The following is a 57,671-nucleotide window of genomic DNA, read 5'->3' as shown; positions in this document are numbered from 1 at the left end:
AGATTCGGGTCAGAGCCAGGCCGGCCCAGGTTGCGAGCAGGCCGCCCAGCACGCTGGCTGCGGCATAACCGAAAGCCAGCGGCGCCTGCCCGCTTTCGAGCAGGCGCACGGTATCCAGTGAAAAGGATGAAAACGTGGTCAGGCCGCCGAGGAAACCGACGATCAGGCCGCCACGCAGTTCGACCGGCACATACGGCCGATGCAGGAACAGCCCGTAGAGCAGGCCGATCAGCAGGCAGCCGACCAGATTGACGGCCAGCGTACCGAGATAAAAGTGGCGAGGCCAGTGGGCGGCGACCCAATTGCCGGTGGCAAAGCGCAACAGGGTACCGGCGATCCCTCCGGCGCTGACGGCGGCGACAAGGGCGATCACGGTTTTCTCCGTTGCCGGGGGCTGTTGCGGTCGAGCTCGGCCAGTTGCCGGAGCTTTTCACCGATCTTCAGTTCCAGGCCGCGGGGCACCGGCTGGTAGTACTGGCGCGGCTCGAGGTCTTCGGGGAAATAGTCTTCACCGGCGGCATAGGCGCCCGGCTCGTCGTGGGCGTAGCGATACTCCTCGCCGTAGCCCAGCTGCTTCATCAGTTTGGTCGGCGCGTTGCGCAAGTGCAGCGGGACCTCCAGCGAACCGTGTTCCGCAGCTTCGCGCAACGCAGCCTTGAAGCCCATGTACACGGCATTGCTCTTCGGCGCGCAGGCCAGGTAGGTGATGGCCTGGGCCACCGCCAGTTCACCTTCGGGGCTGCCAAGGCGCTCCTGCACGTCCCAGGCCGACAGGCACAGGCTCAGGGCGCGCGGGTCTGCATTGCCGATATCCTCGCTGGCCATGCGCACCACACGGCGAGCCAGGTACAACGGGTCGCAACCACCGTCGAGCATGCGCGCGAACCAGTACAGCGCAGCGTCGGGGTTGGAGCCGCGGATGGATTTGTGCAACGCGGAAATCTGGTCGTAGAAGGCTTCGCCACCCTTGTCGAAACGGCGGCGGGTATCGCCGAGCAGGCTTTGCAGGAGCTCGGCACCGATCTCACCGCCGTCTTCGGCCAGGTCAGAGGCGTTCTCGAGGAAGTTGAGCATGCGCCGGCCATCGCCATCGGCAGCGGCCAGGAGCATGCTGAAAGCCTCGTCGGAAAGGCTGAGGTTACGCTTGCCCAGGCCGCGCTCCTCGGTGAGGGCGCGTTGCACCAGGCGGCGCAGAGCTTCTTCGTCGAGGCTCTTGAGTACGTAGACCCGGGCTCGCGAGAGCAGTGCGTTGTTCAGTTCGAAGGACGGGTTCTCGGTAGTGGCACCGATGAAGATCAGCGTGCCGTCTTCCACATAGGGCAGGAAGGCATCCTGCTGGGATTTGTTGAAGCGGTGCACTTCGTCGACGAAGAGGATGGTCCGCCGTCCGTACTGGGCCGCCTGCTGCTTGGCGACTTCCACCGCCTGGCGGATTTCCTTGACCCCGGCCAGCACCGCCGAAACCGTCTCGAAATGCGCATCGCAGAACTGCGCCAGCAGCCGCGCCAGGGTGGTCTTGCCGACCCCGGGCGGGCCCCAGAAGATCATCGAATGCAGCGCGCCCTGTTCCAGGGCCTCGCGCAGCGGCTTGCCACGGGCCAGCAGGTGCTGCTGGCCGACGTATTCGTCCAGGCTGGCCGGGCGCATGCGCGCGGCCAGGGGCTGGGCAACCGGTTCACTGCGAAACAGGTCCATGGACGGCTAGGCGACCTCTTACTCTTTGATCACGTCCGCGCCCTTGGGCACGACGAACTCGAACTTGCTCGCCGGGATCGACTCGTTGGCCTTGACCCCGGTGAACATGATGTTGGTGCGCTGGCCAACGCTGTCGATCAACTGCATGTCGTTGATCAGGCCACCGCGGAAGGACAGGCGCAGGGAGTCGAACAGGGTGTCCTTGGTCTTGGGACGCAGAACGAAGTCCATCACCTCGCCCTGCTCTTTCGAAGTGATGTCATAGCTCTGACCGATCTTCGAGATATCGCCGGACAGCAGCAGCGCCGGGGTCTGGGTCAGGCGCTGGTCAAGCTTCTTGATGGTCGCCTGCTCCAGGTCCGGGTCCCACAGGGTGACGTTCTTGCCGTCGGACACCACCACCTGCTCCTGCGGCGCGTCGGTGTGCCAGTAGAACAGACCCGGGCGCTTGACCGCCATCTGTCCCTTGGTTTCCTGCAGTTGGGTGCCACTGGAATCCAGTGCCAGTTGAGAGAAGTTGGCGCTGATGGTCGTCGAGCGCTCGAGCAACTGGCTCAGGCGCGCCACGTCGGCGTCGGCGGCGAACACCGAGGCACTGGACAGGCTCAAAGCGGAAACCAACATCATGCGAATCAGGCGCATGGCAATCCTCGTTGCTGAATGAATGAAGCGGCGGGCGTCTTCGCCTACCGCCATTGAAGAGGGATCAGTCCCGCGCCTGCCCCGGCGCGATGACTTCGCGTGATCCATTGGTATTCATCGGGGTGACCACACCGGCCATTTCCATAGCCTCGATCATCCGTGCGGCGCGGTTGTAGCCGATCTTCAGCTTGCGCTGTACCGCGGAGATGGAGGCACGACGGCTTTCCAGGACGAACTGCACGGCTTCATCGTAGAGCGCGTCGGTCTCGGCATCTTCACCACCCTCGCCACCACCGCCGCCTTCGAAGCCGCTGCCGGCCTCCTCGACGCCATTGAGGATGTCGTCGTTGTAATCCGGTGCGCCCCGCAGTTTCCATGCCTCGACCACACGGTGAACCTCGTCGTCGGAGACGAAAGCGCCATGGACACGGATCGGCAGGCTGGTGCCGGGCGGCATGTAGAGCATGTCACCGTGACCGAGCAGTTGCTCGGCGCCACCCTGGTCGATGATGGTCCGCGAGTCGATCTTGCTCGACACCTGGAACGCCATGCGGGTCGGGATGTTGGCCTTGATCAGGCCGGTGATGACGTCCACCGACGGGCGCTGGGTGGCAAGGATCAGGTGGATACCGGCGGCCCGGGCCTTCTGGGCGATACGGGCGATGAGCTCCTCGACCTTCTTGCCGACGATCATCATCATGTCGGCGAATTCGTCCACCACCACCACGATGGTCGGCAGCGTACCCAGGGTCGGCGGCACGTCGTCCATGCTTTCGCGACGGAACATCGGGTCGTAGATCGGCTCGCCGGCTTCCTCGGCGTCCTTGATCTTGCGGTTGAAGCCTGCGAGGTTGCGCACGCCCATGGCCGCCATCAGCTTGTAGCGCCGCTCCATCTCCGCGACGCTCCAGCGCAGGGCGTTGGCGGCGTCCTTCATGTCGGTGACCACCGGGCACAACAAGTGCGGGATGCCTTCGTAGATCGACAGTTCGAGCATCTTCGGGTCGATCATGATCAGCTTGGCGTCCTGCGGGCTGGACTTGAACAGGATCGACAGGATCATGGCGTTCACGCCCACCGACTTGCCGGAACCGGTGGTACCGGCTACCAGCAGGTGCGGCATCTTGGCCAGGTCGGTAATCACCGGCTTGCCGCCGATGTCATGACCGAGGGCCAGGGTAACCGGCGACTTGGCCTCGTCGTACTGCGGCGACGACAGCACTTCGGAAAAGCGCACGATCTGCCGGTCTTCGTTGGGGATCTCGATGCCCACGGTGGTCTTGCCGGGAATCACCTCGACCACGCGCACACTGGTCACCGCCAGGGACCGTGCCAGGTCCTTGGCCAGGTTGGCGATGCGGCTGACCTTGACGCCGGCGGCCGGCTGGATTTCGTAGCGGGTGATCACCGGGCCCGGGTGGATCGAGTCCACCGAGACCTCGACGCCGAATTCCTTCAGCTTGATTTCCAGCAACTGGCCGACACCCGCCAGGGATTCGGGCGAGTAGTTGACCTTCTTCTGCTCGGCCGGGTCGAGAATCGAGATCGGCGGCAGCGTACCTTCGACGGCGCTGTCGACGAACAGCGGCACCTGCTTCTCTTTCTGCACGCGCTTGCTCGGTTCGGTGGCCTTGGCCGGCGCGGGCATGATCACCGGCGGGGTCTTTTCCTCGCGTTCGGCGACATGCCTGGCCAACGCCTGGTCACGCTCGATGATGCGCTCACGGGCCTTGGCCTGCTCGCGGCGGTCCGGCACCACCGGGGCCACGACTTCATTGACCTGCTCGTCGACCTCGCGCAATTGCGCGACCAGTTGCTTGCGCTCGTTGCGCGCGCTCCACCAGCGGCTGGCGGCGCCCTGGATCAGTTCGAAGAGGTCGAGGGTGATCTTGCCGGTGATGTCCATCACCTTGAACCACGACAGATCGGTGAATACGGTCAGGCCGAAGAGGAACAGCGCGATGAACATCAGGGTACTGCCCTGCACGTTCAGGGCGTTCTTCGCCAGGTCGCCAAGGCTCTCGCCCAGTGCGCCGCCGGCCGAGGCCGGCAGGCTCGGTGCGGAATGGAAATGGATATGTGCCAGGGCCGCGCCGGAAAGGACCAGGAACACCAGGCCGATCAGCCGCCACGAGAACAACCAGCCGCTCCACTGCCACGGCTGGTGGCGTTCGCGAAAGATCTGCCAGGTCTTGATTGCCAGCAGCAAGGGGAAGATGTAGGCGAAATAGCCGAGCACCATGAACAGGACGTCGGCGAAGAAGGCACCCGCGCGGCCGGCGGCGTTCTGCACCTGTTCGACATTGCTGGTGTGACTGAAGCCCGGGTCGGCCTGGTCGTAGCTCAGCAATGCCATCCACAGATAGAGGCACAGGGCGCCCATGGCAATCAGGGCACCTTCCTTGAGCCTGTAGTGCAACTGCTGGCGCCAGAGCGGCTGGGGGCTGGGTGTTGCTGTGTTTTTCTTCAAAACGGGTCTATTCCTGCGCGGATGCGCGTCCAACCGTGATTGACCGAGGGGCCCGGTCAACAAATCACTACTTTTAACATTACTGTCGATCCATCGCCATTGCACTCGGCGGAACGAGCCATGACAGGAGCAAATTCCAATACAACAATTTGAGCACGCATTTTCTTTTGTGACAAAGGCTTATGCGGGGTTTTTGCATGGTTGGGACAACTGCCCCGATATTAAGTTGCGCACAAGGCAGACGGCCATCATCCAAGCGCACCAGACGCGCAGGCAACGGGTTGTCCGCCGGGGCTTTTTCGAGTCATGCTGGGCGCCCTCCCCTGCCCCGACACACGCGACGGAACCCGATGCTGACCTGGCTGAACCGCAACACCCTGGATTTCCCGCCATTGGAAAAGGCCCTGCAGGAACCCAACGGCCTGCTCGCCGCCGGCGGCGACCTGCGCCCCGAGCGCCTGGTCCAGGCCTATCGCCATGGTTGTTTCCCCTGGTACCAGGACGGCCAGCCGATCCTCTGGTGGTCTCCGGATCCGCGCACGGTGATGTTCCCCGACGAGCTGCATATCTCGCGCTCGCTGCGCAAGTTCATCCGCCAAGGGCATTACCAGGTCAGCTTCGACCAGGACTTTCCCGCCGTGATTGCCGCCTGTGCCGCGCCCAGGGCCTATGCCGATGGCACCTGGATCACCGACAGCATGCAGGCGGCCTACGTGGAGCTGCATCGTCAAGGCCTTGCCCACTCCGTGGAAGTACGCCAAGACGGTGAACTGGTCGGCGGACTCTATGGTCTGGCCATGGGCCGGCTGTTCTTCGGTGAATCGATGTTCAGCCGGGCAGACAACGCTTCCAAGGTCGGTTTCGTCGCGCTGGTCGAGCACCTGCGCCAGGCCGGTTTCGTCCTGATCGACTGCCAGATGCCCACCGAGCATCTGCACAGCCTGGGTGCCCGCGCCATCTCCAGGGCAACCTTCGCCGGCTATCTGCGTCAATATCTGGACCAGCCCAATGACGCCACCTGGATCTGCACCCAGGCCGTTTGCTAGGCGAGTTTCCACAGCTGGCTTACAATTAGTAAAAATCTGCCGAGGGGTTGATCATGACTGAGCTGGCGCGGTTGAAGTTTTATGCCACTCAACCCCATGCCTGCAGTTACCTGCCTGACGAGCAGGCTACTACGCTGTTTCTCGACCCGAGCCAGCCAATGGACGCCACCGTCTACGCGGACCTGTCGGAAATGGGCTTTCGTCGCAGTGGCGACCACCTGTACCGTCCTCATTGCCAGAACTGCAATGCCTGCGTGCCGGCACGCATTCCGGCTGTGCGCTTCACGCCGAACCGGCAGCAGAAGCGTATCATCAAGCGCAATGCCGACCTGGTTGTGAGCGCTACCCGCCCCGCCTTCAACGAAGAATACTTCGACCTGTACCGGCGCTATATCGAACAGCGCCACGCCGATGGCGACATGTACCCGCCGAGCCGGGACCAGTTTTCCACCTTCCTGGTCAGGGACCTGCCGTTTTCGCGCTTTTACGAATTCCGTCTGCAGGGGCGACTGGTTGCCGTAGCGGTCACCGACCTGCTGCCAAACGGCCTGTCTGCGGTCTATACGTTCTACGAACCGGCCGAAGAGCGGCGCAGCCTCGGCCGCTACGCCATCCTCTGGCAGATCGGCGAAACCCTGCGCCTGGGCCTGGACGCCGTGTACCTTGGTTATTGGATCAAGAACTGCAAAAAAATGAACTACAAGACCCAATACCGCCCTATTGAACTGCTGATCAACCAGCGCTGGGTCACCCTGAACTGAAATCCTTGGCTTGACCTCCCTTTTTCGGGCACAATGCACGCCACTTTTTGTAGCCGGGTGCTTCTGTGGCCGGCCATAACTGAACACCGAGGGCTTTACTGCATGTCGAAAGAAGACAGCTTCGAAATGGAAGGCACTGTCGTCGACACCCTGCCCAACACCATGTTCCGCGTGGAGTTGGAAAACGGGCACGTCGTAACCGCGCACATCTCCGGAAAGATGCGCAAGAACTACATCCGTATCCTGACTGGCGACAAGGTCCGCGTCGAACTGACGCCGTACGACCTGAGCAAAGGGCGCATCACCTACCGCGCCCGCTGAAAGTCGATACGAACAAAAAAGCCCGGCATATGCCGGGCTTTTTTGTTTTTGCTGTTTTTGGGGTGAGGCTGAGGGCCCTATCGCTGGCAAGCCAGCTCCCCCAGGATTGGCGGCGCACTCGATACCTGTGGGAGCTGGCTTGCCAGCGATGAGGCCGGACCCGCCCCCACAGGATTCGAAGTCAGGCCATCTCCGCCGTGGTCTCGAAGTCGAAGACCAGTTCGCCATCGCGGATATCGACATGAACCACACCGCCATGCTCGGCCAGCTCGCCGAACAGGATCTCCTCGGCCAGTGGCCGCTTGATCTTGTCCTGGATAAGCCGGGCCATCGGCCGGGCGCCCATCTGGGCGTCGTAGCCACCGGTCGCCAGCCAGCTGCGCGCCGCGTCGGACACTTCCAGAAGAACACGCTTGTCCTCCAGTTGCGCCTGCAGTTCGGTGAGGAACTTGTCCACCACGCTCTTGATGGTATCGTGAGTAAGGCGACCGAACTGGATAATGGTATCCAGGCGGTTGCGGAACTCCGGCGTGAAGCTCTTCTTGATCACTTCCATGGCATCGGAAGAGTGATCCTGGTGGGTAAAGCCGATCGAGGCCCGCGCCGCGGTTTCCGCACCAGCGTTGGTGGTCATGATCAGGATCACGTTCCGGAAGTCCGCCTTGCGCCCGTTGTTGTCAGTCAGGGTGCCGTGGTCCATCACCTGCAACAGCAGGTTGAAGACTTCCGGATGCGCTTTCTCGATCTCGTCGAGCAGCAACACGCAATGCGGCTGCTTGGTGATCGCCTCGGTGAGCAGACCACCCTGGTCGAAACCGACGTAGCCCGGCGGCGCACCGATCAGGCGGGAGACGGTATGCCGCTCCATGTACTCGGACATGTCGAAACGCACCAGCTCGACGCCCAGCGCCTTGGCAAGCTGCCGCGCCACCTCGGTCTTGCCGACGCCGGTCGGCCCGGAGAACAGGAAGGAGCCGACCGGCTTGTCCGGCGCCTTCAAGCCGGCCCGGGACAGCTTGATTGCCGTGGCCAGCGAGTCGATGGCTGCATCCTGGCCGAACACCGTCAGCTTCAGGTCGCGCTCTAGGTTGCGCAGCAACTCCTTGTCGGAACTGGTGACATGTTTCGGCGGAATGCGCGCGATCTTGGCGACGATGTCCTCGACCTGCGGCACCTCGATGCGTTTGACCCGCGCCTCCACCGGCTGCAGACGCTGGAAGGCGCCCGCCTCGTCGATGACGTCGATGGCCTTGTCCGGCATATGCCGGTCGTTGATGTAGCGGGCTGCCAGCTCAGCAGCGGCACGCAAGGCCTCATCGCTGTATTCGATGCTGTGGTGCGACTCGAAGCGACCCTTGAGCCCGCGCAGGATACCCACGGTGTCTTCCACCGAGGGCTCGCTGACATCGACTTTCTGGAAGCGCCGCGCCAGGGCACGGTCCTTCTCGAAGATGCCACGGAACTCCTGGAAGGTGGTCGAGCCGATGCAGCGGATGTCGCCGGAGGACAGCAGCGGCTTGAGCAGGTTGGACGCATCCATCACCCCGCCGGATGCCGCACCGGCACCGATGATGGTGTGGATTTCGTCGATGAACAGGATCGCCTGGGGACGCTTGCGCAGTTCGCCGAGCAGCGCCTTGAAGCGCTTCTCGAAATCGCCGCGGTACTTGGTACCCGCCAGCAGTGCGCCCAGGTCCAGCGAATAGACGACGCTCTGGGCCAGCAGGTCCGGCACCTGGCCATCGACGATGCGCTTGGCCAGGCCCTCGGCGATGGCCGTCTTGCCGACACCGGCCTCACCTACCAGCAGCGGGTTGTTCTTGCGGCGGCGAGCAAGGATCTGCGCGACGCGCTCGACTTCGGTTTCCCGACCGACCAGCGGATCGATGCGACCCTGGCGGGCAAGCTCGTTGAGATTGCTGGCATAGGCGTCGAGCGGATTGCTCGAGGAAGAGGTTTCGCCTCCTTCCTCGTCCTGCATCTCCTGCTCGCCATCCTGGTGTTCACCATGACCTGGAACCTTGGAAATGCCGTGGGCGATGTAGTTGACCACATCGATGCGAGCCACGCTTTGCTGCTTGAGCAGGAACACCGCCTGGCTTTCCTGCTCGCTGAAAATGGCCACCAATACATTGGCGCCGGTCACTTCTCGCTTGCCGGAGCTCTGCACATGGAAGACGGCACGCTGCAGTACCCGCTGGAAGCCCAGGGTTGGCTGGGTTTCACGGTCCTCGTCATGAACGGGGATCAATGGCGTGGTGGAGTCGATGAACTCCTGCAGATCGTGTTTGAGCTTGTCGAGATTTGCCCCGCACGCACGCAAAACGGTGGCGGCGGCCTCGTTGTCCAGCAATGCCAGGAGAAGGTGCTCGACCGTCATGAACTCATGACGCTTGGAGCGCGCCTCCTTGAAGGCCAGATTGAGGGTGACTTCGAGCTCGCGGTTTAACATAGCTTCACCTCATACCCAAGTGGTCGGCGATTAACCGTCCTTCTCGATTTCACAGAGTAGCGGATGCTGGCTTTCCCTGGCGTATTGGTTGACCTGCATGGCCTTGGTTTCGGCGATGTCGCGGGTAAACAATCCGCAGACTGCCCGTCCTTCGGTATGGACGGCCAGCATGACCTTGGTCGCCAGCTCGCGGTTCAGGTTAAAGAACACTTCGAGCACTTCGACGACGAAATCCATCGGCGTGTAGTCATCGTTGAACAAAACCACCTTGTACATCGGTGGCGCCTGCAGCGCCGGCTTGGCTTCCTGTACTGCCAACCCGGAGCCATCGTCCTCATGCGATTGCGGGCGATCCTGATTGAATGTTAGTCGAATCTGGCTATGTGCATGCATGGAAAGAATTTCATCATTTCGACAGGTTAAGGTTGTGGGTTGGCCGCTGGAACCGGCGCGGATTACGGCCCGTCGCCTGACCTTGACTATCGGTAAAACGGTGTTACAACCAATAAGAACCCACCGTGGTCAATTAGATCCGCGCAGTCAACCAGGAATTTCGCAGGTTCGTATGCGGATGGAGTGGATGATACTCCAGTGATGGAGTCCTTTGCAGAGGGATATGAGGATGGCAAGCGGTAAAGTCAAGTGGTTCAACAATGCGAAGGGTTACGGCTTCATCAATGAAGACGGCAGCACCGAAGACCTCTTCGCACATTACTCGGCGATCCAGATGGATGGTTACAAGACCCTGAAAGCGGGTCAGTCGGTCATCTTCGAGGTCATCCAGGGCCCCAAGGGCAATCACGCGGTCAACATCCATGCCGCGCCCGTCACTGTGGAGGCCAGGGTCCCGACCAACTTGACAATGAACGCTTGATCCATTGCGGTATTACGAACGAAGGCCCGCCTCATTTATATGAGGCGGGCTTTTTTCTTACATGTGCTTGATCAGCGCCTCGCCGAAGCCCGACGACGAGACCAGGGTAGCCCCGTCCATCAGCCGCTCGAAGTCATAGGTCACGGTCTTGGCACGGATCGCACCATTGGTGCCCTTGATGATCAGGTCGGCCGCCTCGGTCCAGCCCAGGTGGCGCAGCATCATTTCTGCTGAAAGAATCACCGAACCCGGGTTGACCTGGTCCTTGCCGGCGTACTTCGGCGCGGTGCCGTGGGTCGCCTCGAACATGGCCACGGTGTCGGACAGGTTGGCGCCCGGGGCGATACCGATACCGCCCACTTCCGCCGCCAGGGCGTCGGACAGGTAGTCTCCGTTGAGGTTGAGGGTGGCGATGACGTCGTACTCCGCCGGGCGCAGCAGGATCTGCTGGAGCATGGCGTCGGCGATGGCGTCCTTGACGATCACTTCACGACCGGTCTTCGGGTTCTTGAATTTCATCCACGGGCCGCCATCGAGCAGTTCGGCGCCGAATTCATTCTTGGCGACCTCGTACCCCCAGTCCTTGAAGGCGCCTTCGGTGAATTTCATGATGTTGCCCTTGTGCACGATGGTCAGCGACTTGCGGTCGTTGTCCACCACATACTGCAGCGCCTTGCGCACCAGGCGCTGGGTGCCTTCCTTCGACACTGGCTTCACACCGATGCCGCAATCCTGGTCGAAACGGATCTTGGTGACGCCCATTTCCTCCTTGAGGAACTTGATGACCTTGTTGGCCTCGGGCGAACCGGCCTTCCATTCGATACCGGCGTAGATGTCCTCGGAGTTCTCGCGGAAGATCACCATATCGACGTCGCCTGGCTTTTTCACCGGGCTGGGCACGCCATCGAACCACACCACCGGGCGCAGGCACACATACAGGTCGAGCTGCTGGCGCAAGGCGACGTTGAGGGAGCGGATGCCGCCACCGACCGGCGTGGTCAGCGGGCCCTTGATGGAAACCACGTAATCCTTCACCGCATCGAGGGTTTCCTGGGGCAGCCAGGTGTCCTGGTCGTACACCTGGGTAGCCTTTTCGCCGGCATAGACCTCCATCCAGGAGATCTTGCGCTTGCCGCCGTAAGCCTTCTCGACCGCAGCGTCGACCACCTTGATCATGACCGGGGTGACATCGACGCCGATGCCGTCGCCTTCGATGAACGGGATGATCGGATTGTCTGGAACATTGAGAGAATGGTCTGCGTTGACGGTGATTTTGTCGCCGACTGCCGGAACCTCGATTTTCTGGTATCCCATGCTGCACTCCGCTTTTTCTTGGTTTGAAGTCATGCAATCCATTGAGCCTAACCCAGTTGGCGAAGAACGGAAACCTTGGCGAAAAAACCGTCACAAAGCCGAAAAAAGCTCTACATCTTTCGTCTATAAATGCTCATCCGCCATGTTCGCCTTGCTGATTAGGACCAAGGAATTGGTATACTGCGCGCCGGTGACCCAAGGGTCACTCGGGGCGAGACGTCCGCCACAGGACCCACGGCCCCGACAAGACTGAACTGTTACAGCAGTGCAGCCGTTTGACACTCGACTGATGCAACCCACCATCACAGCCTGGAATCCTCGACTTTCCGCTTATGGATGTGTCTGAGCGAAGCGCTTACCCTGCGCGCCCTACCGAGATTCCGAGCACGCTCAGCAAAACAGAGAGTTAACCCGAATATGTCCACCCGTTCGAAGATCATCTACACCTTCACCGACGAAGCGCCCGCCCTCGCCACCTTCTCCCTGCTGCCCATCGTCGAAGCCTTCACCGCTACCGCCGAAATCTCGGTAGAAACCCGGGACATCTCTCTCGCCGGCCGCATCCTCTCCGCCTTCCCAGAACAGCTCGGCGCCGACAAGCAAGTGGCCGACCACCTGGCGGAACTGGGCCAACTGGCGACCACGCCCGAAGCCAACATCATCAAGCTGCCGAACATCAGCGCCTCGGTTCCCCAACTGAAAGCCGCGATCAAGGAACTGCAAGGCAAGGGCTTCAACGTCCCCGACTATCCGGACACCGCGACCACAGACGCCGAGAAGGAAGCCCGCGCTCGCTACGACCGCATCAAGGGCAGCGCCGTGAACCCGGTCCTGCGTGAAGGCAACTCCGACCGCCGCGCCCCGCTGTCGGTCAAGAACTACGCGCGCAAGCATCCGCACAAGATGGGCGCCTGGGCCGCCGATTCGAAGTCCCACGTCGCTCACATGAGCAGCGGCGACTTCTACGGCAGCGAAAAGGCCGCCCTGATCGAAGCCGATGACAGCCTGCGCATCGAACTGCTGGGCAAGGACGGCTCCACCACCGTCCTCAAGGAAAAGACTGCCGTCAAGGCTGGCGAAATCATCGACTGCGCCGTGATGACCACCAAGGCCCTGCGCGCCTTCGTCGCTGCCGAGATCGAAGATGCCAAGGCCCAGGGCGTGCTGCTGTCGGCGCACCTGAAAGCCACCATGATGAAGGTTTCCGACCCGATCATGTTCGGCCAGATCGTCGCCGAGTACTACGCCGACGCCCTGAACAAGCACGCTGCGGTCCTCGAAGAGATCGGCTTCAACCTGAACAACGGCATCGGCGACCTGTACGCCCGCATCAAGACCCTGCCGGCCGAGCAGCAGGCGCAGATCGAAGCCGATATCCAGGCCGTCTACGCCGTCCGTCCAGCGCTGGCCATGGTCAACTCCGACAAGGGCATCACCAACCTGCACGTGCCGAGCGACGTGATCGTCGACGCCTCGATGCCGGCGATGATCCGCGATTCGGGCAAGATGTGGAACGCCCAGGGCGAGCTGCAGGACACCAAGGCGCTGATCCCGGATCGTTGCTACGCGACTATCTACCAAGCCGTCATCGAAGACTGCAAGAAACACGGTGCCTTCGATCCGACCACCATGGGCAGCGTGCCCAACGTCGGCCTGATGGCACAGAAAGCCGAAGAATACGGCTCCCACGACAAGACCTTCCAGGCCAAGGCCGACGGCACCATCCGCGTCCTGGACAGCAAGGGCAACCTGCTGCTGCAACAGGAAGTGGAAGCGGGCGACATCTTCCGCATGTGCCAGACCAAGGACGCGCCGATCCGCGACTGGGTCAAGCTGGCCGTCAACCGCGCCCGCGCCAGCGCCACCCCGGCGATCTTCTGGCTCGACCCGCAACGCGCCCACGACGGCGTGCTGATCGAGAAAGTGCAGAAGTACCTGCAGGACCACGACACCACCGGCCTGGACATCCGCGTCCTGGCACCGGTCGAGGCGATGAAGGTTTCCCTGGAGCGCATTCGCGCCGGCAAGGACACCATCTCGGTCACCGGCAACGTGCTGCGCGACTACCTGACCGATCTGTTCCCGATCATGGAGCTGGGCACCAGCGCCAAGATGCTGTCGATCGTTCCGCTGATGAACAACGGCGGCCTGTTCGAAACCGGCGCTGGCGGTTCGGCACCGAAGCACGTCCAGCAACTGGTCGAGGAAAACTTCCTGCGCTGGGACTCGCTGGGTGAATTCCTCGCCCTGGCCGCTTCCCTGGAGCACCTGGGCAACGCCTACGCCAACCCGAAAGCCAAGGTACTGGCTGCCACCCTCGACCAGGCCACCGGCCAGTTCCTGGACAGCAACAAGTCCCCAGCGCGCAAGGTCGGCGGTATCGACAACCGCGGCAGCCACTTCTACCTGACCCTGTACTGGGCCCAGGCACTGGCTGCCCAGACCGAAGACACTGCCCTGCAGGCACGCTTCGCTCCGCTGGCCAAGACCCTGACCGAGAACGAAGCGACCATCGTCGCCGAGCTCAACGCAGTTCAGGGCAAGCCAGCCGAAATCGGTGGTTACTACTTCACCGACGTCGAACTGACCAGCAAGGTGATGCGCCCAAGCCAGACCTTCAACAACGCGATTGCCGCGCTGTAAGAACGCCAGCTTGAAGCAATGAAGGAAAACCCCGGCCACGCACCGGGGTTTTTCTATATCAGCTACACGCCGAACCCTGTGGGAGCTGGCTTGCCAGCGATGACTATGGTGAATTCACTGCAGTCATCGCTGGCAAGCCAGCTCCCACAGGGTTCGGCGCCATCAAAGGACCGAACATGACCTGGCAACCCCACATCACCGTCGCCACCGTCGTCGAAGACCAGGGCCGCTTCCTCTTCGTCGAGGAGTTCAAGGCCGGCAAGCATGTCTTCAACCAGCCCGCCGGGCACCTGGAGGCCAATGAAACCCTGCTCGAAGCGGCCTTGAGGGAAACCCTCGAAGAAACCGCCTGGGACGTCGAGCTGACCGGCGTGGTCGGCATCTATCTCTACACCGCCCCCAGCAACGGCGTGACCTACCAGCGCATCTGCTTCGCCGCCAGGCCCGTCAAGCACCACGCCGAACGGGCCCTGGACAGCGATATCGTGCGCGCCGTGTGGCTGACCCGCGAAGAACTCCTGGCCGACCCGCAACGCTGGCGCAGCGAACTGGTGCCGCAATGCCTCGATGACTACCTCGCCGGGCCGTTGCACAGCCTCTCGCTGATCCGTAACTGAGCGCGCCTTTCGCCTTGCAGGGCGCAGCCTGATAGAATCGTCGTCTTTTTCCAGATACGCATCCCATACCTATGTCCGAAACAGCTCTTCCAGCTCCCGAAAAGACGCGCGTCATCGTCGGCATGTCCGGCGGCGTGGACTCTTCCGTTTCCGCCCTCCTGCTGATGGAGCAGGGCTACCAGGTGGAAGGCCTGTTCATGAAGAACTGGGAAGAGGACGACGGGACCGAATACTGCACCGCCCGCGAAGACCTGGCCGACGCCCAGGCCGTGTGCGACCGCATCGGCATCAAGCTGCATACCGCCAACTTCGCCGCCGAGTACTGGGACAACGTCTTCGAACACTTCCTCGAAGAGTACAAGGCCGGACGCACGCCGAACCCGGATATCCTCTGCAACCGGGAAATCAAGTTCAAGGCGTTCCTCGACTACGCGCTGTCCCTTGGCGCCGACCTGATAGCTACCGGCCACTACGTGCGCCGCCGCGATATCGATGGCCGCACCGAGCTGCTCAAGGGCCTGGATCCGAACAAGGACCAAAGCTACTTCCTCCATGCCGTCGGCGGCGAGCAGATCGCCCGCACCCTGTTCCCGGTGGGCGAACTGGAGAAGCCGGAAGTCCGCGCCATCGCCGAGAAACACGGCCTGGCCACGGCGAAGAAGAAGGACTCCACCGGCATCTGCTTCATCGGCGAGCGCCGTTTCAGCGACTTCCTCAAGCAATACCTGCCGGCCCAGCCCGGCGAGATCCAGACCACCACCGGCGAAGTCATCGGCCGCCATCACGGCCTGATGTACCACACCATCGGCCAGCGCCAGGGCTTGGGGATCGGCGGCTTGAAGGATGCCGGCGACGAACCGTGGTACGTGCTGGAAAAGGACCTGGCGCGCAATGTGCTGGTGGTCGGCCAGGGCAATGAACATCCATGGCTGTTCTCCCGCGCCCTGCTCGCCTCGGAAATCTTCTGGGTCAACCCGATCGACCTGTCGGCGCCGCGCCGCCTCACGGCCAAGGTGCGCTACCGCCAGAGCGACCAGGACTGCACCCTGGAGCGCACCGGAACCGGTTATCGGGCGGTATTCGACGAACCGCAGCGGGCCGTCACTCCCGGCCAGTCGGTGGTGTTCTACGACGGCGATATCTGCCTCGGCGGCGGCGTGATCGAAATCGCCGAACCGTGGAGCGCCCGCGAATGAACCAGACCCAGGAGCAACTGATCGCCCTCGGCGGCGTGTTCCAGGCCGCCGTGCTGGTGGACCGCATTGCCCGCACCGGCACCGCCAGCGAGGCCGATGTCGGCTGCATGCTTGGCAGCCTGCTGGTACGCGACCCCAAGGACACCCTGGAAGTGTTCGGTGGCGACGATCTGAACCTGCGCGACGGCTACCGCGCCCTGGCCAGCGCCCTGGAGCGTGACCCCGGCAGCCTGCAGCGCGAACCCCTGCGCTACGCCCTGTCGATGCTCGGCCTGGAGCGCCAGCTGGCCAAGCGCGGCGACATGCTGGAAACCATCGGCAACCGCCTGCCGCAGATCCAGGCCCAGGCCGACCACTTCGGCCTGGTTCACGAAAACGTCATCGCTTCCAGCGGCGCGCTGTACCAGGATACCTTGAGCACCCTGCGCCAGCGCATCCAGGTCCATGGCGACATGCGCCATCTGCAGCAGACCAACAATGCCTCGAAGATCCGCGCCCTGCTCCTGGCCGGCATCCGTGCCGCGCGCCTCTGGCGCCAGCTCGGCGGGCATCGCTGGCAACTGGTGTTCAGCCGCCGCAAGCTGTTGCGCGAGCTCTACCCAATGCTTCGCGGCTGATAAATACCTTTTGTCAGCCACCCGACCCGGGCGTGATTTTCATGTATGATATGCGCCCTCTTAAAAGCCTGACTGTCCGAGAACACCCCATGCAGCTCTCCTCGCTCACTGCGGTTTCCCCTGTAGACGGCCGCTACGCCGGCAAAACCCAGGCCCTGCGCCCCATTTTCAGCGAATACGGCCTGATCCGTTTCCGCGCCCTGGTCGAAGTCCGCTGGCTGCAGCGTCTGGCTTCCCACCCGCAGATCGCCGAAGTCCCGGCCTTCTCCGCCGAAGCCAACGCACTGCTCGATGGCCTGGCCAATGAATTCGCCCTTGAGCACGCCGAGCGCGTCAAGGAAATCGAACGCACCACCAACCACGACGTCAAGGCCATCGAATACCTGCTCAAGGAGCAGGCAGCGAAGCTGCCGGAACTGGCAAAGGTCAGCGAGTTCATCCACTTCGCCTGCACCAGCGAGGACATCAACAACCTGTCCCACGCCCTGATGCTGCGCGAAGGCCGCGATACCGTGCTGCTGCCGCTGATGCGCCAGATCGCCCAGTCGATCCGTGAGCTGGCCCACCGTTTCGCCGAAGTGCCGATGCTGTCGCGCACCCACGGCCAGCCGGCTTCGCCGACCACCCTGGGCAAGGAACTGGCCAACGTGGTCTACCGCCTGGAGCGTCAGATCGCTCAGGTTGCAGCCGTACCGCTGCTGGGCAAGATCAACGGCGCCGTGGGCAACTACAACGCCCACCTGTCGGCCTACCCGCAGATCGACTGGGAAGCCAACGCCCGCGCCTTCATCGAGGACGAGCTGGGCCTGGTGTTCAACCCCTACACCACCCAGATCGAGCCGCACGACTACATTGCCGAGCTGTTCGACGCCATCGCCCGCTTCAACACCATCCTCATCGACTTCGACCGTGACGTCTGGGGCTACATCTCGCTGGGCTACTTCAAGCAGAAGACCGTTGCCGGCGAAATCGGCTCCTCGACCATGCCGCACAAGGTCAACCCGATCGACTTCGAGAACTCCGAAGGCAACCTGGGCATCGCCAACGCCCTGTTCCAACACCTGGCCAGCAAACTGCCAGTTTCCCGCTGGCAGCGCGACCTGACCGACTCCACCGTGCTGCGCAACCTCGGTGTCGGCTTCGCCCACAGCGTGATCGCCTACGAAGCCAGCCTGAAAGGCATCGGCAAGCTGGAAATCAACACCGCGCGCATCGCCGACGACCTGGACGCCTGCTGGGAAGTCCTGGCCGAGCCGATCCAGACCGTGATGCGTCGCTACAACATCGAAAACCCCTACGAGAAGCTCAAGGAGTTGACTCGTGGCAAGGGCATCAGCCCGGAAGCCTTGCAGACTTTCATCGAAGGCCTGGACATGCCTGCCGAGGCTCGCGAAGAGCTGAAAAAGCTCACCCCTGCCAGCTACATCGGCAACGCTGCCGAGCAAGCCAAGCGCGTCTGATCCACACCCCGCGTTTTAACGCCCGGCCGAGCCGGGCGTTTTTATTCCTGAAAGAAAATTGTCTTTTTTCAATAGGTTAACCATGAATCCTGATATCCCACTGCAACTTCTCGGCGGTTTGACTGCGCGCCAGTTCATGCGCGACTACTGGCAGAAAAAACCGTTGCTGGTCCGTCAGGCCTTTACCGATTTCGAAAGCCCCATCGATGCCGACGAACTGGCCGGCCTCGCCCTGGAAGAAGAGGTCGAGTCGCGACTGGTGCTTGAACACGGCGAAACCCCGTGGGAGCTGCGCCGTGGCCCGTTCACCGAAGACACCTTCGGCACCCTGCCGGAACGCGACTGGACCCTGCTGGTGCAGTCGGTCGACCAGTTCGTCCCGGAAGTCGCCGAGCTGCTGGAGCACTTCCGCTTCCTGCCGAGCTGGCGCATCGACGACGTGATGATCAGCTTCGCCGCACCAGGCGGCAGTGTCGGCCCCCACTTCGACAACTACGACGTGTTCCTGCTCCAGGGCCACGGCAAACGCAACTGGAAAGTCGGGCAAATGTGCAATAGCGACAGCCCGCTGCTGGAACACGCCGACCTGCGCATCCTCGCCGACTTCGAGCAGAGCGACGAATGGGTACTGGAGCCGGGCGACATGCTCTACCTGCCACCGCGCCTGGCCCACTACGGCGTTGCCGAAGACAACTGCCTGACCTACTCGGTCGGCTTCCGCGCGCCAAGCGCCGCCGAGGTGCTGACCCACTTCACCGATTTCCTCGGCCAGTTCCTGACCGATGAAGAACGCTACAGCGACGCCGACGCCCAGCCGGTCAGCGACGACCCGCACCAGATCCAGCATGACGCCCTCGGTCGCCTGAAGTCCCTGCTCAACGAACACATGGGCGACGAGCGCCTGCTGCTGACCTGGTTCGGCCAGTTCATGACCGAGCCGCGCTATCCGGAACTGGTCAGCGGTGAAGAACTGAGCGAAGAAGAGCTGGTGGACAGCCTGGAACAGGGCGCGATCATCATCCGCAACCCGAGCGCACGCCTGGCCTGGTCCGAGGTGGACGATAACCTGCTGCTCTTCGCCAGCGGGCAGAGCCGCCTGCTGCCGGGCAACCTGCGCGAACTGCTGAAGCTGATCTGCTCGGCCGACGCCTTGCATATCGACAACCTGGCCGACTGGCTGGGCGACGAAGTCGGCCTGGAACTGGTTTGCCAGCTGGTCAAGCAGGGAAGCCTGGGGTTCGCCAATGAATAAGATCAAGGTCCGCCTGGCCGACTGGCACAAGGACAATGCGGACATCCGCCGCATCCGCGAGGCAGTATTCATCGCCGAGCAGAGCGTACCGCCGGAACTGGAATGGGACTCGGACGACAACCAGGCCATCCACTTCCTGGCCATGGAAGACGACTACGCCATCGGCACCGCCCGCCTGCTGCCAGACGGCCAGATCGGTCGGGTATCGGTACTCAAGGACTGGCGCGGCCTGAAAGTCGGCGATGCGTTGATGCAGGCGGCGATCGTCGAAGCGCAGAACCGCGACCTGCGCCAGCAGATGCTGACGGCACAGGTGCATGCCACGGCATTCTACGAGCGCCTGGGGTTCCGGGTGGTCAGTGAGGAATTCCTGGAAGCGGGCATTCCTCATGTCGACATGGTGCGCGACTCGAAACCGTTGTGACCCCAATCGCTGGCAAGCCAGCCCCCACAGGGATCGTGTACACCGCACCCTGTGGGAGCCGGCGTTGCCAGCGATGAGGCCCGCAAATCCACAGCAAATCCTCCCGACCGCAAACAATCTTTGCCATCATGTCCACTCCACCCGCGGAGATCATGGACATGCCGCTACGCCCCCTGCTCGCCTCCCTGCTTCTGGCCTTCAGCCTCAACGCTGTCGCTGCCACCGAAGTCCTGCCCCTGAACCACCGCACCAGCGCGGAAATCCTGCCCACGGCCCAGGCCTTCATCGGCAGGGACGGCACGGTCAGCGCCTTCGAGAACAAACTCATCGTCAAGGCCGAACCCGGCAAGATCGACGAACTTCGCACCCTTCTGCGCGATCTGGACACAGCTCCGAAACGCCTGCTGATCAGCGTCGACAACGACGACAGCCATTTTCAGGACAGCCGTGGCGATGCCCGGATAATCCACTACGGCACCGCCAATCGCGACGGTGGCCTGCAGCAGGTCCAGGCCAGCGAAGGCACTCCCGCACTGATCCAGATAGGCCAGAGCATCCCCATCACCAACACCCAGACCGATAGCTACGGCCGCCTGCAAAGCCAGACCGAGTACCGCAACGTCACCCAGGGCTTCTACGTCACCGCCAGCGTCTCGGGTGAAACCGTTCACCTGGCCATCAGCACCAACAATGACCGGATGAGCCAGGAACGTCCCGATGTAGTGAAAGTACAAAGCACCGACACGAAAGTCACCGGCAGGCTGGGTGAGTGGCTTACCCTGGCAGGATTCAATCAGCAGAGTCAGGCCAACCGCTCTGCTTCGGACATCTCCTACTCCACCCAACGCGGTGAAAACATGACTTTGCGGGTAAAAGTCGATGTTCTGGACTGAACCCAGAGAAATCAAGGCCTCGACCAAAGGCCTTGAAACTGACTAAGGAGTCGCATTAGACCAAAGATGTAGTGGAGTGAAAAAACCACTACAAAACATTTGACGCCCTCGGATCGCAGAGGCATGATGGCCCCGCTCCCGCTAATCAGGGGCCCTGGCAAGGGCCTTCGGGTCGCGCTTCGATCTACCCCCGAGGCCGATTCGTGTCTGTACAGCCCACAAGGCGCGTTGGACGTGATCACGACTGGAACGAGGTTGTCCCGAGGGACGGAAGCGCATCAAACGGTACATGGCACACCCTGATCGAAGCAGCACGGCAACCACGAGCCAACCTGCCCGACGGACGCCCGCACCTGCTCACTTCCCCTCCGAGCCCCATCGTTCACCGTCGCGATTTCGCCCGACCGGACTGATTCAACGCCAGCGCCCCTGAGCTGCGAGCATTCGGTGCTGCCCCTGTACGACACAGCGCAGCCGACAGAGCGAACACTTTTCACCAAGACCTATGCGACGAGGTTTATTTCCATGGCACTGACACGCGAACAGCAAATTGCAGCCCTCGAAAAAGACTGGGCCGAGAACCCGCGCTGGAAAGGCGTGACCCGTACCTACACCGCTGCCGATGTCGTCCGTCTGCGTGGTTCGATCCAGCCAGAGCACACCCTGGCTCGCCTGGGTGCGGAAAAACTGTGGAACCTGGTGACCAAGGGCGCACACCCGTCCTTCCGCCCTGAGAAAGATTTCGTCAACTGCATGGGCGCCCTGACCGGCGGCCAGGCAGTACAGCAGGTCAAGGCCGGCATCCAGGCCATCTACCTGTCCGGCTGGCAAGTGGCTGCCGACAACAACTCGGCCGAATCCATGTACCCCGACCAGTCGCTGTACCCGGTGGATTCGGTTCCGACAGTGGTCAAGCGCATCAACAACTCGTTCCGTCGCGCCGACCAGATCCAGTGGAAAGCCGGCAAGAACCCGGGCGACGAAGGCTACATCGACTACTTCGCGCCAATCGTGGCTGACGCCGAAGCCGGTTTCGGTGGCGTACTGAACGCCTACGAGCTGATGAAGAACATGATCGAGGCAGGCGCCGCTGGCGTTCACTTCGAAGACCAGCTGGCTTCGGTGAAGAAGTGCGGCCACATGGGCGGCAAGGTACTGGTTCCGACCCAGGAAGCCGTACAGAAGCTGACCGCAGCCCGCCTGGCAGCCGACGTTGCCGGCGTACCGACCATCATCCTGGCCCGTACCGACGCCAACGCCGCTGACCTGCTGACCAGCGACTGCGACCCGTACGACCAGCCATTCGTGGTCGGCGACCGTACTCCGGAAGGCTTCTACAAAGTCCGCGCCGGCCTGGACCAGGCGATCGCCCGTGGCCTGGCCTACGCTCCATACGCCGACCTGATCTGGTGCGAAACCGCCAAGCCGGACCTGGACGAGGCCCGTCGCTTCGCCGAAGCGATCAAGAAGGAATACCCGGACCAGATCCTGTCCTACAACTGCTCGCCTTCCTTCAACTGGAAGAAGAACCTGGACGACGCGACCATCGCCAAGTTCCAGCGCGAACTGTCGGCCATGGGCTACAAGCACCAGTTCATTACCCTGGCTGGTATCCACAACATGTGGCACGGCATGTTCAACCTGGCGCACGACTACGCCCGCAACGACATGACTGCCTACGTCAAGCTGCAGGAGCAAGAGTTCGCTGACGCTTCGAAGGGCTACACCTTCGTCGCCCACCAGCAGGAAGTCGGCACCGGCTACTTCGACGACATGACCACCGTGATCCAGGGTGGCAAATCCTCGGTAACCGCCCTCACCGGCTCCACCGAAGAAGAGCAGTTCCACTGATCTGACCGATCGGTGACTTTCGGGTAACACCTGCGGCCCGGGACCTGTGATGGGGTTCCGGGCCGCGGCTTTTTGCCTCACTCCTATGCAAAATTCACGGCTATGCTTGCCCGCACAGCACCGGACAAGGAGAGGCCATGACCCGCCCCGCAGCGCTTTGCACCTTTGCCGTAGCCGCCTGCGCGCTCTATATATATGCAGTGAACAGCGGCGCCACCTGGCTGGCCTTCGCGAGCAAGCCGGTGCCCGTGCTGGCCATGACCCTCTGGCTTTTCGACGCACCCGCCGGAACCTATCGGCGCTGGATCCTGATCGGCCTGGGTTTTTCGATCCTGGGCGACCTGGCCCTGGCCTGGCCAGCCGACCTGTTCGTCGTCGGTCTCGCCGCCTTCTTTTGTGCGCACCTGGCGTACCTGCGCGCCTACCTGGATGACCAGCGCAAAACCGCCCCGTGGGCGCTATTGATCGCTGGCACCTGCGGCATCGGGCTATTCACCCTGCTGGCCTGGCACGACCTGGGTGACCTGTTGGTGCCGGTGGCGGCCTATGCCCTGGTCATCAGCGCAATGCTCTGGCGCGCCCTTGCCTGCGCAGGCTTCGCAGCCATTGGCGCCATCAGCTTCGTACTGTCGGACAGCCTGATCGGCATCGACCGTTTCGTCAGGCAGTTCGGCGCAGCGCCCACGCTGATCATCCTGTTCTACTGGCTCGGGCAATGGGCGATCAGCGCTTCGGCGCAGCGCCAGCAATCCACCACACCCTTGACCCATGACCGGACGCCATCGACAAAAAGCGTCTAGAACGCAGATTGCCGATAACTTTCAGGAAGAACGCCGATGAACTTCTTGGTTGACTTGAACAGTAGGAATAACAGCAGATCAACAAATGATATCAATTATCATTTCGAAACTTGCGATTCTTTACAGCCTGCAAGAAACATAATTAACGAAAGCGCGGCGAATCCCCGAAATACAAGGGCTACAGGGAGTTACGAGGGTTTTTTGTTCTTAATCCTACGAATAAATTTGCCGTAGAAATTTTACTTGCACCGGCTTTACCCATAAAATCAGCGCGATAGATCCAGCTGCGACATATCGTCACTGCTCCAACTCTTTTACGCTCAGAGACCACCGTGCTCTGTTAAGGATTCTCAGCATGCCCGATTCGACCGGACTGATCGCCCACAACTGGGGTTTCGCCATTTTCCTGTTGGGTGTCGTCGGCCTCTGCGCCTTCATGCTCGGCCTGTCCAGCCTGCTCGGTAGCAAGGCCTGGGGTCGCAGCAAGAACGAGCCGTTCGAATCCGGCATGCTGCCTACCGGCGGCGCCCGCCTGCGCCTGTCGGCCAAATTCTATCTGGTCGCGATGCTGTTCGTGATCTTCGATATCGAAGCCCTCTTTCTCTTTGCATGGTCTGTGTCCGTCCGCGAAAGCGGCTGGACCGGATTCGTCGAAGCTCTCGTTTTCATAGCAATTCTGTTGGCAGGTCTTGTCTACCTTTGGCGGGTCGGGGCGCTCGATTGGGCTCCCGTGGGTCGCCGCAAGCGGCAAGCGAAGCTGAAACAATGAGGCTTTGGCAATGCAATACAATCTCACCAGAATCGATCCGGACGCGCCCAACGAGCAGTACCCAATCGGAGATCGGGAAACCGTCTCCGATTCGCTGCTAGAGGACCAGGTCCACAAGAACATCTTCATGGGCAAGCTCGAGGATGTGCTCAGTGGTGCGGTCAACTGGGGTCGCAAGAACTCCCTCTGGCCCTACAACTTCGGCCTATCCTGCTGCTACGTGGAGATGACCACGGCGTTCACCGCGCCGCACGACATCGCCCGTTTCGGCGCCGAAGTGATCCGGGCATCTCCGCGTCAGGCCGACTTCATGGTCATCGCCGGCACCTGCTTCATCAAGATGGCGCCGATCATCCAGCGCCTGTATGAGCAGATGCTGGAACCGAAGTGGGTCATTTCCATGGGTTCGTGTGCCAACTCCGGTGGCATGTACGACATCTACTCGGTCGTCCAGGGGGTCGACAAGTTCCTCCCCGTGGATGTCTACGTACCTGGCTGCCCGCCTCGCCCTGAAGCATTCCTGCAAGGCCTGATGCTTCTGCAGGAGTCGATTGGCCAGGAGCGACGCCCTCTTTCCTGGGTCGTTGGCGATCAAGGCGTGTACCGCGCCGAGATGCCGGCCCAGAAAGATCTGCGTCGTGAACAGCGCATGCAGGTGACCAACCTGCGCAGCCCCGACGAAGTCTGATCCAGCGACCTGCCGCCCGTTCCCCGGAACCGGCGGCCTGGCTTCATTCTCTACGTTGACCGAAAGCGACCGAGACCATGACAGCGGACACCGCTATTTACATTCCGCCTTACAAGGCTGACGACCAGGATGTGGTCGTCGAACTGCACAACCGTTTTGGCGCCGAGGCGTTCACCGCCCAGGACACCCGCACCGGCATGCCGGTACTGTGGGTCGACCGCGCCCGCCTGATCGAAATCCTGACGTTCCTGCGCAACGTCGCCAAGCCGTACAGCATGCTGTACGACCTGCACGGCGTCGACGAGCGCCTGCGCACCCAGCGCCGCGGCCTGCCGGGCGCCGACTTCACCGTGTTCTACCACCTGCTCTCGGTGGAACGTAACAGCGACGTGATGATCAAGGTTTCCTTGAGCGAAACCGACCTGAGCGTACCGACCGTCACCGGCATCTGGCCCAACGCCAACTGGTACGAACGCGAAGTCTGGGACATGTTCGGCATCGACTTCCCGGGCCACCCGCACCTGACCCGGATCATGATGCCGCCGACCTGGGAAGGTCACCCGCTGCGCAAGGACTTCCCTGCCCGCGCCACCGAATTCGATCCGTTCACCCTGAACCTCGCCAAGCAGCAACTGGAAGAAGAAGCCGCGCGCTTCAATCCGGAAGCCTGGGGCATGAAGCGCCAGGGTGCAAACGAGGACTATATGTTCCTCAACCTTGGCCCGAACCACCCTTCGGCCCACGGTGCCTTCCGTATCGTCCTGCAACTGGACGGCGAAGAGATCGTCGACTGCGTCCCGGACATCGGCTACCACCATCGTGGCGCCGAGAAGATGGCCGAACGCCAGTCCTGGCACAGCTTCATCCCGTACACCGACCGTATCGACTACCTCGGCGGGGTGATGAACAACCTGCCGTACGTCCTCGCCGTCGAGAAGCTGGCCGGGATCAAGGTGCCGCAGAAGGTCGATACCATCCGCGTCATGCTTGCCGAGTTCTTCCGCATCACCAGCCACCTGCTGTTCCTGGGGACCTACATCCAGGACGTCGGCGCCATGACCCCGGTGTTCTTCACCTTCACCGACCGTCAGCGCGCCTACACCGTGATCGAAGCCATCACCGGCTTCCGCCTGCACCCGGCCTGGTACCGCATCGGTGGCGTCGCCCACGACCTGCCGCGCGGCTGGGACAAACTGGTCAAGGACTTCGTCGAATGGCTGCCCAAGCGCCTGGACGAGTACGAAAAGGCCGCGCTGAAGAACAGCATCCTGAAGGGCCGCACCATCGGCGTCGCCCAGTACAACACCAAGGAAGCACTGGCCTGGGGCGTTACCGGTGCCGGCCTGCGGGCCACCGGCCTGGACTTCGACCTGCGCAAGGCGCGTCCTTACTCCGGCTATGAGAACTTCGAGTTCGAAGTGCCGCTGGCCCACAACGGCGATGCCTATGATCGCTGCATGGTCCGTGTCGAGGAGATGCGCCAGAGTATCCGCATCATCGACCAGTGCCTGCGCAACATGCCGGAAGGCCCGTACAAGGCGGACCATCCGCTGACCACGCCGCCACCGAAAGAGCGCACCCTGCAGCACATCGAAACCCTGATCACCCACTTCCTGCAGGTTTCGTGGGGCCCGGTCATGCCGGCCAACGAATCCTTCCAGATGATCGAGGCGACCAAGGGCATCAACAGTTACTACCTGACGAGCGACGGCGGCACCATGAGCTACCGCACCCGGATTCGCACGCCGAGCTACCCGCACCTGCAGCAGATCCCGTCGGTGATCCGCGGCAGCATGGTCGCGGACCTCATCGCGTACCTGGGCAGTATCGACTTCGTTATGGCTGACGTGGACCGCTAAGCATGAACAGCACGCTTATCCAGACTGACCGTTTCGCCCTGAGCGAAACCGAGCGCTCGGCCATCGAGCACGAGATGCATCACTACGAGGACCCGCGCGCGGCGTCCATCGAAGCCCTGAAGATCGTCCAGAAGCAACGCGGCTGGGTGCCGGACGGTGCCATCCATGCGATCGGCGAGATCCTCGGCATTCCCGCCAGCGACGTCGAAGGCGTGGCCACCTTCTACAGCCAGATCTTCCGCCAGCCTGTCGGCCGCCACATCATCCGCGTGTGCGACAGCATGGTCTGCTACATCGGCGGCCACGAGTCCGTGGTCGGCCAGATCCAGAGCGAGCTCGGCATCGGCCTGGGCCAGACCACCGCCGACGGCCGCTTCACCCTGCTTCCGGTGTGCTGCCTGGGCAACTGCGACAAGGCCCCGGCGCTGATGATCGACGACGACACCTTCGGCGACGTGCAGCCAGCCGGTGTCGCCAAATTGCTGGAGGGTTACGTATGACCATCACTTCCTTCGGCCCGGCCAACCGCATCGCGCGCAGTGCCGAGACCCATCCGCTGACCTGGCGCCTGCGCGACGACGGCGAGCCGGTGTGGCTCGACGAGTACCAGGCCAAGAACGGCTACGCCGCCGCCCGTACCGCACTGGCGCAGATGTCCCAGGATGATATCGTCCAGACGGTCAAGGATTCCGGCCTCAAGGGCCGCGGCGGCGCAGGCTTCCCCACCGGTGTGAAGTGGGGCCTGATGCCGAAAGACGAATCCATGAACATCCGCTACCTGCTGTGCAACGCGGACGAAATGGAGCCCAACACCTGGAAGGACCGCATGCTGATGGAGCAACAGCCCCATCTGCTGGTCGAGGGCATGCTGATCAGCGCCCGTGCCCTCAAGGCCTACCGCGGCTACATCTTCCTGCGTGGCGAATACACCACCGCCGCGCGCAACCTCAACCGCGCCATCGACGAAGCCAAGGCCGCAGGCCTGCTGGGCAAGAACATCCTCGGCAGCGGCTTCGATTTCGAACTGTTCGTGCACACCGGTGCCGGCCGCTACATCTGCGGTGAAGAAACCGCGCTGATCAACTCGCTGGAAGGCCGCCGCGCCAACCCGCGCTCCAAGCCGCCCTTCCCTGCCGCCGTGGGCGTGTGGGGCAAGCCGACCTGCGTCAACAACGTCGAGACCCTGTGCAACGTCCCGGCCATCGTCGGCAACGGCGTCGACTGGTACAAGTCGCTGGCCCGCGAGGGCAGCGAAGACCACGGCACCAAGCTGATGGGCTTCTCCGGCAAGGTGAAGAACCCTGGCCTGTGGGAACTGCCATTCGGCGTCACCGCCCGCGAGCTGTTCGAAGACTACGCCGGTGGCATGCGCGACGGTTACACGCTCAAGTGCTGGCAGCCAGGCGGAGCCGGTACCGGCTTCCTGCTTCCCGAGCACCTGGATGCACAAATGTATGCCGGCGGCATCGCCAAGGTGGGCACCCGGATGGGTACCGGCCTGGCCATGGCGGTGGACGACAGCATCAGCATGGTCTCCCTGCTGCGCAACATGGAAGAGTTCTTCGCGCGCGAGTCCTGCGGCTGGTGCACCCCGTGCCGCGACGGCCTGCCATGGAGCGTGAAGATGCTGCGTGCCCTGGAAAAAGGCCAGGGCAAGCGCGAGGACATCGACACCCTGCTGCAACTGGTGAACTTCCTCGGCCCTGGCCGGACCTTCTGTGCTCACGCACCAGGTGCCGTCGAGCCGCTGGGCAGTGCCATCAAATATTTCCGCTCCGAGTTCGAGGCCGGTGTCGCCGCCAATCCTGGTAGTGAAACCCTGCGCCCGAACCTGGCGCAGCCGATTGTGGTCGGCGCATAACAAGATGAAAAAGCGGATGGTCCGTGCCATCCGCCAGCCACGCAGGCTCGCCCGATCGATTCGCGCGGGCCGCGGGTACACCGATTTCCATTAGCCACACCCGCTCACGCGGGCCAACGAAGAACTTTGAACCATGGCCACTATCCACGTAGACGGCAAAGCGCTCGAAGTCAATGGTGCGGACAACCTGTTACAGGCTTGTCTGTCGCTCGGCCTCGACATCCCCTATTTCTGCTGGCACCCGGCGCTCGGTAGCGTCGGCGCCTGTCGCCAGTGCGCGGTCAAGCAGTACACCGACGAGAACGACACCCGTGGTCGCATCGTCATGTCCTGCATGACCCCCGCCTCCGACGGCACCTGGATTTCCATCGACGACGAAGAGTCCAAGGCGTTCCGCGCCAGCGTCGTCGAATGGCTGATGACCAACCACCCGCACGACTGCCCGGTCTGCGAGGAAGGCGGTCACTGCCACCTGCAGGACATGACGGTAATGACCGGCCACAACGAGCGCCGCTACCGTTTCACCAAGCGTACCCACCAGAACCAGGACCTCGGCCCGTTCATCGCCCACGAGATGAACCGCTGCATCGCCTGCTATCGCTGCGTGCGCTACTACAAGGACTACGCCGGCGGTACCGACCTGGGCGTCTACGGTGCCCACGACAACGTCTATTTCGGACGCGTCGAGGACGGCGTGCTGGAGAGCGAGTTCTCCGGCAACCTGACCGAGGTCTGCCCGACCGGTGTATTCACCGACAAGACCCACTCCGAGCGCTACAACCGCAAGTGGGACATGCAGTTTGCCCCGAGCATCTGCCACGGCTGCTCCAGCGGCTGCAACATCAGCCCCGGCGAACGCTACGGTGAACTGCGCCGGATCGAAAACCGCTTCAACGGCTCGGTGAACCAGTACTTCCTCTGCGACCGCGGCCGCTTCGGCTACGGCTACGTCAACCGTACCGACCGCCCACGCCAGCCGCTGCTGGCCGACGGCACCAAGCTCAGCGTGGACGCCGCCCTGGACAAGGCCGCCGAACTGCTGCGCGGCCGCAACATCGTCGGTATCGGCTCGCCCCGCGCCAGCCTGGAAAGCAACTATGGCCTGCGCGAGCTGGTCGGTGCCGAGCATTTCTACTGCGGCATGGAAGCGTCCGAACTGGAGCGCGTGCGCCTGGTCCTGCAGGTGCTGAACGACAGCCCGCTGCCAGTCCCGACCCTGCGCGACATCGAGGACCACGACGCCGTGTTCGTCCTCGGCGAAGACCTGACCCAGACCGCTGCCCGCGTCGCCCTGGCCGTGCGCCAGGCCACCAAGGGCAAGGCCGAGGCCATGGCCGAAGCGATGAAAGTCCAGCCATGGCTCGATGCCGCGGTGAAGAACATCGGCCAGCACGCCCTGTACCCGCTGTTCATCGCCAGCCTGGCTGAAACCAAGCTCGATGACGTTGCCGAAGAATGCGTGCATGCCGCGCCGGACGACCTGGCCCGCCTCGGTTTCGCCGTGGCCCACGCCATCGACCCGAGCGCCCCGGCGGTCGAAGGCCTGGACAGCGAAGCAGCCGAACTGGCCAAGCGCATCGCCGATGCCCTGGTGGCCGCCAAGCGTCCGCTGGTCGTCTCCGGTGGATCGCTCGGTTCCAAGGCGCTGATCGAAGCCGCCGCCAACATCGCCAAGGCCCTCAAGCTGCGTGACAAGGCCGGCTCGCTGAGCCTGGTGGTTCCAGAAGCCAACAGCATCGGCATGGCCATGTTCGGTGGCGACTCGGTGGATGCCGCGCTGGACGCGGTGATCGCCGGCAAGGCCGATGCCATCGTCGTGCTGGAAAACGACCTGTACAGCCGCGTCCCGGCCGCCAAGGTCGATGCCGCCTTCGCCGCGGCCAAGGTGATCATCGTTGCCGACCACTCCAAGACCGCGACCAGCGACCGTGCCCACCTGGTGCTGCCAGCCGCCACCTTCGCCGAAGGCGACGGCACCCTGGTCAGCCAGGAAGGCCGCGCCCAGCGCTTCTTCCAGGTGTTCGATCCAACCTACCTGGACAGCAGCATCCTGGTTCATGAAGGCTGGCGCTGGATGCACGCCCTGCGCGCAACGCTGTTGAACAAGCCGGTGGACTGGACCCAACTGGACCACGTCACCAGCGCCTGTGCCAGCGTTACCCCGCAACTGGCCGGCATCGTCAACGCCGCACCGTCCGCCGCGTTCCGCATCAAGGGCCTGAAGCTGGCCCGCGAACCGCTGCGCTACTCCGGTCGTACCGCCATGCGCGCCAATATCAGCGTGCACGAACCGCGTACCCCGCAGGACCAGGACACCGCCTTCGCCTTCTCCATGGAAGGCTACTCGGGCTCCGCCGAACCGCGCTCGCAAGTGCCGTTCGCCTGGTCGCCGGGCTGGAACTCGCCGCAAGCCTGGAACAAGTTCCAGGACGAGGTCGGTGGTCACCTGCGCGCAGGCGACCCGGGCACCCGCCTGATCGAGTCCCAGGGCGATCGCCTGCAGTGGTTCGCCAGCGTACCGGGCGCCTTCGCCCCGGCCCGCGGTACCTGGCAGGTGGTGCCGTTCTACCACCTGTTCGGCAGCGAGGAGACCTCCTCCCGCGCGGCGCCGGTGCAAGAGCGCATTCCGCAGCCTTACGTTGCGCTGGCCAAGTCGGAAGCCGACCGCCTGGGTGTCAACGACGGCGCCCTGCTCAGCCTGAACGTAGCCGGGCAGACCCTGCGCCTGCCGCTGCGCATCAATGAAGAACTGGGCGCTGGCCTGGTCGCCTTGCCGAAAGGCCTGGCCGGCATTCCGCCAGCCATCTTCGGTGTATCCGTCGAAGGCCTGCAGGAGGCAGCACAATGACCTGGTTCACCCCCGAAGTGATCGATGTGATCATCGCCGTCGTCAAGGCCGTCGTGGTCCTGCTGGCGGTGGTGGTCTGCGGCGCGCTGCTCAGCTTCATCGAGCGGCGCCTGCTGGGCTGGTGGCAAGACCGTTACGGTCCGAACCGCGTCGGCCCGTTCGGCATGTTCCAGATCGCTGCCGACATGCTGAAGATGTTCTTCAAGGAAGACTGGAACCCGCCTTTCGTCGACCGCATGATCTTCACCCTGGCACCGGTGGTGGCGATGAGCGCCCTGCTGATCGCCTTCGTGATCATCCCGATCACCCCGACCTGGGGTGTCGCGGACCTGAACATCGGCCTGCTGTTCTTCTTCGCCATGGCCGGTCTGTCGGTCTACGCCGTGCTCTTCGCCGGCTGGTCGTCGAACAACAAGTACGCCCTGCTCGGCAGCCTGCGCGCCTCGGCCCAGACCGTGTCCTATGAAGTGTTCATGGGCCTGGCGCTGATGGGCGTGGTGGTCCAGGTCGGCTCCTTCAACATGCGCGACATCGTCGAGTACCAGGCGCAGAACCTGTGGTTCATCATTCCGCAGTTCTTCGGCTTCTGTACCTTCTTCATCGCCGGCGTGGCCGTGACCCACCGTCACCCCTTCGACCAGCCGGAAGCGGAACAGGAACTGGCCGACGGCTACCACATCGAGTATGCCGGCATGAAGTGGGGCATGTTCTTCGTCGGCGAGTACATCGGCATCATCCTGGTGTCGGCGCTGCTGGTGACCCTGTTCTTCGGCGGCTGGCACGGCCCGTTCGATCTGCTGCCGCAGGTCCCGTTCCTGTGGTTCGCCCTGAAGACCGGTTTCTTCATCATGCTGTTCATCCTGCTGCGCGCCTCGATCCCGCGCCCGCGCTATGACCAGGTGATGGACTTCAGCTGGAAGTTCTGCCTGCCGCTGACCCTGCTCAATTTGCTGGTGACCGCTGCGATCGTGTTGCTCAACACGCCAGCTGTTGCGGCCCAGTGAGGATCTGACCCATGTTCAAATATATTGGCGACATCGTGAAGGGCACCGGCACCCAGCTGCGCAGCCTGGTGATGGTGTTCTCCCACGGGTTCCGCAAGCGCGACACCCTGCAATACCCGGAAGAGCCGGTCTACCTGCCGCCCCGCTACCGTGGCCGCATCGTCCTGACCCGCGACCCCGATGGCGAAGAGCGCTGCGTAGCGTGCAACCTGTGTGCCGTGGCCTGCCCGGTGGGTTGCATCTCGCTGCAGAAAGCCGAAACGGAAGACGGACGCTGGTATCCGGAGTTCTTCCGCATCAACTTCTCGCGCTGCATTTTCTGCGGCCTCTGCGAGGAAGCCTGCCCGACCACCGCGATCCAGCTCACTCCGGATTTCGAAATGGCCGAGTTCAAACGTCAGGACCTGGTGTACGAGAAAGAAGATCTGCTGATCTCCGGCCCCGGCAAGAATCCCGACTACAACTTCTACCGTGTTGCAGGTATGGCCGTTGCCGGCAAGCCGAAGGGCGCCGCGCAGAACGAAGCCGAGCCGATCAACGTGAAGAGCTTGCTCCCTTAAGGAAGAAAGATGGAATTCGCTTTCTATTTCGCATCCGGCGTTGCCGTGGTGTCCACCCTGCGGGTGATCACCAATACCAACCCCGTGCACGCCCTGCTCTACCTGATCATTTCCCTGATCGCCGTGGCGATGACCTTCTTCGCGCTCGGCGCACCGTTCGCCGGCGCCCTGGAAGTGATCGCCTACGCCGGCGCCATCATGGTGCTGTTCGTCTTCGTGGTGATGATGCTCAACCTGGGCCCGGCGTCGGTCGCCCAGGAGCGCGGCTGGCTGACCCCCGGCATCTGGCTCGGCCCTGTCGTGCTGGCCGGCCTGTTGCTGGCCGAACTGCTCTATGTGCTGTTCAGCACCGAGAGCGGCGCTGCCATCGGCCACACCACCGTCGACGCCAAGGCGGTCGGCGTCAGCCTGTTTGGTCCTTACCTGCTGGTGGTGGAACTGGCCTCCATGCTGCTGCTCGCAGCGGCTGTCACGGCCTTCCACGTCGGCCGCAACGAGGCGAAGGAGTAATCACATGCCTGCAATCCCGTTAGAACACGGCCTGGCCGTCGCCGGCATCCTGTTCAGCCTCGGTCTGGTCGGCCTGATGGTCCGCCGCAACATTCTCTTCGTGCTCATGAGTCTGGAAATCATGATGAACGCCTCGGCACTGGCGTTCATCGTCGCGGGCGCCCGCTGGGCCCAGCCGGATGGACAGGTGATGTTCATCCTGGTGATCAGCCTGGCAGCGGCCGAGGCCAGTATCGGCCTGGCGATCCTGCTGCAGCTGTATCGCCGCTTCCACACTCTCGATATCGATGCAGCCAGTGAGATGCGCGGATGAACCTTCTCTTCCTGACTTTCGTATTCCCCCTGATCGGCTTCCTGCTGCTGTCGTTCTCCCGCGGTCGTTTCTCGGAGAACCTCTCGGCGCTGATCGGTGTAGGTTCGGTCGGCCTGTCGGCAATCGTTGCCGCCTGGGTGATCTGGCAGTTCAACGTGGCGCCGCCGGAAAACGGCGTGTACACCCAACTGCTGTGGCAGTGGATGTCGGTCGACGGCTTCGCCCCGTCCTTCACCCTGCACCTGGACGGCCTGTCGGTGACCATGCTCGGCGTGGTGGTCGGCGTCGGCTTCCTGATCCACCTGTTCGCGTCCTGGTACATGCGTGGTGAAGCGGGCTACTCGCGCTTCTTCTCCTACACCAACCTGTTCATCGCCAGCATGTTGTTCCTGATCCTGGGCGACAACCTGCTGTTCATCTACTTCGGTTGGGAAGGCGTGGGCCTGTGCTCGTACCTGTTGATCGGTTTCTACTACAGCAACCGCAACAACGGTAACGCCGCGCTGAAGGCCTTCATCGTTACCCGTATCGGCGACGTGTTCATGGCCATCGGCCTGTTCATCCTGTTCCAGCAGCTCGGCACCCTGAACATCCAGGAACTGCTGGTGCTGGCCCCGCAGAAGTTCCAGGCGGGCGATACCTGGATGGTCCTGGCGACCCTGATGCTGCTCGGCGGTGCGGTCGGTAAATCCGCCCAGCTGCCGCTGCAGACCTGGCTGGCCGACGCGATGGCCGGTCCGACCCCGGTTTCGGCGCTGATCCACGCCGCGACCATGGTCACCGCGGGCGTCTACCTGATCGCCCGTACCCACGGCCTGTTCCTGCTGGCGCCGGACGTGCTGCACCTGGTCGGCGTGGTCGGCGGTGTCACCCTGGTCCTGGCCGGCTTCGCCGCCCTGGTACAGACCGACATCAAGCGGATCCTCGCCTACTCCACCATGAGCCAGATCGGCTACATGTTCCTCGCCCTCGGCGTTGGTGCATGGGACGCGGCGATCTTCCACCTGATGACCCACGCCTTCTTCAAGGCCCTGCTGTTCCTTGCCTCCGGTGCGGTGATCGTTGCCTGCCACCACGAGCAGAACATCTTCAAGATGGGCGGCCTGTGGAAGAAACTGCCGCTGGCCTATGCCAGCTTCGTGGTCGGTGGTGCCGCCCTGGCCGCCCTGCCGTTGGTCACCGTGGGCTTCTACTCCAAGGACGAGATCCTCTGGGAAGCCTTCGCCAGTGGTAACACCGGCCTGCTGTATGCCGGCCTGGTCGGTGCCTTCATGACCTCGCTGTACACCTTCCGCCTGATCTTCATCGCCTTCCACGGCGAAGCCAAGACCGAGGCCCATGCCGGCCACGGTATCTCCCACTGGCTGCCGCTGGGCGTGCTGATCGTCCTGTCGACCTTCGTCGGTGCCTGGATCCACCCACCGCTGGCCGGCGTACTGCCGGAAAGCGCGGGCCATGCCGGCGGCGAAGCCAAGCACAGCCTGGAAATCGCCTCGGGCGCCATCGCCATCGCCGGTATCCTGCTGTCGGCCCTGCTGTTCCTTGGCAAGCGCCGCTTCGTGACCGCCGTCGCCAACAGCGGCATCGGTCGCCTGCTCTCGGCCTGGTGGTTCGCGGCCTGGGGCTTCGACTGGATCTACGACAAGCTGTTCGTAAAACCCTACCTGCTGATCAGCCACATCCTGCGCAAGGACCCGGTGGACCGCACCATCGGCCTGATCCCGCGCATGGCCCGTGGCGGCCACGCCGCCATGAGCAAGACCGAAACCGGTCAGCTGCGCTGGTACACCGCGTCCATCGCCGTAGGTGCCGTACTGGTACTCGGCGCTGTCCTGATGGCTGCGGTCTGATATGAACCTTGCGACTTTGCGAAAGGAATTGAGCCCGTCATGATTTTGCCTTGGCTGATCCTGATCCCCTTCATCGGCGGCCTGCTGTGCTGGCTGGGTGAGCGCTTCGGCGCCACCCTGCCGCGCTGGATCGCGCTGCTGACCATGTCCCTGCTCCTTGGTATCGGCCTCTGGCTGTGGGCCAACGGGGACTACACCCTCGCCCCTGCCCCGGGCGCCGACCCACAGTGGACCGTCGAGTTCAAGGTCCTCTGGATCGAGCGCTTCGGCATCAGCCTGCACCTGGCCCTCGATGGCCTGTCGCTGCTGATGATCCTGCTGACCGGCCTGCTCGGCGTGCTGTCCGTGCTCTGCTCGTGGAAAGAGATCCAGCGCCACGTCGGCTTCTTCCACCTCAACCTGATGTGGATCCTCGGCGGCGTGGTCGGCGTGTTCCTCGCCCTCGACCTGTTCCTGTTCTTCTTCTTCTGGGAAATGATGCTGGTGCCGATGTATTTCCTCATCGCGCTCTGGGGTCACAGCTCCTCCGACGGCAAGAAGACTCGGATCTACGCTGCAACCAAGTTCTTCATCTTCACCCAGGCCAGCGGCCTGATCATGCTGGTGGCGATCCTTGGCCTGGTGCTGGTCAACTTCAACAACACCGGCGTGATCACCTTCGACTACAGCCAACTGCTCAAAGCCGATCTGCCGGCCGGTACCGAGTACCTGCTGATGCTGGGCTTCTTCATCGCCTTCGCGGTGAAGCTGCCGGTGGTGCCGTTCCACTCCTGGCTGCCTGATGCTCACGCCCAGGCCCCGACCGCCGGTTCCGTCGACCTCGCTGGTATCCTGCTGAAGACTGCGGCCTACGGCCTGCTGCGTTTCGCCCTGCCGCTGTTCCCGAATGCCTCGGCGGAGTTCGCGCCGATCGCCATGACCCTGGGCCTGATCGGCATCTTCTACGGCGCCTTCCTGGCCTTCGCCCAGACCGATATCAAGCGCCTGATCGCGTTTTCCAGCGTTTCGCACATGGGCTTCGTGCTGATCGGCATCTACTCCGGCAGCCAGCAGGCCCTGCAGGGCGCGGTGATCCAGATGCTGGCCCACGGCCTGTCGGCCGCCGCGCTGTTCATCCTCAGCGGCCAGCTGTACGAGCGCCTGCACACCCGTGACATGCGCCAGATGGGCGGCCTGTGGCACCGCATCGCCTACCTGCCGGCCATCAGCCTGTTCTTCGCGGCGGCTTCGCTGGGCCTGCCGGGCACCGGCAACTTCGTCGGCGAGTTCCTGATCCTGATCGGCAGCTTCGTCAGTGCCCCGTGGGTCACCGTCATCGCGACGTCCGGCCTGGTGTTCGGCTCGGTCTACTCGCTGATCATGATCCATCGCGCCTACTTCGGCCCGGCCAAATCGGAAGAAGTCCTGGCCGGCATGGACAGCCGCGAAATGATCATGGTGCTGGGCCTGGCGGTCCTGCTGATCGTGCTGGGCGTCTACCCGCAGCCGTTCCTCGACACTTCCGCCGCCACCATGAGCGGTGTGCAGCAATGGCTCGGCTCCGCCTTCACTCAACTCGCTTCGGCCCGGTAAGAGCGCTATGGACCTGACGATTCAACACTTTATCGCGCTTGCGCCACTGCTGATCACTACCATCACCGTTGTCGTGGTGATGCTAGCGATCGCCTGGCGCCGCAACCACTCGCAAACCTTCCTGCTGTCGACCGTGGGCCTGAACCTGGCCTTGCTGTCGATCCTGCCGGTTCTGAAAGTCGTGCCCCTGGCGGTGACCCCGCTGCTGACCGTGGACAAGTTCGCCTGCCTGTACATGGCGCTAATCCTGGTCGCCACCCTGGCCTGCGTGACCCTGGCCCATGCCTACCTGGGTGACGGCGGCTCCGGCTACCCGGGCAACCGCGAAGAGCTGTACCTGCTGATCCTCATGGCGGCCCTCGGTGGCCTGGTGCTGGTCTGCGCGCAACACCTGGCCGGCCTGTTCATCGGCCTGGAACTGCTCTCGGTACCGGTCTACGGCCTGGTGGCGTATGCCTTCTTCAACAAGCGTTCGCTGGAAGCCGGCATCAAGTACATGGTGCTGTCGGCCGCGGGTTCGGCCTTCCTGCTGTTCGGCATGGCCCTGCTCTACGCGGACGCCGGCAGCCTGGCCTTCGACACCATCGGCAAGGCCCTGGCCGCTACCAGCATGCCAAGCCTGCTGGCCCAGCTGGGCCTGGGGATGATGCTGGTCGGCCTGGCCTTCAAGCTGTCGCTGGTACCGTTCCACCTGTGGACCCCGGATGTATACGAAGGTGCTCCGGCGCCGGTCGCCGCCTTCCTGGCCACCGCCAGCAAGGTCGCGGTATTCGCCGTGGTGGTACGCCTGTTCATGCTCTCCCCTGCTGCCAGCAGTGGTGTGCTGACCACCGTGCTGTCGGTGATCGCCGTGGCTTCGATCCTGGTCGGCAACCTGCTGGCCCTGACCCAGAGTAACCTCAAGCGTCTGCTGGGTTACTCGTCGATCGCCCACTTCGGTTACCTGCTGATCGCCCTGGTGGCGAGCAAGGGCCTGGCCCTGGAAGCAATCGGCGTATACCTGGTCACCTACGTGATCACCAGCCTCGGTGCCTTCGGCGTGATTACCCTGATGTCCTCGCCGTACAACGGCCGTGATGCGGACGCCCTGTACGAGTACCGCGGCCTGTTCTGGCGCCGCCCATACCTGACCGCCGTACTGACCGTGATGATGCTGTCGCTGGCAGGCATCCCGCTGACCGCCGGCTTCATTGGCAAGTTCTACATCATCGCCACCGGCGTCGAATCGCAACTGTGGTGGCTGACCGGTGCGCTGGTCGTGGGCAGCGCCATCGGCGTCTTCTACTACCTGCGCGTGATGGTCACGCTCTACCTGATCGAGCCGAACCTGCGTCGTCACGATGCACCGTTCAACTGGGAGCAACGTACCGGTGGCGTCATGCTGCTGGCCATTGCCATCCTGGCCTTCGTTCTCGGCGTTTATCCGCAGCCACTGCTGGATCTGGTGCAACACGCTGGCCTCCAACTGGTCAGCTGATTCACCTGGCAAGAACACACCCCGCTCCGGCGGGGTGTTTTTTTTCCAGCACAGGCCTTGCCAGCCCGTTTACCGTTCAGGGCTCTCGATTTTCCTGCGCGGGGAGATCGTCCTGTCTTGGGCGCAAAGCGGCGCGCCTCAGATCGCTGTCAGCATGTGGCAAATGAACATCCGGGTTCGGCATGCCACTTGGCGAGAGTTCGTGAGTCATTTCGAATTCTGCACGTACCGACCAGCCACACGCTTCCGTAGTGCATTGCAGGTACGCCACGCGCAGGAAGATATGGCGTCCCTCGCTGGTACGTATGCGCATCCGGCTCTGGCAGTGGGGACATACGAGTTTATAAGTACTCACTGATGACTCCTTGCCGTGACACCGTCCCAAGCCGGAAGCAGCGCACACTGCGGCGATTTCGATAATTCATTCCTATTCCAATCTCCTGTAAGCTCAAAACAGTCAAGCCGAGGAAATTTCCCATGATGCGGCTGGAAATTTCTGACATTTAATTTCCCAAATGAGTAGTGCTCAATAGTGCAAAGAGAGAGAATGCGTTTCGCGTATTTTTTTGCCGAACATTATATCAGCATGCCTTGGGATTACTCGTTATGAGTATTAATGGATTTGCAGCGGTACTGGCTCGCATGAAGCTCGTCACCCAGTCGACCACCGACTCAGGGCTCTCGGCGGCGCTTGGGGTAAGCCCTCAAACCGTTAGCAGCTGGAAGGGTCGCGACAGTATTCCGTATGCGATCTGCGTTGATCTCGCCAATAAACATGGCATTTCCCTTGACTGGTTACTGGTTGGCGAGGGTCCCCGATTCCGCGCCCATAGCCATCAGGCCGTGAGCCATAACGCCGACCCTGACTGGGAAACCCAACTGCTCGCCGAAATGCGCCTGCTCAGCCCTCAGGATCAGCGCGCCATTGCTCTGGCCATTCAGGAAAAACAACGCCTGCGTGAACTGGAGCAGCAGCTCGAAGAGGTCAGCAGCCTGCTGTCGCAACTCCAAAATCCGGCTTCATGAGCCGCGCAAACGCTGGATAATGTCGCGCAATTCCGCGCCGTCCAGCCAGATCATCACCTTGATCACGATCGGTATCACCACCACCGCACCGATGAAGGCGGCCTCCCCTCCCGACAGAAACGGCCCGATCGAGCGCATCAGCGGCGTGAACAGATAACCTACCCCCGCCGACAACAGCAGAGACCCGATACGTTGCCAGGCTTTGAGAAAGCCTCGCGTACTTGCTACCAGCCAGGCACCGAGCAGCGCTCCGAACACCATGTCGCCCTCCACCGCCGGCAGGGATGAAGCAAGCCCCAGCCCGATGAACAGGCTGGACAGACTCGAGGTTGTAGGATCACTCATGGATAACACGCCTCAGCTCTCGTCGGATTGGTGCCGGAGGATGCCGTAGCGCAAGGCCTTGATCACGGCGGCTACCCGGGAATGAACTGATAGTTTGCGAAGTACATTGCTGACATGGAAGTTCACCGTAGACTCCTTGCAAGCAAGGATCTGAGAAATTTCCCAAGATGTTTTCCCACACGAACACCAATACAGAATCTCCTTCTCCCTAGGCGTCAGGGTAGGCGGTGCCACGCAGGCAGCAGGCGTGGTAACAGCAGAGGCGGTTGACATCCATAGTCTCCTGTAAAGAGGCACCGGGCTCGCCCGGGCCGGTTGACGATGGGCGAACGATACGGATCAGCCTTGCTGTAGGACCAGTCGTACAACCTGTAGCCAGCGAAGCTACAAATCACAGGACAGGGGTCACGCAAAAACGTCAGAAAAAGATGGTGATTTCAGAGCACGATCGTTCGTCTGACTTCACATTTCCTGTCAGATCAAACACGTTGGAGCTGTAAGATGCCGTCACCGCTGTCCCTGCGCTCTTCTCTGTGCCTGCTGGGCCTGACCCTGGCCGGCAGTGCCGGGGCCCAGCAACCGGAGAGCATCAAACTGGAGAGCATCGAACTGGAGCAAGTACTCATCCAGGAGCAGGACCAGGATGATCTCCAGGTTGCTCGCGAACGCCTGGAGCAGGTGCCCGGCGCTACCAACCTGATAGACATGAAGCGAGTCGGGCAAGGGCGCGTCGCCAGCAACCAGGATGTCCTCGCCTACCAGCCCGGGGTGTTCGCCCAGTCCGCCGGCAATGACGGTATTCGCCTGTCGATCCGGGGCTCGGGAATCAACCGGGCGCCAGGTGCCCACGGCTCCGGGACCTACGTCATGCTCGACGGCCTGCCCCTGACTGGCCCCGGCGGCACGCCCTACGAGCTGTTCGAACCCCTGTGGCTCAATCGCGCGGAAATCCTGCGCGGGGCCAATGGTTTCGACCGTGGCGCCCTGGCCTTGGGCGGAGCCATAAACTACGTGACCCATACCGGCTACGACGCCGCGCCCTTGCAATTGCGCTATGAAGCCGGCAGCCGCGGCTACCAGAAACGCCATATCAGCTCCGGCCAGGTACTCGGTGACTTCGATTACTACGTGGCCCTGACCGACACCGGGTACGACGGCTACCAGGATCACAGCAGCGGCAGCGGCAAGGGCGTTGCGGCGAACTTCGGCTACCGCTTCAATCCCGATCTGGAAACACGTTTCTACCTGCGTTACCGGGAAACCGACAATGACCTGGCCGGGCGCCTGACCAAGGACCAGATCAAGCATCACCCGCGGGCCGCCAACCCGGCCTACCTGAGCCGCAACGACAGTCGGCCGCAACCCGGGTCGACGTGGCTGGCCAACAAGACCACCTTCTATCTCGACGACGATTCGCAACTGGTCGCGGGCCTGGTCTGGCACGACTATCCGATGGATCTGCGCGACGGGCCGATGCGTCTGAAGGTGGCCTACGCCGATGTCAGCGGTACCCTGGACTATCAACGCCGACATACGCTGTTCGGCCATGACAGCAAGACCACGGTGGGCTGGCGCACTACCAAGCATTTGCCCAATAGCGGCGCCTCGCAGTATGCACGGGCAAACGACATCGTCGGCGCCAGGACCCGGGACTTTTCCTACCAGGGCTCGGATACCGTGCTGCATATCGGCAATGAACTGGAGCTGGTCCCCAACCTGTGGCTGACCAGCGGCCTGGCGGCGATCTATACCCGCCGGGAAAGCGATGTGACCTACAGCAATGTCACCTCGGGTCCGGGCGAAGGTCAGCATGCACGACTGGGACTACGCGCCGCGTATCGGCCTGCGCTATGACGCCAGCCCGAGCCTGCAGCTGTACGGCAACCTGAGCCGTTCGGTGGAACCGCCACACCCGTGGTCGCTGATCTGGAGCGCGCCTACGCAGTACCAGCCCATCGAGCTGAAAAACCAGACCGCTACCACGCTCGAGCTGGGCGCCCGTGGCGACTCGGACCTGGGTCGCTGGGACCTGTCCTGGTATTACTCGGCCGTGCGCCATGAACTGCTGATGGTCGAGATCCAGGCCCCCATCCGCAGCGAAAGCAACGCCAGCCCGACCATCCACCAGGGTATCGAGGCCAGCCTCGACAGCACGCTATGGCAACGCGGCGATATCGGCCGGCTATCCCTGCGCCAGGCCTACACCCTCAACGACTTCCACTACCGCAACGACAAGGTCTTCGGCGACAACCGCCTGCCGGGCATCCCGATGCACTACTACCAGGGCGAGCTGCGTTTCGACCTGCCCAGCGGTTTCTACGCCGGGATCAACACCACCATGGCCTCCAAGGTGCAGGTCGATTACGCCAACAGCTACGACGCCGATGCCTACGCGATCCTCGGCGCCACCTTCGGCTACAACGCACCGAAGAAGGACTGGCAGACCTGGCTCGACCTGCGCAACCTGACCAACAAGCGCTACGCTGCGATCGTCGTTCCGGGCTACAACGACAACGGCGCGGATGTGGCAAGGTCGGTGCCCGGCGAAGGCTTCGGGGTCTATGCCGGCGTGTCCTACACCTTCCACTGAGAGTGTCTGAAAACTCTGTGAGGTGGGTCAGGCAAAGCGTGGAATTGTCCACCATACTGGCTGGGTCGCGCTGACCGGGCCATGCCCGAGCGCCCCTTTTCCAGGAGAAACGACGATGGCCACATTCGACCCCGGGCAACTGCATATCGAACGACATGCGCTGACGCCGAAGGACGTCAGCTACAACCTGAAGATCAGCTACGAGGTCACCCAGGACCCGAAACAAGGCAAGGGCATTCAGTTCAGGATGCACGGCAGCATCCAGGACAAGAACGTGGACGAGACCTTCTGGTTACCCAAGGAGGAAGCCTACAACTTTGCCCGCAACGTCACGCAGATCGCCGAGCGATACGGGATTCCCAAGGAACTGAGCAGCATTGGCTCGCAGCACAAGCACTACGATCTGATGTTCGAAGACATACGCCAGAAGCTGAACATGCAGTCCGGCGATGCGGTGGACGTCCGCCATTTCGAATGACGCCCACCGCAAGGCACGCCCGGCCTGTCAAGGCGGAAGCTGCACCTGTGGCCGGGTATTGGTGAAGATTCCCCAACTGGACACGAACAGCGCGGCGATCAACGGCCCGATGACGAAGCCGTTGAGCCCGAACACCGCCAGGCCGCCGAGGGTCGAGACCAGGATCAGGTAATCCGGCAGGCGCGTGTCCTTGCCCACCAGCAGCGGGCGCAGCAGGTTGTCCACCAGCCCGATCACGCAAACGCCGAAGGCGGTCAATACCACGCCCTGCCACACTGCCCCGCTGAACAGGAAATACACCGCCACCGGCGCCCAGACGATTCCCGCGCCCACCGCTGGCAGCAGCGACAGGAAGGCCATCAGCACGCCCCACAATAGCGGGCTCGGTACATCCAGCACCCAGAAGATCAGGCCGCCCAGGGCGCCCTGGGCGATGGCCACCAGCAAGTTGCCCTTGACCGTGGCGCGTACCACCCGGTTGAACTTCAACTGCAGGCGGCGCTTCTGCTGCTCGGCCAGGGGGATCGCCATGCGGATCCGCCGCACCAGCTCCGCACCGTCGCGCAGGAAGAAGAACAGCAGGTACAGCATCACACCGAGGCTGACCACCAGGTCGAAGGTGCCCTGGCCGAAGCTGTAGGCCTGGCTGGCGAAGAACTGGCTGCCCTCCATGGCGCCCTTGGCGACCTTGTCGCGCAGGCCGTCGAGGTCTCCGATGCCAAGGCGCTCCAGTCCATGCTGGACGATGGGCGGCAGCACTTCCTTGAAGCGCTCGACATAACCGGCGATATCCAGCTCGCCACTCTCGATGCGCTTGTAGATCATCCCGCCTTCCTGCACCAGCAGGCCGCTGACGACGATCACCGGCAAAACCACGATCAACAGGCACACGAGCAGGGTCAGCCCGGCGGCCAGGCTGCGTCGCTGGTTAAGGCGCAGCAGCAGGCGCCGCTGCATGGGCGCAAAGAGTACGCCGAGAATCACGGCCCAGAAGATGGCCCCGTAGTACGGCAGGAGGATCCAGAAGAAGGCCACCGTGACCAGGACCAGCAACCCGATGAGGGTTCTTTTTTGCAATGCGGTTTCGCTCATGTCGGTCCTTAGATCAACACCTGTTTATCGGGTGCGGCTGATGGCCTCATCGCTGGCAAGCCAGCTCCCACAGGATCCGCGTATCTGTGGGAGCTGGCTTGCCAGCGATGAGGCCGCCAGCAGCACTGAACATTAGTGCCCTGCGCCACGCAGAAAGTGCCGTTGCTCCAGATCAATAAATCGAAACCGCCCCTGCCGTAGCATCCGCGCCTTTTGCCCCGGTGCACCGACCATGACCAAGCCCGAACTGCTCGCCCCCGCCGGCACCCTGAAGAACATGCGCTACGCCTTTGCCTATGGCGCCGATGCCGTCTATGCCGGCCAGCCGCGCTACAGCCTGCGGGTGCGCAACAACGAGTTCGACCACGCCAACCTCGCCCTCGGCATCAAGGAAGCCCAGGCCCAGGGCAAACGGTTCTACGTGGTGGTCAACATCGCGCCGCACAACGCCAAGCTCAAGACCTTCCTCAAGGACCTGGAGCCGGTGATCGCCATGGCCCCGGATGCGCTGATCATGTCCGACCCGGGGCTGATCATGCTGGTGCGCGAGCATTTCCCGCAGATGCCGATCCACCTTTCGGTGCAGGCCAATACGGTGAACTGGGCCAGCGTGAAGTTCTGGAAGGGCCTGGGCCTGACCCGGGTGATCCTGTCGCGCGAGCTGTCCCTGGAAGAGATCGAGGAAATCCGCCAGCAGGTACCGGAGATGGAGCTGGAAGTCTTCGTCCATGGCGCACTGTGCATGGCCTATTCCGGGCGCTGCCTGCTGTCCGGCTACCTCAACCGCCGCGACGCCAACCAGGGCAGTTGCACCAACGCCTGTCGCTGGAAATACACCGCCAGCGAGGCCACCGAGAACGAAACCGGAGATATCGTCCGCGCCTTCGAACCGGAACCGACCCTCGGCCTCGGTGCCCCCACCGAGCAGGTTTTCCTGCTCCAGGAAAGCAATCGCCCGGACGAAGACATGCCGGCCTTCGAGGACGAGCACGGCACCTACATCATGAATGCCAAGGACCTGCGCGCCGTGCAGCATGTCGAGCGCCTGGCGCGCATGGGCGTGCATTCGCTGAAGATCGAGGGACGCACCAAGTCGCATTTCTACTGCGCGCGCACCACCCAGGTGTACCGCCAGGCCATCGACGATGCGGTGGCCGGACGCGAATTCGACCGCTCGCTGATGCTCGACCTCGAATCCCTGGCCCAGCGCGGCTACACCGAAGGCTTCCTGCGCCGCCACGTGCATGACGAATACCAGAACTACCAGCGCGGCAACTCGGTGTCGGAGCGCCAGCAGTTCGTGGGCGAACTGACCGGTGAACGGGTCGACGGGCTGGCGCAAGTCCTGGTGAAGAACCGCTTCGCCCTGGGCGATCACCTGGAGTTGATGACCCCGGCTGGCAACTTCCACTTCGACCTGGCCGAACTGCGCGACCGCCACGGCAAACCGCTGCAGGTCGCCCCCGGCGACGGCCATGTGGTCTACCTGCCAGTACCCGGGCAGGCCGACCTGGCCTACGGCCTGCTGATGCGTGATGTCAACGGCTGACAGCAGCCTCGCTCGGCAGCGGTTCGCCGATCGACTGCGTGCGGTACTGCGGATCGGCCTTGATCTGCGCTTCGGTGAAGGGTGTCGCGTGCCACTGACCAGCCGAGAACGCGCGGGTCTGGTCGCTGGCATGGGGCGAAGCGGCCTCGCTGGACTGCGAGAACACCAGCAGACCCTCGGCCTGCGGCCCCTTGTCGTCGAACGTTACCAGTTGCAGATAGCTGGTGCCGCTGACCACCCGGCGCTTGCCCGGCGCACCGTCGACGCTCTGGATCGCGTTGTACACGCCGAGATTGGCCGGGCCGCCGTGGATCGGCGTGCCGTCGGCGGCCTGCTGGATCTGGCCCCAGCGGGTCGCTTCGTCGGCACCGGCCACCCGCGCTGCCGAGGCCAGCGCTGCTTCGCGCAACATCTTCGCCACTGCGGCACGCTCCCAGGCCAGGCCGCGCGGAGTGTGCATCGGATCGGCAGGACTGAACGCGACCCGCCAGAAGCCGCCTTTCTCCTGCAACGCCTGCATGATGATCTGGAAATGCACCAGCCCAAGGCCGCTGTCCAGGCCAGCCCGGCCATCCCATCTGGCCAGCGAGGCACAGACGCTTCGCAGATTGGGGTCGTCCTCCGCCCCGGAACACCACTTGAGCAGATCCGGCAGCAACATCTCGGCCAGGTAGACCTGGTCGCCCATCACCATCTGCTTGAGGTCCTCGGCTCCGAGCTTGCCCGGTTGCTGAAGACGACTCAGGGCGAAGCGTGCGCGCGGGCCGAGGGGAATCCCGTCCCGGCTGACCAGCGGCGAAAAACCGGTCAACGGCTGTGCCGGATTGACCAGCCAGGCGCTGTCGTTGGCATGCTGGACGAAATCCCCGCGGCTTAACTGCGGCTGCATCTGCGCCGGGAAGATCCCCGGTTGCACGGCACGGGCGTCGACCTTCCAGTCGCAGGCGCTGCGCGAGCCGTCGAGCACGATCATCTCGGCGCCGGCCTTCGGGTCGCTGCAGCGGCCCAGCAGCTCGGCGTCAACGTAGGGCACCACCGACTGGTTGAGGTACAGGGTGCGGCCACCGGCATCGGTGGCCAGGGTGTTGACCCACGGAATACCTTGCAAACGCTGCACCGACGCCTGCAGGGCCGCGAGACTGTCGGCCTGGTTGAGCGCATGCCATTGCTGCAGCACCCGGGTGTTGCCAAGGTTGGCATCCTGCACGCTGAAGGCAACACCGGACGTCCAGTCCAGGCGTCCCGGCCACTGCACCACCGGGCCGAAACGGGTGCTGAACAGTTCGCGGCTGATCTCGCGCAACTGCCCGTCCTCGCCCTTGACCGTGACCTTCAGCGTCTGCCGGTCCATTGGCAACGAGCGGCCATCGAATAGGTAGCGGGTCGGATCCGACGGATCGAGTTGCAGGCGATGCAGGGTGAAATGTCGCGAGGCGTCCACGGTGTGGGTCCAGGCTATATGGCGGTTGAAGCCGATATTCACCAGCGGCAGGCCCGGTAGCGCTGCGCCCATGACGTCGAGCTGGCCCGGGATGGTCAGGTGCATCTGGTAGAAGCGCATGCCGCCGTTCCAGGGAAAATGCGGATTGGCCAGGAGCATGCCGTGCCCAGTGCGCGATCGCTCGCTGCCCAGGGCCACTGCATTGCTGCCGCGCTCAAGGGCGAAGCGTTGCTGGTTTTCCAGGGCGACGCGCAGATCCTTAGGGTCGAACCGGGCGACCGTGCCAGGCGGCGTGGCAACTGCCACTGCTTCGGCGAACTGGCCGACCCCGCCCTCCACCAGCAAACGCCGGGTCAACCTGACCAGATCGAACGCAGTGATGGGGCGCAGCCACTCGGCTTGCTGACATTCAGCCGGCAGGCCCTGTTCGCGACGCTCGGCCAGCGCACGATTGAAGCCTTGGGCATAACCTTCCAGCAATGCCTGGATCGGCGCCGGCTGTGCTTGCCAGAACGCCGACACGGACTGCGGCGTATTCAGCCAGGTGAAGAACAGATCGCTGGAGAGATTGCGCCGCTGTTCCAGGGTCCGCTGCTGCGGCCCGAACCAGCGCGAGCGCTGGCCGTTGACCGTGACGACTTCATTGGCCAGCAGGCACAGGTTGTCCTGCCCGTAGGCATAGCCGATGCCATAGCCGAGGCCGCGTTCGTCGCGGGCAAGGATATGCGGCACACCGAAGGTGGTACGGCGGATTTCGGCGGAAACCGCCCCGGGATTGTCACGGGCCTGGGCACACAGGCCGATACCGGCCAGCATCAGGGCCAGGCAGAGCCTGGAGGAAGGGGAAATGGCGATCACGGGAACTCCTGCCGGAATCAGGCATAGCAAGGACATCCTGATAGAACGAAGTCCGGATGAAAAATTTACGGTAAAGGGGTGGCTGCTTCGTTACAGGTAGAAAGGCGGAATTTTTTTCCGCTCCAATTGCAGATTTGTCGCGCTCATTCGTCTTATAGGTTGGGAGCGTCATTTGAACGCAGGACAGACAGGCTCTGAAAAGGGAGTTTTTGCATGTACGACCAGCAACCGCAACCACCCCAGCCACTTCGCTTCAGACGCAGGACGAACGCCACGCTGCCGGCCAGGAACGAGGCAGCGGAAACCGAGGAACGTGCCGGCAACGAGCAGATCCGCGAGTTGCTGCGGGTATTCGGCCTGCGCACCAGCCTGATCCGCCTCAAGGTGATCGATGCCTTGCATACGGCAGATCGTGAAGGACGCGCGATTGGTGTGCGCGGCATCCACAGTCAATTGGAAAGGCTCGATATCCCGCTGTCGTTCCTGAGCGTTCGCGAGGTGCTCAAGCGCCTTTGCGTCGAAGGCGTGATCAGCATGGGCAGCGACAAATGCTACAGCCTCAACCCCCAGGCCCGCGCCGTTCTGGAGCAGGCCCCTTCGCGTTGAGCGACCGGCCGGCGTTGCGCCGGCCGCCCTGCTCTGCTCGGTCAGGGCTTGACCTTGCGCCGCAGGATGCCATTGATGACCACGAAAACCACGGCCAGGCCCATGGCGATGTACTGGAACATCTGCTCGGTGATCACCCCCTGCTTCTGCAGCCACGACAGGCCCAGCATGGCGGCCAGCAAGACCAGGGTCATCAGGATCGAGTATTTCAGGCGTTGCCCTTGAGTCATTGGAAAATCCTTGCAGCAGCGATGGTGAAGGCCGATGAACGGCCGGGCGCAATGATACATCGCAGCCTTGCTTCGGAGGATCTTTTCCCTGTTTTTTCCGCAGGCACCAGCTGAAACCATGCTCGGCTCCGGGCCCAGGCCCTTACCCGCGAGCCTTAATATCATGTCCTTGCGCACCCTTCTCGGCAGCCTGGTGCTGTCTACCTGCCTCGGCGCCCAGGCGCTGGAAACCGAAAACCGCAGCGAAACCGAGCTGATCGCCCTGGCCACCAGCCTGGCCCGGAACGCCGGCAGCAGCCAGTGGCAGTTGCTTTGGCAGCGCAGCCGCGAAGCCGGGCACCTGACGCCAGGCAAGGCGGCGCATTTCGTCGTATCCCAGCAACGCATCGATGAACTGACCCGGGCCACCCTGTCCCGTCCCGATTCTGCCAGTGCGCAAAACCTGACGCGCGTGCAATACCGGCGCGACTTCCAGCCGCTGGTGGTCGGCAAGCTAGGCGGCACAGATCTTAGCGCCCTATGCCTGACGGTCGACTGGCGCACCTTCCCCGAGGTCACTCGCGGTGACCCCGGGCCATGGATGGGCCAGGTCAGCCTGCTGGTCAGCCAACCTTGCCCTTGAGTCAGCCTTGAGCAACCACGCGCCCCTCGATCCGAGGGGCGCGCGAAGGGTCAAGGGCTGCCGGCTGATCAGCAGGTTTCTGCCTACTTGATGTAATCACGATACTTACAGTGCTTTGACTTCTTGGCTACCGCTCCTGACCTGCTTGCTACCTAGCGACCACTGCAAGGCTGGTCGAGAATCGATCCCACGCCACCTGGCCAGCCCAGTGCTCGCTACCCATCCTGCACAACGCTCAAGCCTCGCCTGGCCCAGACAGAGACCCTTTTGCTCACGCCAGAAAAACAAGGACGTCAACATGCAATCATGTGACCTGAAGCGAATCGATATCGAGCAGCTCCCTCAATCCCTGCAGATGCTCATCGAGTGCATCGGCATCGAACATGCCTACCGCCTGACCTATATCTACGGCGGTCGACCCAAGTACATACCCAAGCATCGCGAACGCACTTCGCTGGCCGAGATCCTCCCGGCCGACGCGCTGGAAGCCCTGATCAAGCGCTATGCCGGCATGGCCCTGGAAATTCCCAAGTGCGACCACTTCAACCGCCAGTTGCGCAACCAGCAGATCCAGGAGGAAAGCTCCAACGGCTTGTCACGCAGCGTACTGGCCAATAAATACGGCCTGAGCCTGCGCCAGATCGGCAACATCCGTCGCCAGGAAGCGCACTCACGCTAAGGAGCCCTTGCGGGGCACACCCTCGTGCCTCGCAGCCACCGCGCACTTTCGCGCAAGCAAGAGAAGGAATTCTTGAATGTCCATCGATAGCAGCCTTATCGGCTCGGTAATCAATGCACTGCCCCTGGACCGGATGATCTCCGGCCCCCTGCAAGCCATGATCCAGGCCCAGGTCACCGCCAGCAAAAGCTACGCGGACTTCCTCCTGGGCGTCTGTATCAAGGACGGCAAGGCGGTCTCGATCCAGTTCGACTATGACGAAGCCATTACCGATGAACAGGGTGTCTACAAAGGCACCATGTCGCGCAAGATGCAGATCCCGCTGCTGGCGGCGGTCGCTCATCCGAACATCGTGATCGAGGAAGGCACCATCGACTTCGAGCTGACCATCAGCCAGAGCGCCGAAGACACCAAGGAAACCGCCGGCTCTGCCGATTTCGGTGCATCCCTGGGCTGGGGCCCGTTCAAGCTCGAGGTCAAGGGCCAGGTCAGCCACAAGTCGGCGCAGACCCGCAAGACAGACACCCGTGCCCGCTATGCCATCAGCACCCGCATCGCCCGCCAGGATCCACCGGAAGCGCTGATGCGGGTGATCGACTTCCTCACTGACGCCGCGACCAAGCCCATCACCTTGCCCAATAGTGAAGCGACCAACCCGGACGCTCCACCGACCGATAACGCCGTCCCTGATCCGAAGACCCTGGCGAGCCCACCCGCCGCCGGCTGATCAATCGCTTTGCCTGAACACCGCCCCGCCTCGTGCGGGGCAACCCTTCACCCGGATAAGGAATGCCGCCCGTGGACCAGACGCCCCCGAAGGAACCCATCGCCACCAGTGACCTCTGCGATATCACCCGCGGCCTGCAGGAAGCCGCTTCCGCCACCACCGGGCTGATCGCCCAGCAGTACATCAGGCTGTTCGACCAGTTTTTCGATTACGACAGCCAGCAACTGGGCGCGCCGATGAAGGCGAAGATGGTCGAAGTGGCCATGGATGACCGGCACACCCTGAGGATCCCGCTAATCGCCCTGGTTGCACCACGCGGACTGGCGCTGGAGCGGATGCAGGTGGACCTGTCGGTGAAGATCCAGAATACCCGCCCTGCCCCTGGCCAGTGCAGCGACTCCGCGCACCAGCGTTTCTTCGTCAAGGTCGGCCAGCAGAACCGCCGCCAGGGCGAGTCGCGCGATCCGGACGAGGTACAGATCCGCATGCAGTTCCAGGCCTGCGAACCCCCCGAAGCCCTGAATCGGCTGATCGAGGAGTACACCAACCTGATCTCGCCGTTCCGCCAGCCCGCCCCTGCCGACGGCCCGCCAACCTCCAGCAATGAGTTCATAGACGCCGCCACCGTGCGCTGAACTAGAAATCCCGCTTGTAGAACAGGTCCAGGGAGCTGGCCACGCCACTGGCCGCTTCCAGGTACAGGCGCTTGCTCAGTAGATACCGCAGGGCAATGGTGTTGGCCGGCTCGAAAACACCAACGCCGTAGCGCAGGCTCAATTTATCGGTCAGGTTGCCGCTGGCCACCACGGCGGTGCTCTGCCCGCTGCCCTCGGTATCCAGCTGGAAGTCCTCGATGCCGAGGCTCGATGCCAGGCTGCCGGTGATCCCCGCACTTCCCGCTAGGCCAAGCCCCAACGCCGCTTGCGCCAGCATATTGTTGTCCTCGCCGGTGGTGCTTAGCGGACGCCCCAGCACCAGGTACGACAGCGCCTGCTCCTGGCTCATCGCCGGTTCCGAGAACACCGTGGTGGTGGGCTGCTCGGCGCTGCCGGTGAGGCGGATGCCGGCGATGATATCGTCGGTCTTGCGGATCGCTTCGATGTCCAGGTAGGGCTGGTCGATAGGGCCGGCGAACAGCAGCCGGGCACGGCGGATGGTCAGGCGCTGGCCGTAGGCACGATAGCGACCGTCGGCCAGGCTCAGTTCGCCACGGGTATCGAGGTTATCGCCGATATGCACCTGGCCAAGCAGGTTGGCGGTCAGGCCGAAGCCGCTGAAGGCCAGCTTGTCCTGGCCGACCTGCACGTCGATATCCATTGCCACCTGCATCGGCGCCTTGCCTTCCTCGGTCTGCTGGCCAACGATCACCGTGTCCTCCGACACCTTGACCGTCGAGGGCGGCAGCTCGCGTACGGTAATCGTGCCCTTGGGTACCAGCACCTTGCCGCTGACCGCCAAACGCTCGCCCTGCAGGCTGATCTTCAGGTCCGGCGCCACTTCCAGCGCTGCATAGGGCTCGATGCTGACCGGCAGGCGCTGGCCTTGCAGGGCCAGGTTGACCCTCAACGCCTGGCCCCAGCCGATCTCGCCGCCCAGGCGGCCCTGGCCCAGCTCGCCGCTTTTCCAGTCGCCATTCAATTGCACCTGCTCGCCGGCGATCTGCGCCCGTACGCTCAGGTCACGCAGGCTGAGCGGCAGCTCGGCCCCTGCCACTTCGCCTCCCGACAGCACCAGGTTGCCATTGACCAGCGGCGCCAGCAGCGTGCCGGAAATCCGCCCGCTGCCATTCAACTGCCCGGCCAGGCGCTCGACCATCGGCACGAAGGGCCGCGCCACCGCGAGGTCAAGGCCGCTGAGGTTGAAATCGCCGCTCAACGGTTTGTTGCGCGCCAGCGGATCGATGCGCGCATTCAGGCTCAGCTCGCCCAGGCGACCGCCACGGAAGTCCACCCGGGTATCGACCCGGCGCGGACCAAGGGTGCTGTCCAGGCGCAGGGCCTGGTAAGGGAAATCGACCCACTGGCCCTTCTCGCGGATGCGCAGGGTGCCACCGCTGGCATCCACCTGCACCGAACCTTTCGGGCCACTGGCCGGCAAGTCGAGATTGATATCGGCATTCAACCGGCCCTGCCAGGCGAAGTCCTTCGGCAGCCATTGCGCCAGGCTTTCCAGCGGGAATTCCTTGAGGTGATAGCGAATCCGCGGCTCCGGCGCCAGGCGCTGCGGATCGCCGCACAGGCTGGCCGGCTCGGAGCGCCAGCAGTGGGCACCGAAATCGATCTGCCCGTTAGCCAGGCGCTGCAAGGTGGCCGGCGCCTGCAGGCGCCAGTCCTGACCGCCGGCCTTGATTTCGCCGCTGGCCAGACGTCCGCGCCAGTCGCCTTTTTTCCGGTCCAGTTGCCCGTCCAGGGCAAGGTCGAGCTTGAGTTGCGGGCCATCGAGGGCAAGTTGCAACTGTTGCTGGCGGATATCGCCCTGGCCCTTGGCGGTCAGGGTGCCCAGTGCCGTTTCGCCGGCGCGGATGCCCCTGGCATCGAGGTTGACCAAGGCTTTCTGGGCGCCATCGAGACGGGCGTCGAGATCGAGGGATTGCAGACGGTTTTCTGCCTGGGCCAGTTGCGTGCCTTGCAGTTTCAACTGACCTTGCGGCGCCTTGAGGGTGCCGGAGACATCCAGCCGCCCCTTGACCTGCCCTTGCAGTTGCGGCCAGAGCTGGCCGAGGCGCGGCAGGTTCAGGTCGACCTGTCCGGCGAGGCGCTGTTGCAGGCTGCCGCTGCCATTGATCCGGTTGTCGCCCAGGCGCACCTGCAAGGTGCCCAGGGTCCACTCTTCGCCGGCGCCTTCGGCCTTGAGCTGCAGCAGCGCAGGCTGGCCGCGCAGGCGTCCCTTGAGGTCGAGGTCAGCGTTCAGCGAGAGTTTTTCGTTCTTCAGCTCGCCCTTGCTGCGCAGCGGGCCGGCGAGCGTGCCGGGCATCTCCTTGAGCCAATAGGCCGGGTCGAGGTTGGACAGATCCAATGCCGCGTCCCAGGCCACGCCATCCGCGAAGGCCACGCTGACACTGCCGGCGGCCTTGCCCTGCCCCGCATCCAGCACCAGTTGCGGCAGGCTGATGCGGCCAAGGTCGCCGTTGAACGGACTGCGCAGGGTGAAGGCACCTGCCGGCCCGTCGAGATCGCCACTGAAATCGCCTTCATAGCTGCCATCGCGGTACTGCACCTGGGCCTTCAGGCGATGCAGCACTACTTGCGGCGCCTCGTCCAGCGGATAAAGGCGCAGCCAGGGGAAATCCTGCCAGTCGAGGGTGGCCGTGGCAGCGAGGGCGTTTTCCCAATTGGCCGTGGCGGTCAGGGCCAGGCGTTGCTCGGCGCTGGCGGTCAGGTCCAGTCCGGCCACTTCGGCGCCCTTGGCATCGACCCGGCCACGCAGGGCCAGGTTGATCGGGCCGTCCCGAGCGGCGAGATTGCCAGCGCCAACCAACTGGTAGCCGGCCTTGAGATCACCATGGGCAGTCAGTTCGAGCTGCTGGAACAGCAAGGTGTCCGGCAGGCTGGCAACGGCCTTGAAGTCCCTGGCGCTGAGATGGACCTGGGCCGGCAGGTTTTCCGCCAGCGGTTGCAACTGGCCGCTCAGGCGGCCTTGCAGATAGCCACTGCTGTCGGCCTGCAGGTCGAGGCTCCTCTGCAGATCGCCTTTGACCTGCAACGCCAGTTGCCAGGCCTGGCCGTCCACCGCCGGCAACTGCAATTGCCCCTCGGCCTGCAACGGCCAGTCGCCGCTGGGTTGCAGCAGGCCTTGCAGGGTCAGGTGCAGGTCTTCGCGCTTGAGATCGAGGCTGTCGATCTTCAGGCCTTCGCGGGTCCAGTGGGCGGCGAGGGTCAGGCCACTGAGTTGCTCGGCGCCGTCCAGCCGCAACACGCCGACCTGGACTTCGCCCAGCTCGATGGCCAGCGGCAGATCGAGGTCCGGCAGTTTCAGCGGACCGCTGTCCGGATCGGTTTCGGTGGGCGCGAAGGCCAGCTCGATCTGCGCGGCGTGCAGCTTGTCCACGCACAGAGTCCGGCGCAGCAGGCAGCCGGGCGTCCATTCAAGCAGCGGCGCGGTCAGTTCGACGCGGTCCTCACCGGACTGCCAGACCAGCTTTTCCGCCTGCCACAAACCGGCCAGACGCCCCTGGAAACCGTCCACCTGCAAGCCGGGCACCAGGCCCAGGGCCCAACGGCTGCCCGCTTGCGTACCCAGCACCAGGCCCAAGGCCAGGGTTATCAGAACCAACACTGCGAACAGGCTGATCGCACTCCATTTCGCTACCCGTTTCACAGCTCTGGTCCCATCGAGAAGTGCAGTCGAATCCCGCCGCCGTCGTCCAGCGCCTTGGCCAGGTCCAGACGCAGCGGCCCCACCGGGGAAATCCAGCGCACGCCGAAGCCGACGCCGGTCTTGAGGCTGGGGAGTTCGAGATTGTTGAAGGAGTTGCCCTGGTCGACGAAGGTCGCCACCCGCCACTTATCGGCGATCTGGTACTGGTATTCGGCACTGGCCGCGACCATGTAGCGACCGCCGATGCGGTCGCCGTCGCTGTTGGTCGGCGACAGGGTCTGGTAATCGTAGCCGCGCACGCTCTGGTCGCCACCGGCGAAGAAGCGCAGGGATGGCGGTACGGATTTGTAACCGTTGGTGGCGCTGCCACCGAACTGGGCACGACCGAGGAAACGGTGCTTGTCTGCAAGGGTGGTCAGGCCCTTGACCAGCACCGTGCCGTTGAGCAGGTTGGTGTCGGACATCAGCCCTTCCTTGGCCACCCGCGCATCGAATTGCAGGCGGTAGCCGTTGTACGGATCGATACGGTTGTCGCTGCGCAGGTAGCTGTAGCTGACGCCAGGCATCAGCAGCGTACTCAGCCCGGAATCGTCACCCAGGCGGTATTCCTCGCGCTGCCACTTCAGCGACAGCACGCGCTGCCAGCCGCTGGGCAGCTTGCTGTGCCATTCCGGGCCGACGGTGAGCAATTTACTCAAGGTATCGGTGCCGGCGATCTCTTCATATTGATAGCCGCCGGCATAGCGCAGCTTGTCGGTCAGCGGCGGGTCGAGGGGCACGTCGTACCACAGGCCGATATTCTGCCGAGGTGCCGAAACCTCGCTTTCGATCCCGTAGCTGTGGCCTTGCGGGTTGACCCAGTGGCGAGTCCAGTTGGCCTTCACCCGCGGCCCGACGTCGGTCGAATAGCCAAGGCCGAGGCCCATGGTCCGCGGCTTGCGCGCCTGCACATCGACGGCCACCGGGATACTCTGGCCTTGCGCCGCCGTGGGCGCGGCATCGACCCGCACGCCTTCGAAATAACCACTGGATTGCAGGGCGTTGTTCAGTTCGGCGATCAGCTCGGAGTCGTAGGGCGTGCCTTCCTTGAACGGCACCATGCGTTGCAGAAGGTCTTCATCGAAGGGCGAGTCGCCTTCGAACGTCACCTTGCCCAGGCTATAGCGCGGGCCGCTATCGTAGACCAGGTCGATATCGGCGACCCCGGCGGCGGGGTCCACCGCCAGGCGATTGCTAGTGAAGTGGCCCTTGAAGAAGCCATAGCGCGAGGCCTGGTTCTGGATCAGGCGCTTGGCGTCCTCGTAGCTGCCATGATTGAGCACCGCGCCGCTGCGCAGCGCCTTGCTGTCGGGGATGCGAAAGGCCTTGAGCTGGCTGGCCGAGCCGTCGATGCGCACCTTGACGTTGCGCAGGTGAATGGGTTCGCCGGGTTCGATGGTCAGGCGCAGGCGTGGCCCCTTGTCCTCGTCGCGGGGCGGCAGCACCTCGCTATCGATCCGGGCCTGGTAGTAACCCAGGGCCTGGGCGGCCTTGCGCGCCTGCTCCTCGGCGCCACGACTGAAGCGCAGCAGCGCCTCTTCGTCACGCTCGCCGAGGCTTCCGATATAACCCTCGACATTGGCCTTGAGTGCGGTGTTGGCGGGCTTGATGCGAACGACCAGTTCGCTCTGTGCGGCGGCGGCGACACTGCTGGCCAGGCACAGGATCAAACCCAGGGAAAAGCGTCCTGAATACGTCATGGGCACGGATGCTACCAGAGGCGGCTGACGGCTTGCATGTCGAAAGCCGTCCGGATCAGGCCGGAGCCAGGGCGATCCTCTGCGGCGCGGGATGGAAAAACACATGCTCGCGAATCGGCCCGACGGCCACTTCACCGATTTCCAGGTAGCCCTGGCGGCGGTAGAAATCCAGGTAGTGCTCGTTGCCGGTGTCGAGTACCACGCCGCGGGAACTTTCGTCTGCGGCGCACCAATCGTGCACCGCCGCCAGCAATTGTTCGCCATAGTGCCGGCCCTGGAACTGCGGATGGATACCCAGCAGCGGCAGGATATGCACGGCATCGCCGGGCAGGCAGGCGAGCAAGGCCGCGCGATATTCGAGGTAGCGGCGGGTACAACGCACTCCGGCCGACAGCATCATGCGCAGGCGCCAGGCCCAGCTCTCGGTCACGCCGAGGCGACGGACCGGCGGGGAGATCAGGGCGATACCGATCAGGCGGTCTTCCACCAGCAGGCCGAGGGCGGGCAGGTCCTGCAGGAAATGCTGGCGCACCCGCTCACGAACCAGGGCGCGCACGCGTTGCTCGAAACCAGGGCGCTCGGCTTCGAACAGGTAGGCGTAGGTGGGTTCGTGGCGGTAGGCGTGGTAGAGCAGAGAACGCGCTTCACGGCTGTAACCGCCGTCGAGCAGACGCACTTCGGCCGGCGCGGGGGTCGATTGGGGCATGGTCGCGGATCTCCTGATGGCAGTTGG

The 57,671-nt window shown here is 63.1% G+C and carries 51 protein-coding genes and 1 pseudogene (1 of these 52 running past the window's edge); 36 read left to right on the top strand and 16 right to left on the bottom strand.

Annotated features, from left to right (window positions below; all coding sequences use genetic code 11):
• The 4 genes from crcB to ftsK all read right to left on the bottom strand — a co-directional run.
• Positions 1-373 carry the 5' portion of a fluoride efflux transporter CrcB gene (crcB, locus tag N7650_RS05370; RefSeq protein WP_009397604.1) on the bottom strand. 2 nt of this gene lie to the left of the window's left edge, so the window shows 373 of its 375 coding nt (coding positions 1-373); its start codon is at positions 371-373; the stop codon is cut by the window's left edge — 1 of its three bases falls inside, at position 1.
• Positions 370-1,695, bottom strand: a complete 1,326-nt coding sequence (locus tag N7650_RS05365; RefSeq protein ID WP_009397605.1) for a replication-associated recombination protein A — start codon at positions 1,693-1,695, stop codon at positions 370-372. Before N7650_RS05365 ends, crcB begins: the two co-directional genes overlap by 4 nt.
• Positions 1,696-1,713: 18 nt before the next feature.
• Complete coding sequence (gene lolA, locus N7650_RS05360; RefSeq protein WP_009397606.1) at positions 1,714-2,337, bottom strand: outer membrane lipoprotein chaperone LolA; 624 nt, start codon at positions 2,335-2,337, stop codon at positions 1,714-1,716.
• A gap of 64 nt (positions 2,338-2,401) precedes the next feature.
• Positions 2,402-4,807: a DNA translocase FtsK gene (ftsK, locus tag N7650_RS05355; protein WP_279897295.1), complete on the bottom strand. Its 2,406-nt coding sequence runs from the start codon at positions 4,805-4,807 to the stop codon at positions 2,402-2,404.
• Positions 4,808-5,157: 350 nt separating this feature from the next.
• Between ftsK and aat the strand changes: the two genes are divergently transcribed.
• The 3 genes from aat (at position 5,158) to infA (ending at position 6,935) form a co-directional block, all read left to right on the top strand.
• Positions 5,158-5,853: a leucyl/phenylalanyl-tRNA--protein transferase gene (gene aat / locus N7650_RS05350; RefSeq protein ID WP_279897294.1), complete on the top strand. Its 696-nt coding sequence runs from the start codon at positions 5,158-5,160 to the stop codon at positions 5,851-5,853.
• 53 nt (positions 5,854-5,906) lie between these two features.
• The gene (locus tag N7650_RS05345) at positions 5,907-6,614 is read left to right on the top strand and encodes an arginyltransferase (RefSeq protein ID WP_279897293.1); all 708 of its coding nucleotides are present in this window, start codon (positions 5,907-5,909) and stop codon (positions 6,612-6,614) included.
• 102 nt (positions 6,615-6,716) lie between these two features.
• On the top strand, positions 6,717-6,935 hold the full coding sequence (infA, locus tag N7650_RS05340; RefSeq protein WP_002553999.1) for a translation initiation factor IF-1: 219 nt from the start codon (positions 6,717-6,719) through the stop codon (positions 6,933-6,935).
• Positions 6,936-7,116: 181 nt separating this feature from the next.
• On the opposite strand, the gene clpA is transcribed toward infA, so the two are convergent.
• Entirely contained in the window at positions 7,117-9,387 is a 2,271-nt protein-coding gene (gene clpA, locus N7650_RS05335; protein WP_279897292.1) for an ATP-dependent Clp protease ATP-binding subunit ClpA, read from the bottom strand.
• 30 nt (positions 9,388-9,417) lie between these two features.
• On the bottom strand, positions 9,418-9,780 hold the full coding sequence (gene clpS, locus N7650_RS05330) for an ATP-dependent Clp protease adapter ClpS (RefSeq protein WP_009400967.1): 363 nt from the start codon (positions 9,778-9,780) through the stop codon (positions 9,418-9,420).
• Between the two features lie 229 nt (positions 9,781-10,009).
• Here clpS and cspD point away from each other — a divergent pair, with 229 nt between their 5' ends.
• A complete protein-coding gene (gene cspD / locus N7650_RS05325; RefSeq protein WP_037060661.1) occupies positions 10,010-10,261 on the top strand; it encodes a cold shock domain-containing protein CspD in 252 nt (83 codons plus the stop codon).
• A gap of 57 nt (positions 10,262-10,318) precedes the next feature.
• Here the strand turns inward: cspD and icd are convergent, their stop codons facing one another.
• Positions 10,319-11,575, bottom strand: coding sequence for an NADP-dependent isocitrate dehydrogenase (gene icd, locus N7650_RS05320; RefSeq protein ID WP_009400972.1), 1,257 nt, complete (start codon positions 11,573-11,575; stop codon positions 10,319-10,321).
• Between the two features lie 417 nt (positions 11,576-11,992).
• Here icd and N7650_RS05315 point away from each other — a divergent pair, with 417 nt between their 5' ends.
• From N7650_RS05315 to nuoN, 23 genes are all read left to right on the top strand, one after another.
• Positions 11,993-14,218 carry an NADP-dependent isocitrate dehydrogenase gene (locus N7650_RS05315; RefSeq protein ID WP_279897291.1) on the top strand — a complete coding sequence of 742 codons (2,226 nt, stop codon included), beginning with the start codon at positions 11,993-11,995 and terminating at the stop codon, positions 14,216-14,218.
• Positions 14,219-14,394: 176 nt separating this feature from the next.
• The gene (locus N7650_RS05310; RefSeq protein ID WP_064303264.1) at positions 14,395-14,835 is read left to right on the top strand and encodes an NUDIX hydrolase; all 441 of its coding nucleotides are present in this window, start codon (positions 14,395-14,397) and stop codon (positions 14,833-14,835) included.
• A gap of 71 nt (positions 14,836-14,906) precedes the next feature.
• Positions 14,907-16,031 (top strand): tRNA 2-thiouridine(34) synthase MnmA, encoded by a 1,125-nt coding sequence (mnmA, locus tag N7650_RS05305; RefSeq protein WP_279897290.1) that lies wholly within the window; start codon positions 14,907-14,909, stop codon positions 16,029-16,031.
• Positions 16,028-16,648 (top strand): high frequency lysogenization protein HflD, encoded by a 621-nt coding sequence (hflD, locus tag N7650_RS05300; RefSeq protein ID WP_064303262.1) that lies wholly within the window; start codon positions 16,028-16,030, stop codon positions 16,646-16,648. The genes mnmA and hflD overlap by 4 nt, the downstream gene beginning before the upstream one ends.
• Positions 16,649-16,737: 89 nt before the next feature.
• On the top strand, positions 16,738-18,108 hold the full coding sequence (gene purB, locus N7650_RS05295) for an adenylosuccinate lyase (protein ID WP_009400977.1): 1,371 nt from the start codon (positions 16,738-16,740) through the stop codon (positions 18,106-18,108).
• Positions 18,109-18,190: 82 nt separating this feature from the next.
• Complete coding sequence (locus N7650_RS05290) at positions 18,191-19,360, top strand: cupin domain-containing protein (protein WP_009400978.1); 1,170 nt, start codon at positions 18,191-18,193, stop codon at positions 19,358-19,360.
• Positions 19,353-19,784 (top strand): GNAT family N-acetyltransferase, encoded by a 432-nt coding sequence (locus N7650_RS05285; protein WP_279897289.1) that lies wholly within the window; start codon positions 19,353-19,355, stop codon positions 19,782-19,784. The genes N7650_RS05290 and N7650_RS05285 overlap by 8 nt, the downstream gene beginning before the upstream one ends.
• A gap of 158 nt (positions 19,785-19,942) precedes the next feature.
• Complete coding sequence (locus N7650_RS05280; protein WP_279897288.1) at positions 19,943-20,677, top strand: secretin N-terminal domain-containing protein; 735 nt, start codon at positions 19,943-19,945, stop codon at positions 20,675-20,677.
• Between the two features lie 525 nt (positions 20,678-21,202).
• Positions 21,203-22,528 (top strand): isocitrate lyase, encoded by a 1,326-nt coding sequence (aceA, locus tag N7650_RS05275; RefSeq protein ID WP_064303259.1) that lies wholly within the window; start codon positions 21,203-21,205, stop codon positions 22,526-22,528.
• A 137-nt stretch (positions 22,529-22,665) separates the two neighbouring features.
• Positions 22,666-23,328 carry a lysoplasmalogenase gene (locus tag N7650_RS05270; RefSeq protein WP_279897287.1) on the top strand — a complete coding sequence of 221 codons (663 nt, stop codon included), beginning with the start codon at positions 22,666-22,668 and terminating at the stop codon, positions 23,326-23,328.
• 355 nt (positions 23,329-23,683) lie between these two features.
• Complete coding sequence (locus tag N7650_RS05265; protein WP_009400986.1) at positions 23,684-24,097, top strand: NADH-quinone oxidoreductase subunit A; 414 nt, start codon at positions 23,684-23,686, stop codon at positions 24,095-24,097.
• Positions 24,098-24,107: 10 nt separating this feature from the next.
• Positions 24,108-24,785, top strand: a complete 678-nt coding sequence (locus N7650_RS05260) for an NADH-quinone oxidoreductase subunit B (protein ID WP_009400987.1) — start codon at positions 24,108-24,110, stop codon at positions 24,783-24,785.
• A gap of 77 nt (positions 24,786-24,862) precedes the next feature.
• A complete protein-coding gene (gene nuoC / locus N7650_RS05255; RefSeq protein ID WP_009400988.1) occupies positions 24,863-26,644 on the top strand; it encodes an NADH-quinone oxidoreductase subunit C/D in 1,782 nt (593 codons plus the stop codon).
• Positions 26,645-26,646: 2 nt separating this feature from the next.
• The gene (gene nuoE, locus N7650_RS05250; protein WP_075803224.1) at positions 26,647-27,144 is read left to right on the top strand and encodes an NADH-quinone oxidoreductase subunit NuoE; all 498 of its coding nucleotides are present in this window, start codon (positions 26,647-26,649) and stop codon (positions 27,142-27,144) included.
• On the top strand, positions 27,141-28,505 hold the full coding sequence (gene nuoF / locus N7650_RS05245) for an NADH-quinone oxidoreductase subunit NuoF (protein ID WP_279897286.1): 1,365 nt from the start codon (positions 27,141-27,143) through the stop codon (positions 28,503-28,505). The genes nuoE and nuoF overlap by 4 nt, the downstream gene beginning before the upstream one ends.
• A gap of 133 nt (positions 28,506-28,638) precedes the next feature.
• Positions 28,639-31,353 carry an NADH-quinone oxidoreductase subunit NuoG gene (nuoG, locus tag N7650_RS05240; protein ID WP_279897285.1) on the top strand — a complete coding sequence of 905 codons (2,715 nt, stop codon included), beginning with the start codon at positions 28,639-28,641 and terminating at the stop codon, positions 31,351-31,353.
• Positions 31,350-32,357 (top strand): NADH-quinone oxidoreductase subunit NuoH, encoded by a 1,008-nt coding sequence (gene nuoH / locus N7650_RS05235; RefSeq protein ID WP_009400992.1) that lies wholly within the window; start codon positions 31,350-31,352, stop codon positions 32,355-32,357. The genes nuoG and nuoH overlap by 4 nt, the downstream gene beginning before the upstream one ends.
• Positions 32,358-32,368: 11 nt before the next feature.
• Positions 32,369-32,917: an NADH-quinone oxidoreductase subunit NuoI gene (nuoI, locus tag N7650_RS05230; protein WP_009400993.1), complete on the top strand. Its 549-nt coding sequence runs from the start codon at positions 32,369-32,371 to the stop codon at positions 32,915-32,917.
• A 9-nt stretch (positions 32,918-32,926) separates the two neighbouring features.
• Complete coding sequence (gene nuoJ, locus N7650_RS05225) at positions 32,927-33,427, top strand: NADH-quinone oxidoreductase subunit J (protein ID WP_009400994.1); 501 nt, start codon at positions 32,927-32,929, stop codon at positions 33,425-33,427.
• A gap of 4 nt (positions 33,428-33,431) precedes the next feature.
• Entirely contained in the window at positions 33,432-33,740 is a 309-nt protein-coding gene (gene nuoK / locus N7650_RS05220) for an NADH-quinone oxidoreductase subunit NuoK (RefSeq protein ID WP_009400996.1), read from the top strand.
• On the top strand, positions 33,737-35,590 hold the full coding sequence (gene nuoL / locus N7650_RS05215; protein ID WP_009400997.1) for an NADH-quinone oxidoreductase subunit L: 1,854 nt from the start codon (positions 33,737-33,739) through the stop codon (positions 35,588-35,590). Before nuoK ends, nuoL begins: the two co-directional genes overlap by 4 nt.
• A 39-nt stretch (positions 35,591-35,629) precedes the next feature.
• On the top strand, positions 35,630-37,162 hold the full coding sequence (nuoM, locus tag N7650_RS05210) for an NADH-quinone oxidoreductase subunit M (protein ID WP_279897284.1): 1,533 nt from the start codon (positions 35,630-35,632) through the stop codon (positions 37,160-37,162).
• Positions 37,163-37,169: 7 nt separating this feature from the next.
• Positions 37,170-38,639 (top strand): NADH-quinone oxidoreductase subunit NuoN, encoded by a 1,470-nt coding sequence (gene nuoN / locus N7650_RS05205; RefSeq protein WP_279897283.1) that lies wholly within the window; start codon positions 37,170-37,172, stop codon positions 38,637-38,639.
• A 76-nt stretch (positions 38,640-38,715) separates the two neighbouring features.
• Here nuoN and N7650_RS05200 read toward each other — a convergent pair whose 3' ends face one another.
• A complete protein-coding gene (locus tag N7650_RS05200; protein WP_009401001.1) occupies positions 38,716-38,994 on the bottom strand; it encodes an ogr/Delta-like zinc finger family protein in 279 nt (92 codons plus the stop codon).
• A gap of 251 nt (positions 38,995-39,245) precedes the next feature.
• Here N7650_RS05200 and N7650_RS05195 point away from each other — a divergent pair, with 251 nt between their 5' ends.
• Positions 39,246-39,665, top strand: a complete 420-nt coding sequence (locus N7650_RS05195) for a helix-turn-helix domain-containing protein (protein ID WP_279897282.1) — start codon at positions 39,246-39,248, stop codon at positions 39,663-39,665.
• On the opposite strand, the gene N7650_RS05190 is transcribed toward N7650_RS05195, so the two are convergent.
• Complete coding sequence (locus N7650_RS05190) at positions 39,660-40,010, bottom strand: putative holin (protein ID WP_009401003.1); 351 nt, start codon at positions 40,008-40,010, stop codon at positions 39,660-39,662. The genes N7650_RS05195 and N7650_RS05190 overlap by 6 nt on opposite strands.
• Positions 40,011-40,022: 12 nt before the next feature.
• Complete coding sequence (locus tag N7650_RS05185) at positions 40,023-40,283, bottom strand: helix-turn-helix transcriptional regulator (RefSeq protein ID WP_080604773.1); 261 nt, start codon at positions 40,281-40,283, stop codon at positions 40,023-40,025.
• A 228-nt stretch (positions 40,284-40,511) separates the two neighbouring features.
• On the opposite strand from N7650_RS05185, the pseudogene N7650_RS05180 reads away from it, so the two are divergent.
• A pseudogene (locus N7650_RS05180) lies at positions 40,512-42,600 on the top strand (TonB-dependent receptor).
• A gap of 115 nt (positions 42,601-42,715) precedes the next feature.
• Positions 42,716-43,078, top strand: coding sequence for a DUF5064 family protein (locus tag N7650_RS05175; protein WP_279897281.1), 363 nt, complete (start codon positions 42,716-42,718; stop codon positions 43,076-43,078).
• Positions 43,079-43,105: 27 nt separating this feature from the next.
• Here the strand turns inward: N7650_RS05175 and N7650_RS05170 are convergent, their stop codons facing one another.
• Positions 43,106-44,170: an AI-2E family transporter gene (locus tag N7650_RS05170; RefSeq protein ID WP_009401007.1), complete on the bottom strand. Its 1,065-nt coding sequence runs from the start codon at positions 44,168-44,170 to the stop codon at positions 43,106-43,108.
• A gap of 232 nt (positions 44,171-44,402) precedes the next feature.
• On the opposite strand from N7650_RS05170, the gene yegQ reads away from it, so the two are divergent.
• The gene (yegQ, locus tag N7650_RS05165) at positions 44,403-45,719 is read left to right on the top strand and encodes a tRNA 5-hydroxyuridine modification protein YegQ (RefSeq protein WP_279897280.1); all 1,317 of its coding nucleotides are present in this window, start codon (positions 44,403-44,405) and stop codon (positions 45,717-45,719) included.
• Here the strand turns inward: yegQ and N7650_RS05160 are convergent.
• On the bottom strand, positions 45,709-47,976 hold the full coding sequence (locus tag N7650_RS05160) for an acylase (protein WP_279897397.1): 2,268 nt from the start codon (positions 47,974-47,976) through the stop codon (positions 45,709-45,711). The two genes, yegQ and N7650_RS05160, sit on opposite strands and share 11 nt — an antisense overlap.
• Before the next feature lie 255 nt (positions 47,977-48,231).
• Here N7650_RS05160 and N7650_RS05155 point away from each other — a divergent pair, with 255 nt between their 5' ends.
• Entirely contained in the window at positions 48,232-48,624 is a 393-nt protein-coding gene (locus N7650_RS05155) for a fe2+ zn2+ uptake regulation protein (RefSeq protein ID WP_279897279.1), read from the top strand.
• A 41-nt stretch (positions 48,625-48,665) separates the two neighbouring features.
• Here the strand turns inward: N7650_RS05155 and N7650_RS05150 are convergent, their stop codons facing one another.
• A complete protein-coding gene (locus tag N7650_RS05150; protein WP_009401013.1) occupies positions 48,666-48,854 on the bottom strand; it encodes a hypothetical protein in 189 nt (62 codons plus the stop codon).
• 163 nt (positions 48,855-49,017) lie between these two features.
• Here N7650_RS05150 and N7650_RS05145 point away from each other — a divergent pair, with 163 nt between their 5' ends.
• From N7650_RS05145 to N7650_RS05130, 4 genes are all read left to right on the top strand, one after another.
• The gene (locus N7650_RS05145; RefSeq protein ID WP_279897278.1) at positions 49,018-49,476 is read left to right on the top strand and encodes a hypothetical protein; all 459 of its coding nucleotides are present in this window, start codon (positions 49,018-49,020) and stop codon (positions 49,474-49,476) included.
• 298 nt (positions 49,477-49,774) lie between these two features.
• A complete protein-coding gene (locus tag N7650_RS05140) occupies positions 49,775-50,155 on the top strand; it encodes a Mor transcription activator family protein (RefSeq protein ID WP_009401015.1) in 381 nt (126 codons plus the stop codon).
• A 76-nt stretch (positions 50,156-50,231) separates the two neighbouring features.
• Positions 50,232-50,882, top strand: a complete 651-nt coding sequence (locus N7650_RS05135; RefSeq protein WP_279897277.1) for a DUF2589 domain-containing protein — start codon at positions 50,232-50,234, stop codon at positions 50,880-50,882.
• Between the two features lie 98 nt (positions 50,883-50,980).
• Positions 50,981-51,517 (top strand): DUF2589 domain-containing protein, encoded by a 537-nt coding sequence (locus N7650_RS05130; protein WP_240500638.1) that lies wholly within the window; start codon positions 50,981-50,983, stop codon positions 51,515-51,517.
• Between the two features lies 1 nt (position 51,518).
• On the opposite strand, the gene N7650_RS05125 is transcribed toward N7650_RS05130, so the two are convergent.
• The 3 genes from N7650_RS05125 to N7650_RS05115 are packed head-to-tail and all read right to left on the bottom strand — an operon-like array spanning position 51,519 to position 57,644.
• Positions 51,519-55,199, bottom strand: coding sequence for a translocation/assembly module TamB (locus N7650_RS05125; protein WP_279897276.1), 3,681 nt, complete (start codon positions 55,197-55,199; stop codon positions 51,519-51,521).
• Positions 55,196-56,938 (bottom strand): autotransporter assembly complex protein TamA, encoded by a 1,743-nt coding sequence (locus N7650_RS05120; RefSeq protein ID WP_279897275.1) that lies wholly within the window; start codon positions 56,936-56,938, stop codon positions 55,196-55,198. Before N7650_RS05120 ends, N7650_RS05125 begins: the two co-directional genes overlap by 4 nt.
• A gap of 55 nt (positions 56,939-56,993) precedes the next feature.
• Positions 56,994-57,644 carry a GNAT family N-acetyltransferase gene (locus N7650_RS05115; protein ID WP_279897274.1) on the bottom strand — a complete coding sequence of 217 codons (651 nt, stop codon included), beginning with the start codon at positions 57,642-57,644 and terminating at the stop codon, positions 56,994-56,996.
• Positions 57,645-57,671: the final 27 nt, after the last annotated feature.

This window comes from Pseudomonas sp. GD04058, from assembly GCF_029836855.1.
Classification (GTDB): domain Bacteria; phylum Pseudomonadota; class Gammaproteobacteria; order Pseudomonadales; family Pseudomonadaceae; genus Aquipseudomonas; species Aquipseudomonas bharatica.
The sequence above is the reverse complement of the archived record's forward strand: the minus strand, read 5'-3'. Positions and strand labels throughout refer to the sequence as shown.

Bases quoted from the DNA above. Each gene is read 5' to 3' on its own strand.
- N7650_RS05175 (WP_279897281.1), top strand. From the start codon at position 42,716: ATGGCCACATTCGACCCCGGGCAACTGCATATCGAACGACATGCGCTG.
- N7650_RS05160 (WP_279897397.1), bottom strand. From the start codon at position 47,976: ATGCTGGCCGGTATCGGCCTGTGTGCCCAGGCCCGTGACAATCCCGGG.
- aat (WP_279897294.1), top strand. From the start codon at position 5,158: ATGCTGACCTGGCTGAACCGCAACACCCTGGATTTCCCGCCATTGGAA.
- nuoN (WP_279897283.1), top strand. From the start codon at position 37,170: ATGGACCTGACGATTCAACACTTTATCGCGCTTGCGCCACTGCTGATC.
- N7650_RS05120 (WP_279897275.1), bottom strand. From the start codon at position 56,938: ATGACGTATTCAGGACGCTTTTCCCTGGGTTTGATCCTGTGCCTGGCC.
- nuoK (WP_009400996.1), top strand. From the start codon at position 33,432: ATGCCTGCAATCCCGTTAGAACACGGCCTGGCCGTCGCCGGCATCCTG.
- N7650_RS05185 (WP_080604773.1), bottom strand. From the start codon at position 40,283: ATGTCAACCGCCTCTGCTGTTACCACGCCTGCTGCCTGCGTGGCACCG.
- N7650_RS05290 (WP_009400978.1), top strand. From the start codon at position 18,191: ATGAATCCTGATATCCCACTGCAACTTCTCGGCGGTTTGACTGCGCGC.
- aceA (WP_064303259.1), top strand. From the start codon at position 21,203: ATGGCACTGACACGCGAACAGCAAATTGCAGCCCTCGAAAAAGACTGG.
- infA (WP_002553999.1), top strand. From the start codon at position 6,717: ATGTCGAAAGAAGACAGCTTCGAAATGGAAGGCACTGTCGTCGACACC.
- N7650_RS05260 (WP_009400987.1), top strand. From the start codon at position 24,108: ATGCAATACAATCTCACCAGAATCGATCCGGACGCGCCCAACGAGCAG.
- N7650_RS05365 (WP_009397605.1), bottom strand. From the start codon at position 1,695: ATGGACCTGTTTCGCAGTGAACCGGTTGCCCAGCCCCTGGCCGCGCGC.
- nuoL (WP_009400997.1), top strand. From the start codon at position 33,737: ATGAACCTTCTCTTCCTGACTTTCGTATTCCCCCTGATCGGCTTCCTG.
- N7650_RS05135 (WP_279897277.1), top strand. From the start codon at position 50,232: ATGTCCATCGATAGCAGCCTTATCGGCTCGGTAATCAATGCACTGCCC.
- N7650_RS05115 (WP_279897274.1), bottom strand. From the start codon at position 57,644: ATGCCCCAATCGACCCCCGCGCCGGCCGAAGTGCGTCTGCTCGACGGC.
- nuoH (WP_009400992.1), top strand. From the start codon at position 31,350: ATGACCTGGTTCACCCCCGAAGTGATCGATGTGATCATCGCCGTCGTC.
- purB (WP_009400977.1), top strand. From the start codon at position 16,738: ATGCAGCTCTCCTCGCTCACTGCGGTTTCCCCTGTAGACGGCCGCTAC.
- N7650_RS05190 (WP_009401003.1), bottom strand. From the start codon at position 40,010: ATGAGTGATCCTACAACCTCGAGTCTGTCCAGCCTGTTCATCGGGCTG.
- nuoM (WP_279897284.1), top strand. From the start codon at position 35,630: ATGATTTTGCCTTGGCTGATCCTGATCCCCTTCATCGGCGGCCTGCTG.
- N7650_RS05170 (WP_009401007.1), bottom strand. From the start codon at position 44,170: ATGAGCGAAACCGCATTGCAAAAAAGAACCCTCATCGGGTTGCTGGTC.
- icd (WP_009400972.1), bottom strand. From the start codon at position 11,575: ATGGGATACCAGAAAATCGAGGTTCCGGCAGTCGGCGACAAAATCACC.
- hflD (WP_064303262.1), top strand. From the start codon at position 16,028: ATGAACCAGACCCAGGAGCAACTGATCGCCCTCGGCGGCGTGTTCCAG.
- mnmA (WP_279897290.1), top strand. From the start codon at position 14,907: ATGTCCGAAACAGCTCTTCCAGCTCCCGAAAAGACGCGCGTCATCGTC.
- clpS (WP_009400967.1), bottom strand. From the start codon at position 9,780: ATGCATGCACATAGCCAGATTCGACTAACATTCAATCAGGATCGCCCG.
- N7650_RS05345 (WP_279897293.1), top strand. From the start codon at position 5,907: ATGACTGAGCTGGCGCGGTTGAAGTTTTATGCCACTCAACCCCATGCC.
- N7650_RS05270 (WP_279897287.1), top strand. From the start codon at position 22,666: ATGACCCGCCCCGCAGCGCTTTGCACCTTTGCCGTAGCCGCCTGCGCG.
- nuoE (WP_075803224.1), top strand. From the start codon at position 26,647: ATGAACAGCACGCTTATCCAGACTGACCGTTTCGCCCTGAGCGAAACC.
- cspD (WP_037060661.1), top strand. From the start codon at position 10,010: ATGGCAAGCGGTAAAGTCAAGTGGTTCAACAATGCGAAGGGTTACGGC.
- nuoG (WP_279897285.1), top strand. From the start codon at position 28,639: ATGGCCACTATCCACGTAGACGGCAAAGCGCTCGAAGTCAATGGTGCG.
- nuoF (WP_279897286.1), top strand. From the start codon at position 27,141: ATGACCATCACTTCCTTCGGCCCGGCCAACCGCATCGCGCGCAGTGCC.
- N7650_RS05280 (WP_279897288.1), top strand. From the start codon at position 19,943: ATGCCGCTACGCCCCCTGCTCGCCTCCCTGCTTCTGGCCTTCAGCCTC.
- yegQ (WP_279897280.1), top strand. From the start codon at position 44,403: ATGACCAAGCCCGAACTGCTCGCCCCCGCCGGCACCCTGAAGAACATG.
- clpA (WP_279897292.1), bottom strand. From the start codon at position 9,387: ATGTTAAACCGCGAGCTCGAAGTCACCCTCAATCTGGCCTTCAAGGAG.
- N7650_RS05310 (WP_064303264.1), top strand. From the start codon at position 14,395: ATGACCTGGCAACCCCACATCACCGTCGCCACCGTCGTCGAAGACCAG.
- N7650_RS05155 (WP_279897279.1), top strand. From the start codon at position 48,232: ATGTACGACCAGCAACCGCAACCACCCCAGCCACTTCGCTTCAGACGC.
- N7650_RS05285 (WP_279897289.1), top strand. From the start codon at position 19,353: ATGAATAAGATCAAGGTCCGCCTGGCCGACTGGCACAAGGACAATGCG.
- N7650_RS05265 (WP_009400986.1), top strand. From the start codon at position 23,684: ATGCCCGATTCGACCGGACTGATCGCCCACAACTGGGGTTTCGCCATT.
- nuoI (WP_009400993.1), top strand. From the start codon at position 32,369: ATGTTCAAATATATTGGCGACATCGTGAAGGGCACCGGCACCCAGCTG.
- N7650_RS05195 (WP_279897282.1), top strand. From the start codon at position 39,246: ATGAGTATTAATGGATTTGCAGCGGTACTGGCTCGCATGAAGCTCGTC.
- lolA (WP_009397606.1), bottom strand. From the start codon at position 2,337: ATGCGCCTGATTCGCATGATGTTGGTTTCCGCTTTGAGCCTGTCCAGT.
- N7650_RS05140 (WP_009401015.1), top strand. From the start codon at position 49,775: ATGCAATCATGTGACCTGAAGCGAATCGATATCGAGCAGCTCCCTCAA.
- N7650_RS05150 (WP_009401013.1), bottom strand. From the start codon at position 48,854: ATGACTCAAGGGCAACGCCTGAAATACTCGATCCTGATGACCCTGGTC.
- N7650_RS05145 (WP_279897278.1), top strand. From the start codon at position 49,018: ATGTCCTTGCGCACCCTTCTCGGCAGCCTGGTGCTGTCTACCTGCCTC.
- N7650_RS05315 (WP_279897291.1), top strand. From the start codon at position 11,993: ATGTCCACCCGTTCGAAGATCATCTACACCTTCACCGACGAAGCGCCC.
- nuoC (WP_009400988.1), top strand. From the start codon at position 24,863: ATGACAGCGGACACCGCTATTTACATTCCGCCTTACAAGGCTGACGAC.
- nuoJ (WP_009400994.1), top strand. From the start codon at position 32,927: ATGGAATTCGCTTTCTATTTCGCATCCGGCGTTGCCGTGGTGTCCACC.